38 protein-coding genes, 1 tRNA gene, 2 pseudogenes and 2 riboswitches (1 of these 43 cut by a window edge) are annotated in these 51,919 nt (G+C 58.9%); of the genes and pseudogenes, 17 read left to right on the top strand and 24 right to left on the bottom strand.

Annotated elements, in window-relative coordinates:
• The 11 genes from AC1RTQ_RS14845 to AC1RTQ_RS14895 form a co-directional block, all read right to left on the bottom strand.
• Positions 1-1,907: the 5' portion of a bifunctional diguanylate cyclase/phosphodiesterase gene (locus AC1RTQ_RS14845; protein WP_492876840.1), read on the bottom strand. The gene continues 40 nt to the left of window position 1, outside the view; only the first 1,907 of its 1,947 coding nucleotides appear in the window; its start codon is at positions 1,905-1,907; its stop codon lies beyond the left edge, outside the window.
• 366 nt (positions 1,908-2,273) lie between these two features.
• A complete protein-coding gene (locus AC1RTQ_RS14850) occupies positions 2,274-2,684 on the bottom strand; it encodes a VOC family protein (protein ID WP_492876842.1) in 411 nt (136 codons plus the stop codon).
• Positions 2,685-3,202: 518 nt separating this feature from the next.
• On the bottom strand, positions 3,203-4,153 hold the full coding sequence (locus AC1RTQ_RS14855) for an ABC transporter substrate-binding protein (RefSeq protein WP_492876844.1): 951 nt from the start codon (positions 4,151-4,153) through the stop codon (positions 3,203-3,205).
• Positions 4,154-4,258: 105 nt separating this feature from the next.
• Positions 4,259-5,251: a D-isomer specific 2-hydroxyacid dehydrogenase family protein gene (locus tag AC1RTQ_RS14860; RefSeq protein ID WP_492876846.1), complete on the bottom strand. Its 993-nt coding sequence runs from the start codon at positions 5,249-5,251 to the stop codon at positions 4,259-4,261.
• Positions 5,248-6,408: an acyl-CoA dehydrogenase family protein gene (locus AC1RTQ_RS14865; RefSeq protein WP_492876848.1), complete on the bottom strand. Its 1,161-nt coding sequence runs from the start codon at positions 6,406-6,408 to the stop codon at positions 5,248-5,250. The genes AC1RTQ_RS14860 and AC1RTQ_RS14865 overlap by 4 nt, the downstream gene beginning before the upstream one ends.
• A complete protein-coding gene (locus AC1RTQ_RS14870; RefSeq protein WP_302089966.1) occupies positions 6,405-7,232 on the bottom strand; it encodes a class II aldolase/adducin family protein in 828 nt (275 codons plus the stop codon). Before AC1RTQ_RS14870 ends, AC1RTQ_RS14865 begins: the two co-directional genes overlap by 4 nt.
• A 28-nt stretch (positions 7,233-7,260) precedes the next feature.
• Entirely contained in the window at positions 7,261-8,382 is a 1,122-nt protein-coding gene (locus tag AC1RTQ_RS14875) for an LLM class flavin-dependent oxidoreductase (protein WP_492877120.1), read from the bottom strand.
• Positions 8,383-8,498: 116 nt separating this feature from the next.
• The gene (locus tag AC1RTQ_RS14880; RefSeq protein WP_302089964.1) at positions 8,499-9,626 is read right to left on the bottom strand and encodes a c-type cytochrome; all 1,128 of its coding nucleotides are present in this window, start codon (positions 9,624-9,626) and stop codon (positions 8,499-8,501) included.
• Positions 9,627-9,669: 43 nt separating this feature from the next.
• A complete protein-coding gene (locus tag AC1RTQ_RS14885; RefSeq protein WP_302089963.1) occupies positions 9,670-10,476 on the bottom strand; it encodes an ABC transporter ATP-binding protein in 807 nt (268 codons plus the stop codon).
• A complete protein-coding gene (locus AC1RTQ_RS14890; RefSeq protein ID WP_302089962.1) occupies positions 10,470-11,513 on the bottom strand; it encodes an ABC transporter permease in 1,044 nt (347 codons plus the stop codon). Before AC1RTQ_RS14890 ends, AC1RTQ_RS14885 begins: the two co-directional genes overlap by 7 nt.
• Before the next feature lie 10 nt (positions 11,514-11,523).
• On the bottom strand, positions 11,524-12,552 hold the full coding sequence (locus tag AC1RTQ_RS14895; protein ID WP_492876851.1) for an ABC transporter substrate-binding protein: 1,029 nt from the start codon (positions 12,550-12,552) through the stop codon (positions 11,524-11,526).
• A 156-nt stretch (positions 12,553-12,708) separates the two neighbouring features.
• On the opposite strand from AC1RTQ_RS14895, the gene AC1RTQ_RS14900 reads away from it, so the two are divergent.
• Positions 12,709-13,332: a cysteine dioxygenase family protein gene (locus AC1RTQ_RS14900; protein ID WP_492876853.1), complete on the top strand. Its 624-nt coding sequence runs from the start codon at positions 12,709-12,711 to the stop codon at positions 13,330-13,332.
• A gap of 28 nt (positions 13,333-13,360) precedes the next feature.
• Complete coding sequence (locus AC1RTQ_RS14905) at positions 13,361-14,962, top strand: rhodanese homology domain-containing protein (protein WP_492876855.1); 1,602 nt, start codon at positions 13,361-13,363, stop codon at positions 14,960-14,962.
• 66 nt (positions 14,963-15,028) lie between these two features.
• Here the strand turns inward: AC1RTQ_RS14905 and AC1RTQ_RS14910 are convergent, their stop codons facing one another.
• The 3 genes from AC1RTQ_RS14910 to AC1RTQ_RS14920 all read right to left on the bottom strand — a co-directional run bounded on the left by AC1RTQ_RS14910 (position 15,029) and on the right by AC1RTQ_RS14920 (position 18,211).
• Positions 15,029-16,408, bottom strand: a complete 1,380-nt coding sequence (locus AC1RTQ_RS14910; RefSeq protein ID WP_492876857.1) for an LLM class flavin-dependent oxidoreductase — start codon at positions 16,406-16,408, stop codon at positions 15,029-15,031.
• A 15-nt stretch (positions 16,409-16,423) separates the two neighbouring features.
• The gene (locus AC1RTQ_RS14915; RefSeq protein WP_492876859.1) at positions 16,424-17,383 is read right to left on the bottom strand and encodes an ABC transporter substrate-binding protein; all 960 of its coding nucleotides are present in this window, start codon (positions 17,381-17,383) and stop codon (positions 16,424-16,426) included.
• 597 nt (positions 17,384-17,980) lie between these two features.
• Entirely contained in the window at positions 17,981-18,211 is a 231-nt protein-coding gene (locus AC1RTQ_RS14920) for a hypothetical protein (RefSeq protein ID WP_492876861.1), read from the bottom strand.
• Positions 18,212-18,539: 328 nt separating this feature from the next.
• On the opposite strand from AC1RTQ_RS14920, the gene AC1RTQ_RS14925 reads away from it, so the two are divergent.
• Positions 18,540-20,153, top strand: a complete 1,614-nt coding sequence (locus AC1RTQ_RS14925; protein WP_492876863.1) for a glycosyltransferase family 39 protein — start codon at positions 18,540-18,542, stop codon at positions 20,151-20,153.
• Here AC1RTQ_RS14925 and AC1RTQ_RS14930 read toward each other — a convergent pair.
• The 7 genes and pseudogenes from AC1RTQ_RS14930 to AC1RTQ_RS14960 all read right to left on the bottom strand — a co-directional run.
• Positions 20,154-20,811, bottom strand: a pseudogene (locus tag AC1RTQ_RS14930) (transposase family protein).
• Positions 20,812-20,889: 78 nt separating this feature from the next.
• Positions 20,890-22,284, bottom strand: a complete 1,395-nt coding sequence (locus AC1RTQ_RS14935) for an efflux transporter outer membrane subunit (protein ID WP_492876865.1) — start codon at positions 22,282-22,284, stop codon at positions 20,890-20,892.
• Between the two features lie 46 nt (positions 22,285-22,330).
• Positions 22,331-25,516: an efflux RND transporter permease subunit gene (locus tag AC1RTQ_RS14940; RefSeq protein ID WP_492876867.1), complete on the bottom strand. Its 3,186-nt coding sequence runs from the start codon at positions 25,514-25,516 to the stop codon at positions 22,331-22,333.
• Between the two features lie 28 nt (positions 25,517-25,544).
• A complete protein-coding gene (locus tag AC1RTQ_RS14945) occupies positions 25,545-26,714 on the bottom strand; it encodes an efflux RND transporter periplasmic adaptor subunit (RefSeq protein ID WP_492876869.1) in 1,170 nt (389 codons plus the stop codon).
• A gap of 172 nt (positions 26,715-26,886) precedes the next feature.
• Positions 26,887-28,365: a sensor histidine kinase gene (locus AC1RTQ_RS14950; RefSeq protein WP_492876871.1), complete on the bottom strand. Its 1,479-nt coding sequence runs from the start codon at positions 28,363-28,365 to the stop codon at positions 26,887-26,889.
• On the bottom strand, positions 28,362-29,027 hold the full coding sequence (locus AC1RTQ_RS14955; RefSeq protein ID WP_492876873.1) for a response regulator transcription factor: 666 nt from the start codon (positions 29,025-29,027) through the stop codon (positions 28,362-28,364). Before AC1RTQ_RS14955 ends, AC1RTQ_RS14950 begins: the two co-directional genes overlap by 4 nt.
• Positions 29,028-29,253: 226 nt before the next feature.
• Positions 29,254-29,841 (bottom strand): annotated as a pseudogene (locus AC1RTQ_RS14960) (transposase); the annotation flags it as partial.
• Positions 29,842-30,811: 970 nt separating this feature from the next.
• Between AC1RTQ_RS14960 and AC1RTQ_RS14965 the strand changes: the two are divergent.
• From AC1RTQ_RS14965 to mnmC, 6 genes are all read left to right on the top strand, one after another.
• On the top strand, positions 30,812-31,879 hold the full coding sequence (locus tag AC1RTQ_RS14965; protein WP_492876875.1) for an efflux RND transporter periplasmic adaptor subunit: 1,068 nt from the start codon (positions 30,812-30,814) through the stop codon (positions 31,877-31,879).
• Positions 31,879-34,977, top strand: coding sequence for an efflux RND transporter permease subunit (locus AC1RTQ_RS14970; protein ID WP_492876877.1), 3,099 nt, complete (start codon positions 31,879-31,881; stop codon positions 34,975-34,977). The genes AC1RTQ_RS14965 and AC1RTQ_RS14970 overlap by 1 nt, the downstream gene beginning before the upstream one ends.
• 65 nt (positions 34,978-35,042) lie before the next feature.
• Positions 35,043-36,287 carry a TolC family protein gene (locus AC1RTQ_RS14975; protein ID WP_492876879.1) on the top strand — a complete coding sequence of 415 codons (1,245 nt, stop codon included), beginning with the start codon at positions 35,043-35,045 and terminating at the stop codon, positions 36,285-36,287.
• A 118-nt stretch (positions 36,288-36,405) separates the two neighbouring features.
• Positions 36,406-36,930 (top strand): cytochrome b, encoded by a 525-nt coding sequence (locus AC1RTQ_RS14980; protein WP_302089952.1) that lies wholly within the window; start codon positions 36,406-36,408, stop codon positions 36,928-36,930.
• Between the two features lie 251 nt (positions 36,931-37,181).
• Positions 37,182-37,274: riboswitch (glycine riboswitch) on the top strand.
• A 13-nt stretch (positions 37,275-37,287) separates the two neighbouring features.
• Positions 37,288-37,407, top strand: a riboswitch (glycine riboswitch).
• A 52-nt stretch (positions 37,408-37,459) separates the two neighbouring features.
• The gene (locus tag AC1RTQ_RS14985; protein ID WP_302089951.1) at positions 37,460-38,125 is read left to right on the top strand and encodes a trimeric intracellular cation channel family protein; all 666 of its coding nucleotides are present in this window, start codon (positions 37,460-37,462) and stop codon (positions 38,123-38,125) included.
• Positions 38,126-38,266: 141 nt separating this feature from the next.
• Positions 38,267-40,234, top strand: coding sequence for a bifunctional tRNA (5-methylaminomethyl-2-thiouridine)(34)-methyltransferase MnmC2/FAD-dependent 5-carboxymethylaminomethyl-2-thiouridine(34) oxidoreductase MnmC1 (gene mnmC, locus AC1RTQ_RS14990; RefSeq protein ID WP_492876882.1), 1,968 nt, complete (start codon positions 38,267-38,269; stop codon positions 40,232-40,234).
• A gap of 77 nt (positions 40,235-40,311) precedes the next feature.
• On the opposite strand, the gene AC1RTQ_RS14995 is transcribed toward mnmC, so the two are convergent.
• Positions 40,312-41,631 carry a hemolysin family protein gene (locus AC1RTQ_RS14995; protein ID WP_492876884.1) on the bottom strand — a complete coding sequence of 440 codons (1,320 nt, stop codon included), beginning with the start codon at positions 41,629-41,631 and terminating at the stop codon, positions 40,312-40,314.
• A gap of 283 nt (positions 41,632-41,914) precedes the next feature.
• Between AC1RTQ_RS14995 and AC1RTQ_RS15000 the strand changes: the two genes are divergently transcribed.
• From AC1RTQ_RS15000 to AC1RTQ_RS15030, 7 genes are all read left to right on the top strand, one after another.
• The gene (locus tag AC1RTQ_RS15000; protein WP_304349510.1) at positions 41,915-43,699 is read left to right on the top strand and encodes a nitrite/sulfite reductase; all 1,785 of its coding nucleotides are present in this window, start codon (positions 41,915-41,917) and stop codon (positions 43,697-43,699) included.
• 24 nt (positions 43,700-43,723) lie between these two features.
• A complete protein-coding gene (locus AC1RTQ_RS15005; protein ID WP_492876886.1) occupies positions 43,724-44,110 on the top strand; it encodes a DUF934 domain-containing protein in 387 nt (128 codons plus the stop codon).
• Positions 44,107-44,754 (top strand): phosphoadenosine phosphosulfate reductase domain-containing protein, encoded by a 648-nt coding sequence (locus AC1RTQ_RS15010; RefSeq protein ID WP_302089947.1) that lies wholly within the window; start codon positions 44,107-44,109, stop codon positions 44,752-44,754. The genes AC1RTQ_RS15005 and AC1RTQ_RS15010 overlap by 4 nt, the downstream gene beginning before the upstream one ends.
• A 189-nt stretch (positions 44,755-44,943) precedes the next feature.
• Positions 44,944-45,876, top strand: coding sequence for a sulfate adenylyltransferase subunit CysD (gene cysD / locus AC1RTQ_RS15015; RefSeq protein ID WP_492876888.1), 933 nt, complete (start codon positions 44,944-44,946; stop codon positions 45,874-45,876).
• Between the two features lie 133 nt (positions 45,877-46,009).
• Positions 46,010-47,383 carry a sulfate adenylyltransferase subunit 1 gene (locus tag AC1RTQ_RS15020; protein WP_492876890.1) on the top strand — a complete coding sequence of 458 codons (1,374 nt, stop codon included), beginning with the start codon at positions 46,010-46,012 and terminating at the stop codon, positions 47,381-47,383.
• A 145-nt stretch (positions 47,384-47,528) separates the two neighbouring features.
• A complete protein-coding gene (gene fdxA, locus AC1RTQ_RS15025; protein WP_003053491.1) occupies positions 47,529-47,858 on the top strand; it encodes a ferredoxin FdxA in 330 nt (109 codons plus the stop codon).
• Between the two features lie 36 nt (positions 47,859-47,894).
• A complete protein-coding gene (locus tag AC1RTQ_RS15030; RefSeq protein WP_492876893.1) occupies positions 47,895-48,962 on the top strand; it encodes an NAD(P)/FAD-dependent oxidoreductase in 1,068 nt (355 codons plus the stop codon).
• A 136-nt stretch (positions 48,963-49,098) separates the two neighbouring features.
• Here the strand turns inward: AC1RTQ_RS15030 and AC1RTQ_RS15035 are convergent, their stop codons facing one another.
• Together AC1RTQ_RS15035 and def are read right to left on the bottom strand one after the other, a co-directional pair.
• Positions 49,099-50,589 (bottom strand): nucleobase:cation symporter-2 family protein, encoded by a 1,491-nt coding sequence (locus tag AC1RTQ_RS15035; protein WP_302089943.1) that lies wholly within the window; start codon positions 50,587-50,589, stop codon positions 49,099-49,101.
• A 532-nt stretch (positions 50,590-51,121) separates the two neighbouring features.
• A complete protein-coding gene (gene def / locus AC1RTQ_RS15040; RefSeq protein ID WP_003080185.1) occupies positions 51,122-51,661 on the bottom strand; it encodes a peptide deformylase in 540 nt (179 codons plus the stop codon).
• 181 nt (positions 51,662-51,842) lie between these two features.
• Here def and AC1RTQ_RS15045 point away from each other — a divergent pair.
• Positions 51,843-51,918, top strand: a tRNA-Asn gene (locus AC1RTQ_RS15045).
• Position 51,919 lies beyond the last annotated feature (1 nt).

Consider the following 51,919-nt stretch of genomic DNA (forward strand, 5'->3'; position numbering starts at 1 on the left):
GCCTGCGTCCGAACAGACTCGATGATGCGGCCTTTGCCTGCGTGCTTTGCCATGTACATGGCCTCATCGGCACGCTCCAATAATGAGTCGCAGGACTCGTTGTCGCCTACATAGTAGGCAATGCCGATGCTGCAACCCACCATGGCGGCATGTCCATCTTCTACCATGATGGGAATCTGCACCATGTCCAAACAGCGCTGCATGATGCCTACCGCGTTCTCGCGATTGTTTTTCCCCGTCAACACCACCACGAACTCGTCGCCACCAAGCCTCGCTACACAGTCATGCGAACGCACTGCACTGTTCAACCTCTCGGCAATTGTCTGCAGCACAATGTCGCCTGCGTCGTGTCCGTAGGTGTCGTTCACGCTCTTGAAACCATCCAGATCGATAAAACACACGGCAACAGTGCCTTGGTCTCGATCGGCAAGCGCAATGGACTGTTTCATTTGCGCGATGACGAGACGGCGGTTAGGCAACCCCGTCAGAGCATCATGAGTGGCTTGATATTCAATCTCTTTCTGGCGCTTTTTATGAGCTTCCACATCCACGAAAATCCACACTGAATCGGTATCGGTGATCTGTGCAGCATTGGCATCGACCCAGAAGATTTGACCACTGCTGTTTTGCAGCTGCACCTCGGAGCGAAAACGCCTATTGTGGTTGAGTGCCTCGCCAGAAAGTCTCCCCATCCGCTCATATGTCTCATCGTCGGGATAAATGCAGCGCTTGGATTGCTGGAGCAACTCGGAAACACGCTTGCCCACCATGCGCGCCATGGCTTTGTTGGCCCAGAGTATTTTGCGATCGCGTACCTTGATCATGCCGATCAGGTCATTTTCCACAAAGAAGTTTTGCTCCTTAAGCAGCTGTGCGTTCTGGAGTTTGGCAGCGAGTTCCCGCTGCTGATGCAAGAACAAGCTTCCAGCACCAAACGCCATAAGCAGCACGCAAAACGCGGTCAAGCTCCACACGGCCACCGCTTCACTGCGCCAAGTCTGAAGGTAGCTTGCAGTGCCCAGACCTGTATACACCGTCAATGGATAGAGGGTTGAAAGGCGTTGATAGGCAGTAATGCGCTCGATGCCGTCCAATGCAGTCGGCGTGATGTACCAGCCATGCTCTGGGTTGAGCCGCCGAGTTTCTTTGAGCGCCGAGGATGTCAAGGTTCCGCCGATACCTTCCGTCGACGTCGGTTCAGCAGCGGAGTAACGTGCCACTACCCGGCCCTCGGCAGAGCGCAAGGTGGTGGCGCTGTCTTCCCCTGGTGTCAGCGTCTCAAACAATTTGCGGAAATGCTCCACCTCCAAAACCACAAAGACGGCCCCCTTGAAAGCCCCATCACGGGACTCCAGCTTGCGACCCAAAACAAGACTCCATTGTCTAAAAGAATGGCTGATCAGTGGCTCGGAGATCACCATCTGGTTCGAGTGCTTCAAAGCGTCGAAGTAGCCCCGCTCCTTGATTGAGAAGGGGCGTTCGCCAGATGAAAGGCCAAGGCGAACCACGCCGGATTCATCAGCCACGCGCACGGCCTTGGAAAAAGGCAGCAAGGCCCGCTGATTGATAACGGCATTCTCAAACTCAGGTGCGGTGGATCCAGCCTCCTGGAATTCTTGAGCAATCGTCGCTAGAGCGTTATCGATAAGCCGCATCTCGGTGTTTAGCTCATAACTCAACAGGCGAGCTTGGTTAACCGATGCATCCACTCCCCGCTGAACGTGATAGTCATACGACTCATGCAGATTGTGCCAAGTAATTGCTATCAATATAGAAGCAATAAAGACAACTCCTGCAATGGTTTTCAGCAAAAGATATCTAGACTGGATAAGACTTTTAACTAGACCATCTATCAGCTGATCAATGAAGCTGACTTTCTTCTTGTGCGGGGCTCGAATGCTCAACATGAATTCCGTTGTCTCAGGAGAAGCTCACTCAAAGAGTAGAGCACAGGCCCCAGCAACCGTCGCAGCCGATCCAAGCAACTTTCTGTTCCACATCAATGCGCTGACAAGTGAGTTTGTTGCGAAGAAACGTAGAGTTTTGATAGAAGTCTGCTTTTTGCAAGAGTCACCAGCAGCTTCTGGCCGATAGCGTGAATACACGAATATGCCAGGAAACAGAAACCCCGATAGGCGGCGCATGCCGGAGAAGTCGGCTGTCAGCGAAGTCCAAAAACCGGTGCTACTGGCCTGAACAGGCGGCCTGCGCCCTTGCCCCGCAGGCAGTCTAAAAGAGAGTATACGCAGTCGTTGCCGATGGTCGAGGTTGCTTCAGCCTTGAGGCATGTGGCTCATGTCCATGAACATGATTTCCCAGATGTGGCCGTCTACGTCCTCGAAGCTGCGGCCATACATGAAGCCGTGGTCTTGCAAGGGGTTCACGTCCGCCTTGCCTCCGTGAGCGGAAACGGCCTCAAGCATGCTGTCGACGGCCGCGCGGTCGTCGGCGCTCAGGCACAACATGACTTCGCTGGCAGCATGGGCGTCGACGATAGGCTTTTGGGTGAACGTGGCCCACTTCGGGTGGGTGAGCAGCATCACGTAGATGCTGTCGGAGACGACCATGCAGGCAGCGGTGTTGTCGCTGAACTGCGGGTTGTTGACGGCGCCGATCGCTTCATAGAAGGACTTGGCCTTCGGCAGGTCAGCGACGGGCAGGTTGACGAAGATTTTCTTGGACATTGGAGACTTTCAAGGTCTGTGCAGAGAGGCAATCTTCAGGCGTTGGCGAGCGACGTCAACAGTTCGTCCAGGAGCTGCATGCTGGATGTGAGGCCGTCTTCCTGCCCGGGTAACCACAGCTTCCCTGTTTCGGAGCGGGTGGCTATTGATACATCATATCCAGCGGCACCAGTGTCAGCCAACCGCGTTAGCTGTCGTTCAAGGTCGCAGGCTGACAATGGCCGCAACCGAGAGTCGTCGGTGATCCAAGGCAGCTATCGGCCGGTTGCCGCACTTCAAGATTTGACAATCGAGGACCGCCAAGCAGCGATTACGGCTGCTCGCACTCACATCACGAATTTTCGCAAGCCACCATATAACGGTCATCCGAGCTATAAGGCAGGGAGCTTCTCAATGGCAGGTTTCCTTGAGTAGTTGGCAGCACCCTTCGATAAAAGCTGGAAGTCCGTAGTCACCCTCCATGAAGGTGACTCGATCCAGTTTCTGGCATCAGAATTTTTGATAAATCCCAGCCCGATTCAAAGAAGCCTGAAGCTCTTATCAAAGGTCGCCTCAACCTCCAGCTTTTGCTTGAGCAACCGTGCTTTCACATAAAAATCTGCTGTGCGCTGCTGGTCAGCAATGACTGCGGCATCAATATCTTGCCAACGCATGGCTCTGCGCTCAAATTGCAGAGTCGCTGCTGCCACGGGAATGCCAATGATTTTGGCCAGCGATTGTGCATAAGCATCTGCATTTTTGTAAGACCAGATTTGTGCTCTGGCGACACGCTGTTTGAAGTCCTGCAGGGCTTCACGCTTTTCTTTGAGAGCTACATCGGTTGCAGCCAAAAAGCTCAAGCCACTCCACAACCCTCGTCCATTCACCAGTACGCGTGCATGCTGGCTAGTTTCCGCCAAAGCTGTATATGGCTCCCAAGTTGCCCACGCATCCACCGAGCCTTGTGTCAGCGCCAGCTTGGCATCGGCTGGCGGAATGAATTTGAACTGCACGGAGTCCAGTGGCAGCCCTGCAGTATCCAAGGCTTTGAGCGCCACAAAATGCCCGATCGAGCCGCGATTCGTGGCAATGCTTTTGCCCTTAAGGTCGTTGACGGATTTGAATGCTGAATCTGGGCGTACCAAAATGGCGGTGCCGTAGGCATCAGAGCGCTGTGCGGCAAATGCTTTGGCAGCGCTACCCGCCGCCAGACTAAACAACAAGGGTGCATCGCCAATAATGCCGAAATCAATGGCCCGGGCATTTAACGCCTCCGCCAGAGGTGCGGCTGCCGGGAACTCACTCCACTTGATGTCATAGGGCAAATCCTTGGTCTCACCTGCTGCATCCAGCAAGGCCTTCAACCCACCTTTTTGATCGCCTGCGCGCAGTTGCACGCGATTGCCTTGCGCCCTCACACTTGAAGTGCCCAGCAAGCTGGAACCCGCAAAAACAGCGCCCAGCACTTGATGGAATTGTCTTCTTTGCATAACCGTCCTTGTGATGTCTGAAATACAAGGACCATTGCAGCAGTCAAGCTGCTTTAGGTGAAGCGAGTAATTCGCAGATGCTTATGCGAAAAACGGTGAGACAACTCAGTAGCCTTTGCTTAGATCCACCACATCAAATAGAGCTTGGGAGTGCCGATAACGCTGAAGATTCTCGGCAAACTTGTCCCGGGTCGCAGCTTGCACATCGCCTGCGGCCCAAGAAATATGCGGGGTGAGCCTGACCTTCTCGTGACTGTAGAGCCAATGATCTTCTGGCAGAGGTTCTGGCTCGGTCACATCCAGGCTGGCTGCGCCGAGCAGACCTGAATCCAGCGCAACTTTGAGTGCATCTTGGTCTATCAAGCCCCCACGAGCCACATTGATCAGATGCAGGCCCGGCTTGCAATACGCCAATGCATCGGCATTGATCAATCCCCTGCTCGCGGCTGTTAACGGCAAAGCCAACACCACATGGTCACTGCTAGCAAGCAATTGAGACACGTCTTTGGCATGGGATGCTCCATCCTCAGTCAATTGCGCAGATCCTTTTCCATTGCGCAAAACCTGCACCGTCATGCCAAATGCTTTTGCACGTTGGGCTACCGCCTTACCTATGGCACCGTAACCCACGATACCCAGTGTTTGCTCTGCAAGCAGCCCCATGGGTTGGGAGATCACCAAAGTCGATTCCCGCTCCCAATCCGCAGTGTTTTTCGCACGGCGCGTATTCAACGCCAAAGACTGCTCCAGCAGCACAGAAAGCACGTAGTCGGCAATAGGCTCAGCCGCCACTCCACGCGCACAACTGACTTGAACTCCCTCAAACAACCAAGCGGGAAAATAATCGATGCCAACCGAAGCCAGATGCACCCAACGCAGCCGCCCAGGCCAGCCTGCCGGCTTTTCGTTGGGAGCATCGCTCCAGCCATTACGTGGAGCAGTCAGCAACACATCGGCCTCGTGACAACGCTCCCAGGCCAGATCTTGGCTCGCATCCAGAACCTGCACACCGGTAGATGCAGACAAGACCGCACCTCCCAACTGATTAAGCACGATGGCCTGGCGCAGCGAAGGCGCAAAGGCGGGTGCGTCTGTCATTGAGCCCATGATCCAATCCCCAGGGCCTTGCGCCCCGCAGCAATCCACACGCTATCGTCTTGAGGCGTGTGGATACGACCGCACAGCACATCACGCCAATGGCGCTCCAAGGGGTTATGCCGTGTCAGCCCATGGTTGCTGGTCAGCGACTGGGCCAGCTCCACTGCCTGCACTGCATTATTGGTAGCCACGCTTTTGATCAGCCCTGCTTCATTCGCGGATGCAAACACACCATCGTCCAGACCTCGGGCCAGTCCAGCGATCAAGCGCTGATTTGTCAGCAACAGACTTTCTATACGGCCAACGACTTCTTGGACACGTGGCAAGGTCGCCAAAGAAGCCCCTAACGAAGACGGTTTGCGTGCATGCAAGAAACCCAGCAACCAATCACGTGCGGCCTCGGCCACACCCGTATAAAGCGCAGAAATCAGCACGGCAATCTCTGCCTGCGCCTGGGGATCTGCACCAAGCCATTCGGCCGGAAGACGCAAATCCACTGCATTCTCGAAAGGCACCAGCACATCTTCAAACACGACATCATGACTACCACTGGCGCGCAAGCCCAGGTGGTCCCAGGTCTCTTCAATACGTGTACCGGCCAGCCCCGCAGGAACCAGCAAATAGCCTACTCTAGGCTCGGCCTCATCGGTACGCACCCATAGTGCATACCAGCTCAAAATCGGCGCGCCTGTTGAGTACAGCTTGCGCCCCGAGACTCGCCACCCCTGCGGCGTTTGGCGTGCAATGGTCGCAGGCAGACCTCCACGCACAGGAGACCCCAATTCAGGCTCCACACGCAAGGCGTTGATCAACGCCCCTTTCTCAGCGGCTTCACGCACTACTTTTTGTGCCAAAGCCTTGGGCCAACGATTACCCGCGCGCCCCAAACTGCGGTGCTGAGTGAACTGCATGATCAGCACCAGTGCTGTAGCGGGATCGCCCTTACCAATCGCTCCAATCACATCACTGAGCTGCGCCAATGTGGCCCCCTGCCCACCAAGCGAGCTGGGCGCGGCCAAGGTCAGCAAGCCCGCTTGATGCAGATCCGAGAAATTCTCAAAAGGAAAGCTCGCATCCCTATCATGCGCAGCCGCACGCTGCGCAAAATCAGCGGACAGACTGCGCACCAGCTCCGGTAATTTCAACGGCGCGTTCATTGCAGCACCTCCGGCTGCTCACGCACAATAACGGCTGCCAAATCGCGGAAGGTGTGATGAGCACCACCAGGGCCACCAATTTGCGAATGCGTCAATGCAGCAATCTCGTGCGGTATGGGTTGCGGTGTGCCTGCCGCTTCTGCAAGCAACTGTGTGTGGCAGACATTCTCTAGTGCGATATACCACCAAGCCGCAGCTTCGATCGATGGACCCGCTGTCAAGATCCCGTGATTCTTGAGAATCACCGCCTTGCGCTCTCCCAGCACCTTGGCAATGCGTTCGCCCTCATCGGTCTCAAGCACCACCCCGGAGTAGTCGTCAAACAGCGCATGATCCTGGTAGAACGCGCATGAATCCTGCGTCAACGGGTCTAGCAAGCGCCCCAAGGTGGACCATGCCTTGCCATAGGTGGAATGGGTGTGCGCCGCAGCCACGATATTGGGGCGCGCCTCATGCAGGGCTGCATGAATCGCAAATGCTGCACGATTGAGCGGCCCTTTGCCCACCACAATTTCTCCGGCAGAGTTGACCAGCAATAGATCCGACACACGAATTTGCGAGAAGTTGATGCCTAATGGATTGACCCAGAAATGGTCACTCCACTCAGGGTCACGGGCCGTAATATGGCCGGCCAGGCCTATATGCAAGCCGTGGCGTGCGAACAATCGAAAAGCAATCGCCAGCTGCTCGCGACGATATTGGCGTTCTTGCAGGATGCTGCGTTGCGGCGCAGGCTCTTCAAACCAATCTTGACGACGGGGGCGGGCGTTAATCTCCAGTCGGTGGCTGAGCACTTGCTCGGACAAGGCAATAGCAGTAGGCATAGACAATCCGATTTCTTCAAAAAGAGTTTCAAGCCGCCAGAGCTTGCAAGGCCGACGATGAATGGGTGACCGCAACGCTCACCCGTTTGCTGCTTGCAAGTTTGTCCTTCACCAGAGGCAGCAGCTCACGCCCATAGACCAAGGTATCTGGCAAAGGATCAAAGCCTCGAATCAAGAAGGTGTGAATACCCAGGTCGTAGTACTTGATCAGCGCGTCGGCCACTTGCTCGGCCGTGCCCACCAGCGATGTGGTGTTGGAGCGCCCACCTGTTTCGCGGGCAACCGCCGTCCATAGGCGCTCATCCACGCGGTCGCCGTTGGCGGCATCGGCCAACAAACGACGTGCACCCTCGCTTTGCTGTGGGCCACCACGGGCATAGCTTTGTTCGGAACGCAGGTGCCTTGTAGTTTCAAGAATATGCTGTGCACGATCCCAGGCTTCGGCTTCCGTCGCACCCAGAATAGGTCGGAACGAAATGCTGAAATCGATCTCTCGATTGTGGAGCGCTGCAGCGGCTCTTACACGCTGCACCAGATCACCCGCCTGAGCCAAAGACTCGCCCCACAATGCATAGAGATTGGCATGGCGACCGGCAACCTCCAGCGCGGGTGCTGAAGCTCCGCCAAAGTAGATCGGAATATGAGGTTGCTGCAAAGGCTTGACTTCAGACCACACCCCCTTGGCGCGGTAGTAGCGCCCTTCGTGATCAAACGGTTTGTCTTCGCCCCAAACACGGCGCAGCAAACCTAGGTACTCATCGGTTCGCGCATAGCGCTCGTCATGACTCAAGAAGTCGCCATCACGCTGCTGGTCTTCATCGGAGCCGCCCGAGATGATGTGCACCGCAACCCGACCACCGGTGTAGTGATCCAGAGTCGCCAACTGGCGAGCCGCCAACGTAGGTGCGACAAAGCCTGGGCGATGTGCCAGCAGAAAGTTAATATTTTTTGTTGCAGCCGCAGCATAGTTGACCGTCAGCAACGTATCTGGACTGCTGCCGCTGGCTGGCACCAGAATGCGGTCAAAGCCCGCGTACTCGTGGGCCTGAGCAAATGCACGAACATAAGCGGGATCTATGGCAGGGCCGCGTCTGGCAATGATTTCCGATACTTCATGGGGCTGAATCATGCCGATGAACTGGGCGCTCATGTGTATTCCTTGTGAGTTGATCATTGACCTCCACCATAGGTCGAACGCCTGAATCAACCAACGAAGAAAAACGAGTTTTCACATCCGCTTTTCGCATGTAAAACCTGAGAAACAACTCAGTGAGCGAAACCCGCAACTACCGTGCGCACGGGCTCGGCATCCATACGGCGTATCAGAGCCTGCAAGCCGTCAGCCTCGCTAGCAGGCTTGCTGATGTTGGGGGCATCCGCCGTGCGGCACACCAAATCATCTTCACTCCAGCCGGAACTACCAGGCTTGGATTGCGCGCGCAGCCAACCCTGTCTATCCACCAGTATCTGATACCCGCCCAACTGGCCCTCCTCCGCCCCCAGCAAGACGCTCAAAACGCGGCGCATCTCTGCACTATCGCTTGTGCAATCTATGCCTTGCGTCTCACCCACCGACACTGTCACCATCCGCGGGTCTTCTCTGACCGTAGTGTCCCCAGCAAAGACCAGACGCACGGTCTGCCCGCGCAAGGCATCCAAGCGTTGAGTGCTTGGGCCACGCCCTGCGCATCTCACGGCCTCATCTGGCAAAGCCACAGGAAACTCCCAGACGCCTTCACGCTTAAGAGACTGCCCCGCCGCTTGCGCACGAATAAAGCCCAAGACCGTCCAGATCTGCTCATCCGTCATTAACGCATCGGCAGCAGGCATGGTTGCGGCGCCATGCCTATCTGTCATGCCATGGCGAACACTCCAGAAAAGCTCACCCTCAAATCGTCGCCACAAGATGGATCGATTCAAAGTAGGTGGCCATATCACTTGCTTCTCGGCATCGACTCCATCGCCGTCACCCAACGCGCCGTGGCAACGCAGGCAATGTGCTTGATAAAGCTGCTGCCCTTGCATCACTGCACTGGCGGTAAAAGGCACGGCGCTGGCGTGAAACGCGGTGGGGACGGTGGGCGTCAACAGCAAACGCCATATAGGCCATGGCGTGAACAGAGCGATCAAGATCGCCAAGGCCCCGAGCCCCAGCAGCCTGCGTAGCCTCTTTCGCCACCACAGCGCCACAGCCAAAATCAGCAGCAATGCAGCGATGACCAGTGCAGCCCACACCACGCGCGCAGCCTGGCCACGATCAAAAAGCAGCTGCTCTGCCGCCAACCTATGGCTAAAAGGCCAAGAGCTGAACCCCCATATTTCCAGGAAAGCAGCCAGGCCAAGTTGGGCCTGGTGCAAGACCCATAAAAGGGTCTTGACTCCATCATCCGTCATACCGACCTATTCAAGCTCTGCTCGCCATTACCAACTTCTCAAGTTACCAACTTGCATCCAGACCCAGCAGCTTGAGGGCTTCGTGACGCAGCTCTGTGAGTTTTGGATGGCTGCGGTGGCGCGGATATGGCAGATCGTTGTGCAAAACGGCTTTGACCCGTGCTGGTCGATCTGAAAGCACCACGATGCGCTGCGCAAGGAATAGCGCTTCTTCCACATCATGGGTTACCAGCAGCGCAGAGAAGCCTTTGCGCTGCCACAGCTGCACAATTTCCGTCTGCATACCGAGCCGCGTCAAGGAGTCAAGCTTGCCCAGCGGTTCATCGAGTATCAACAACTCAGGATCATTGACCAAGGCCCGTGCCAAAGCCGCACGCTGCGCCATACCACCAGACAACTGATGCGGGAAAGCCTGCGCAAAATCTTGCAACCCCACCAAAGACAAAGCCTGATCAACCCTTGCGGCATGGGTCTTCTGCAAACCTCGGGCCTGCAAACCTAGCAATACGTTGTCACGCACGGTGCGCCAGGGAAACAGCGTGGGATCTTGAAACACCAACAAGCGTGAAGGATCTGGATCTTCGATCTGCTGGCTGTTGTGACGTATCTCTCCCGTCGTAGGCGTATCCAGGCCAGCCACCAGACGCAGCAGGCTCGATTTGCCGCAGCCGCTAGGTCCCAAGAGGGCAACAAACTCGCCAGGAGCGATATCTAAAGAAAAGTCATCCAGCACCTGCAAGTGCTTGTTGCCGTCACCAAACCAGTGGTTAACCGCCTCAATTTGCACATGCGCGCCCGCTTGCACCGTGGACGCATCGGCCCGCGTGACTTCTGCAACTCGCCCTACCATTTCACCACTCCTTTTTGCCAGCGCAGCACACGGTCACGAACCAAAAATAGCAAGCTAATCAGGCCCGAGAACAGCAGTGCCATCACAATCAGCGCCCCATACATGTTGGGATAGGCTGCCCAGCCCTGCGCCCAGGTCAGATACCACCCCAAGCCTGACTTCACTCCCAGCATCTCGGCTGCAACCAAGGTGGAGAACGCTGCGCCCAAACCCATGAACAGGCCCACAAACACCTGAGGCAAGGCAGCAGGTACAGCCACACGCAGGATCAAAAACCACTGCGATGCCCCCATGGTTCGTGCCACGTCATAAAAGTTCTTGTTCACGCTGGCAATGCCAGACCATGTCAGCACAGCCACAGGGAAACCTGTTCCCAAAGCGATCAAAAACACCGCAGTGGACCAACTGGATGGAAAGAAGAAAAACGAGACAGGAAGCAAAGCCGTGGTGGGGATGGGTCCCAGAACCCGCAGCACAGGGTGAATCCAGTAGCTGGCCTGACGCGACCAGCCAATCCATACCCCAACCAGAAAGCCCGTCCACGCACCGCACACAATTCCTGCGGACAGCAGCACCAAAGAGTTGCCGGTGCTGTCCAGCAGCTTGGCTGCGTCCGTTGTGAAAACTTCGATCAGGCTTTGAGGCGGTGCAAAAAATGGCGTTGGCAAGCTGGCCAATTTGGCCGTCACAATTTCCCACACGGTCAAACCTGCGCCCAACGCCACCAACCAAGGCCCCAGTGCTTTGACCCGCTTTGTGACGGGAATACCAATCAAAGGACTCATCGCTTGCAGTAACGCAACCAGCGCCACAACTGCAGCAGCACATCCAAACTCAGTGGTGTAGGCCCAATCGCTAAAGCCGACCTCTGCGTTGGACCAGAGCAAGGTCACTGCAGATAGAACTCCCCAGGACACCGCAGCGGACAACCCAACCAACCACAAAGCCTGGATCGATTGACGTGTCTGGGGCACTGACAACGGAGACTTAACCTCGAGAGAGTGCTCCAGCGTTGCAGAAATATTCACCGCACTCATAGCCTTCTCCTCAGGTCAGTACATCCACGTGAACATGGGTGGCAAAGCGAGCTGGATCCGTTGTGGACTTCAGCACCCCCACGGTTTTGAAATCACGTGCGTAGAATTCAATTTCTTGGCGCAAAGCCTGGCCCTGCGGATGATGCTTGTGCGTCAATGTAGCCAGCACCGCCCGCAAGTCAGCCTCAGACACCTTCGAATAGGCGCTGTAGATACGAGCCGTTTCCGCAGGGTAATTGGCCACAAAATCAGACGCTTCGTTGATTGCTCTGACCAAAGAAGCGACCACCGGTTTTTCGTTTCGCACCAGCTTGCCCGTCACACCCACCACGCAGCAAGTCTTGGTCGCATATTCACCGCTCAAATTGGTCGCCAACTCCACCAGGCCCTTGGTGCGACGCTCAATGATGGCCAGATTCGGGTCACCGTCAGCGATTGCGTGGGCTTCACCTTTTTCCACCGCCACACCCAGCATGTCGCCGGGGAACTGCCGCCAGTTCACGTCCTTTTCAGGATCCAACCCAGCCTTGAGAAGCAGAATCGAGAAGAAATTCTTACCGGGACTATTCAGGTCTGAAACAGCAATCGTTTTGCCCTTGAGCGCTTTGAGCGTGGTGACACCGGCAGGTTGAAAGCCCACCAAGCGCACGCAGCCGCCATGGCTACTGCCGACCAGCTTGACGTCAAAGCCGGACTCCAAAGGCTTGAGCCAGCGATGAATCATGCCCAGGCCACCATCGGCCTTGCCTGTGGCAATGGATTCCAACAGCTGATCGGTAGATCCGCTGAAGTTAATCAGCTCAACATTCAGGCCATGCTTTTCAAAAATGCCGCGTTCTATGGCCACCGGCGCTGGCGAAAGACAAACCGCACCCATATTCCAGGCCAGTTTGAGCTTACGCGCGGGTGGAGCAGCCAGAACCTGGTTTGCGCCCAACCCCACCAAGCCCAAAGCGCCCGCTGCAGACGCTGTGCACAAAAATGCACGACGCCCTAAGACATTACCCTCGCCCAGCTGTGCCGGATCCAATGCCGCCATGACCAATCCCCTTATGTTGCCAAGCTTGCATTGAACCCAAGAGACCCCCGGTACACCAACGAAGAAAAACAAAGATCCTTATGCGAAAGTATTCGGCCAGCAGGGCCACGCTTCTGCTGCAATCGGCTCAGACTTCACTTTTCGTAAACGGAAGCCATGACGACAAGCCACAACCCTGCAAGACTGCGCCGCTTTCTCGCGCAACTCACACAGCTAGTCCACGAAGCTCCTGAAGAAACCTTGTTACTGGAGCGCGGCAAGGTGCTGCTGCACAACCTCGTGCAGCACGATGACTGGCTACCAGATGCCTACGCCCAGCCATCACCAGAGCGTTACCAGCAGTACCTGCTGTATGCAGATCCGCTTGAGCGCTTTTCCGTTGTGAGCTTTGTCTGGGGACCCGGTCAAAAAACGCCGGTGCACAACCATACGGTATGGGGTTTGATTGGCTTGCTGCGCGGCGGGGAAAAGTCCCAAGGCTTTGCGAAAAACACTGAAAAGCAATGGCAGCCTCAGGGTGCCGCCCATGTGCTTTCACCAGGCGATGTGGAAGCCGTTTCTCCCACCATCGGTGATGTGCACCAGGTCAGCAATCTCTTTGAAGACCAAACCTCCATCAGCATCCATGTCTATGGAGCCAATATCGGCGCAGTCCACCGTTCTGTCTTCATAGAAGACGGCAAGGAAAAAGCCTTTATCTCTGGCTACAGCAACACCTCGCTGCCCAACATCTGGGACAGATCGTGCGAAACCGAATCGCACGCGGCCACCTCTCATTGATTTCACTGACTTTTCTTTCTCGCGCTCCATGACTCAACCTATTTCCTACACCACGACCGCTCAAGTCCGTGAAGCTTTGCTTGCCAAGCGCGAAATCGCCTTGCTTGATGTGCGCGAAGAAGATCCGTTTGCGCAAGGCCACCCGCTGTTTGCCGCCAACCTTCCACTGGGCCGACTAGAGTTGGATGCGCGCTGGCGCATTCCCCGCCCCAATACCCAGATCGTGGTCTATGACAACGGTGAAGGGCTTGCTGAAATTGCTGCACAACGTCTGCAAGCCCAGGGCTTTACCCAGGTCAGTCTGCTACAAGGCGGCCTGCAAGGTTGGCGCGATGCGGGCGGCGAAATCTTTATCGACGTCAACGTCCCCAGCAAGTCTTTTGGTGAACTGGTGGAGTCCGAGCGTCACACGCCCTCTTTGCCAGCCCCCGAAGTCAAGGCCTTGCTGGATCAAAAAGCCGATGTCGTGGTGCTGGATGCACGCCGCTTTGACGAGTACCAAACCATGAACATCCCCGGCAGCAGCAGCGTGCCGGGTGCTGAACTGGTCTTGCGCGCCCGTGAACTGGCGCCTAGCCCGACAACACGCATCATCGTGAACTGCGCGGGCCGCACACGCAGCATTATTGGCACCCAGTCGCTCGTCAACGCAGGTCTGCCAAATCCTATTTCCGCTTTGCGCAATGGCACGATTGGCTGGACGCTCGCAGGCCAGACCCTGGAGCATGGTGCAGATCGCCGCGCTCCAGCAACAGTCTCTGCAGAGCACAAAGCCGCTGCTGCCCAACAAGCCCGCGACGTGGCAGACAAAGCCGGCGTACAACGCGCTGTGCGCAGCGATATTGACAACTGGCAACAAGAAGTGGATCGCACCACTTATCTGCTCGATGTCAGAACCCCCGAGGAATTTACGGCAGGCCATCTCTCTGGCTTTCGCAGCGCGCCCGGTGGTCAACTGGTGCAAGAAACCGATGTCTCTGCACCGGTACGTGGCGCTCGCATCGTGCTGGCTGACGATGATGGCGTGCGAGCCAATATGACGGCCTCCTGGCTGGCCCAGATGGGCTGGAATGTGTATGTGCTTGACGGTCTGAGCAGTGCTGACTTTTCAGACAGCAGCCCGGTGGCGCAAAACCTGCCAGAGCCCACAGCGCCCGTGACCTGGATCAAGCCCCAAGCATTGGCGGATGCAATTGCCAAAGCACCTAAAGACAGCATTGCCGTGGTGGACCTGACCACCAGCGCCAACCATGTACGCCGCCATATCCCCGGTGCCTGGTTTGCGCTGCGAACCGACCTCCAACAGGCACTGAGCCGCATTCCCAAGGCCGATCGCTATGTACTGACCTGCGGCAGCAGCTTGTTGGCCAAATACGCAGTGCAAGAGTTTGCCGAGGCCACCGGCGCAACCGTTGAGGTACTGGAGGGAGGCAACCAGGCTTGGGCCGATACAGGGCTACCCGTTGAAGCCGGTGAGCAACGCCTTGCCAGCCCCCGCGTCGATCGCTATCGCCGCCCCTATGAAGGCACAGACAACGCCCATGAAGCCATGCAGGCCTATTTGGACTGGGAGTTTGGTCTAGTGGAACAACTGGGCCGAGATGCTACCCATGGTTTCAAAGTGATCTGAACGGTCTTGCGTTCGCCCACAAAAAAGGCAGCTCGCAAGCTGCCATTTTTAATCTATACCGAACACTCAAACCACTGCTGTTGCTGGCTGACTCTGCGTTGTTTGAGTCTCTTTCGCCTCTTGAGCCAAGCGCTTGACCGTATTGCGATTCACGGGCACATCCAGCCCCAGGTTGCCACGGAAGGTATCGGCCTCATAAGCTTCGCGCCAAATGCCGCGCTGCTTGAGCAAAGGCACAACCAGCTCGACAAAGTCTTTCAGCGACGTATTAGGCAAAGCTTCAAAGAAGTTAAAGCCGTCTGCGCCTTCGTTGTTGAACCAGCGCTCGATTTCATTGGCTACATGCTCGGCCGTGCCGACAAACACCGTCTTTGGCGTAGCGAACCACTGCGCCACATCACGCAAAGTCCAGTCATTCTCACGCGCAGTCTTTTTGATGTGATCGCTGGCGGCCTGCTGACTGTTGCGTCCAATGTCGCCCAGATCTGGGAAGGGTTCATCCAGCGGATAGACCGAGAAGTCATGGTCATTGAAAGGCCGGGCCAAAGCAGCCAAGGCATTCTCAATAGGCACGAGGCTCGCTGCAATGCGGTACTTCTCTTGCGCCTCTTGCTCGGTGCGTCCTACGATGGGTCGAATTCCAGGCAAGAGCAGCACCTTGCTCGGGTCTCGCCCAAACTTTGCCACCTTGGCTTTTACGTCGCGGTAATAGGCTTGGGCTTGCTCCAGCGAGTCGGCGTGAAAAAAGATCGCATCAGAGCGTGAAGCTGCAAAATTTTTACCGTCTTCAGAGGCTCCAGCCTGAAAAATCACCGGCTGGCCTTGCCGTGAACGTGCAATATTGAGAGGTCCTTCCACCGAGAAAAACTCACCCTTGTGATCCAAACGGTGTAGCTTCTTCTTGTCAAAGAATTGGCCCGTGGCCTTGTTGCGCACCAGTGCATCGTCTTCCCATGAGTCCCACAGACCTTGCACCACATCCAGATGTTCGCCCGCCAGGCGGTAGCGCACATCATGGGCATAGTGCTCATTGCGGCTGTAGTTGCGCGCACTGCCATCCAGCCAAGAAGTCACCACATTCCAGCCCGCACGGCCACCGCTGATATGGTCTAGCGAAGCCAATTGGCGCGCCACCGTAAACGGCTCGCTATAGCTGGCTGTAATGGTGGCAACCAAACCGATATGAGAAGTGGCCCCCGCCAGTGCAGAAAGAATCGTCAGCGGCTCAAAGCGGTTGAGATAGTGTGGACTGGAGCGCTCAGTGATATGCACGCTATCGGCCACAAACAGAAATTCGAAACCTGCTTTTTCTGCCAGCTGTGCCTGCTCTCGATAGAAGCCGAAATTCACGCTGCCATCGGTCAGCGCCGCCTCATGGCGCCAGTCTCCCCAACCTGCCCCCACGCCATGCAGCACAAAACCTGCCTTAAGTTGTCGTTTGCTCATCTTGCTTCCCATCCCTCAGGCTGCACCGCCTAAATATCGATTGAATGTTTTGTCCCACAGCGGCCGCACATCGGCCGAGCCCTCCAGCACCCCCATGGACTGAAAGGCTTCGGCTACACGCTGGTGACTTAAAACGGCTTTGTCGCTTATCGCCTGAACACTGCTGTTCTGGCTGCGGTTGTTATAGATTTCGACCAAGTCACCCACCGGCACGCGCGTTTGTGCGGACTGGGCCTTGGCGTAGTCCAGAAAGTTGGCATTGCTCCAGACATAGGCTTTTTGCAGGCGCTGCAGCAAATCAGCGAGGGCCGCTTGGCGTTGCACGTCTTGCACCGCCTTTGGATTGGCATAAATCAGAAAATTGCCCGACAGATAACCCACCGCCGTTTTGAGAATGCGTGCACCATGACGTGTGCGGGCCAGTTGGCCGTTGTAGCCATAGATGGCCCAGGCATCGATATCGCCGCGCGCAAAAGCCGACAGTCCATCTGCGGGCGAGAGATTGACGGGCTTGATATCGTCAAAACTCAGCCCAGCTTCCTTGAGCTGTTGATACAGATACAGATGCGAGGTGGTGCCGCGCACATAACCCACGCGCTTGCCACGCAGATCTGCCACCTTGTAAATGGCCGAGTCTTTTTGCGCCAGCGTGGCCTGGTTGTTCAAGTCTTCGTGATAGACCGCAACCACTTTGACCGAGGCCTTGGCCTTGGCGGCAAACACAGCGGGTATCTCGCTGCCAGAGCCAAAATCCAGCGCATCAGCGTTGATGCTTTCAATGTGCTGCACACCAGAGTTGAACTCTTTCCAGTCAATCTGATACGGCGTTTGCGCCAGGCCTGCGGCCTCCAGCAAAGTTTTGTGGCCACCTTTATAGGTGGCCGCACGCAAAGTCACACCACGCAAATTGCTTTGCGCATTGCCGATGGATGGCAAAGCCGCAGCCAGCGATAAGACTCCAGCGCTTTGCAGCATGCGCCTTCTTGAGGGAGAGAGAGAGGAAGGGGAATATGGTTCCATAAGGCAGTTCACGATGGGGAATCGGCGCTGCCTGAAGTTCAAGGCCAGCGAAATCGTGTCCTGACTCTAGAAGCTGTTTCGTGGTGCGTTAAGGAAGAAAAACAGATATGGATATACCTCGTGCAATACCTGCTTAGCATGCGGCCTCTTGAAAGAGCCCCCTCCTCGACAACTTTGAGGTGTTAGGCAGGCCTGCATTACAGACCCTGATGCAATGACGACTGTCCTCATAGCGGCCATTCAGAGCGCCAAGACAGTCGCCTCTCTAATGACTGCTTTCAGGTCAGCAACAGCCCCTCGCTGACAGGCAGTTCCCGGGGATGCAGGAAGTCCGCTATCTCGGCTCACAAACAGGTGCCGTCGACCCGAAGCATTCGTTCATCCTCCGGCTGCTGACATCTGCTCGACAGAGGGGGTGCTGCGCAGCTGCGATGTGGCTTTGACCGCAGCAGCCGGGCAAGAAGCGGCCCTGTACGTGATGCCGATGCACATAGCTTTCAGGCGGCAGGCACAGCGTCTCTTCTTTCGCACGTCAATTCCTGACGTCTGTCATTAAGGAGTACACCCACGGCAGTGAATCGCACCAGCCAGTGGTAATGCTAGGCGATGCAGTCGGTGCTTCACGGTGGCCTTTGGGCCGTACTGCGCGATGAGCAAGGCGACAAAGAAGCCTGCCAGGATGAAGAACACCGGCATGCGAAGCGCATGAATGAAGGCAATCAGCAAGTCCGCCGCAGGCGTCGTTTTGTTGTCGCGCCAAGGCAGCACAGTGGGTCCAGCCATGTGAATGACGGCCACATGCAGAGCGATACCGAGCCACACCATTGCGGTGCATAAGTTGTATGGGGGAAGCTCTCTGTTGCAACCAAAGTCAGGTTTACATATCAAGCAAGCATCTTCCGCGCGAGAGTCTTAAGAAATTGATAAGTTGCAAAGCCTAGATTCCAGCCAGCAATAACAGCGGGTGGGCTGGATCTATCCAAGCACATCACGACATGTTTAGCCAAAGGAGTCGGTGATGCGGCTAGTAAAGATGCAAAAGTTTGAGGTTGTAGCCAGAAGCGAATGCGCTGCGGCCTCCGTTATTTCACTCGGCGGTCTGGTCTAACCCATGCAAACCGCTATCACTCTGAGCGTGAAGGCTTCACGCAGCAGGCTCGACGACTCAATCCTTTGGGGCTTGGCGATAGCGCTGTGGATCTTGGCCTTTGCGTGGATTCGCCCATTGAGCGACCCGGATGAGGGACGCTATGCCGTCGTTGCATTGGATATGCTGCGCACCGGAAATTGGGTGACGCCTCATCTCAACGGGCTCCCCTTCTTTCACAAACCACCTCTGTACTACTGGCTTGCAGCCGGTGGCTATGAGTTGTTCGGTGTGCATGCATGGGTGGCGCGCGTGCCGTCCATGCTGGGAGCATGGCTGGCATCGATGAGCCTGCTGGTTCTGGCCAGGCGCTACACAAGCACCTCGACCGCCATAACTGCGGCGATCATCTTCCTCACGATGCCCTTCGCCTATTTGGCCGCTCAGTACGCCAATATGGACATGCTGCTGGCTGGCTGCATGTGCGCCTGCACCACCTGTGCATTCATTGCCACGATAGAGGCTGACCTCGGCAAGACGTGGCGCACCTGGATCACGGCAGCTGGTGTTTTTGCGGGTCTCGGCTTTCTCGCCAAAGGGCTCATTGGCCTGGTGTTACCGGGCTTGATTTGGTCAGTATGGATGCTCTGGGAGCGTCGCTGGAAGCATATGGCGCTTCCCCTGTACCCTCCAGTGTGGCTTGCCATACTGGCTGTTGCGGGGCCGTGGGCATGGTTTGCGCAAAAGCAGCATCCGCAGTTTTTTCATTATTTCTTCGTTACACAGCATTTCCAGCGCTACACCGAAACGGGCTTCAACAATCCGCGGCCATGGTGGTTCTACCTGGCGGTGATCGCACTTGCATGTCTTCCATGGACTCTGGCTGGAATCTATATGCTGTTCAGGCAATGGCGGGCTCGGCAAGAGTTCATGCCCAAATCTGACTCACACCCTGCTCAAACGAGCCTCGATCGGTATATGGTGGTCTGGCTGTTGGCTGTGGTGGCCTTCTTTTCAATTCCCAGCAGCAAGATCGTGGGCTATGTGCTGCCGGCACTTCCACCTCTGGCCTACCTGATCGCCAGAATCTGGCAAACGACTCTCGATGGCGATGCGTCGAATGCACTGCGGGCGAGACCCAAGCTCGCGATCACCATTGGAGCTTCGGCGGCTCTTTGCGCGGCGCTGGCTATCGGCTTCGGCACCAAAGGTGTTCCTCAGAAAGCTCGTTGGGACCGCCTGGCCGCGCTGCCGGTGCAGCCTGACGATCGGATCATGATGCTCGGACAGTTGTACTACGGCGTTCCTTTCTACATGCACACAGGCCAGACCCCTTGGGTCGTCGATGACTGGCAAGCGGCCAAAGCATCAAAGTCCGACAACTGGAAGAAGGAACTGCTGGATGCCGCTGAATTCTCTCCCAATAGCGCAAGCCATTTACTCCTTGAAAAGCAGGATGCAAACCTTGCTTTGTGCACAACCAAGCACCGGGTATGGCTTGTTGGAGAGCCCGAGTCTGCGAAGCAGATGACACCATCGCTATCTGGTATCAAACCGATGCTTGAGCTAGGTTCTCGCGCTGTTTGGCTTTGGACGCCTCACACCGCTTGCACAGCACCTTCTCCCATAGGGCATTGATTAGGTGTTCTGTCCCACGGTGAGATGGTGCGGATGAAGTCTAAAGCGGCTTGGACCTTTTTCCCATGCCTTGCAAATAGCCCAGAATGGTGTCTTCCACCTGAGCGCCTTCAAGTGCTTGCCGAAGGAACTGCGCTGGGTTGGCTTTGGTGGCCCTGTCAAAGAACGCAACATGCGTGAACTATGTGACGCGGTCTATGGCCACAAACATGTGCTGTCTGCCGCTGAAGATCTTCATTTCGGCGCTGTCGATGTGCACGAAGCCCAGTGTCGTTTCTTCAAACTTTCCATGCCTTCGTGGCACCTGCATTGCTGGCTGTCGACTGATGCCGTGACGCTGCAGGCAACGATGCAAGGCGCTGCGGCTGAGCTTGGGCGCCGTCTCCAGGAGCTGCCCCATGAGATCGTCCAGCGTCAGATACCCTTGCTTGCGCAGCGTAATGGCCAAGTGTTCTTGCTCTTGGGAAAGATGCTGGCTTGCGCTGTCCCGATGACCCATGGGCTCATCGAGCACCGAGGTGCGCGCACGCCACTTGACCATGGTCTTGGCGTTGAGGCCGTAGAGCTTGGCAAAGGACCGATGGGAGCCGGTCGCTAGCTGGCGTTCTACGCGGATACGCGACGTTGTGCGGGCGCTGCCATGCGGGCGGATTGCCATAGTGCTTTCTCCTGCTCCAGGCTGAAGAATGCTCCATGACTTCCTGGGACCGTACACCTAGTCGACGCTATATCAACCTCAGTCCACGCTTGTATCCGAGCCAAGCACGCCTCCGCCGAGTGACTGATAAAGGGCCACCACATCACCATAGAGGCTGCCTTGCGCTGCCACGCGGGCAGCTTGTGCCTGCAGCCAGGACTGTTTGGCGGCCAGGGCCGTGGGCATGCTGGCATAGCCGGCCCTGAGCTGTGAGTCACTGAGCTTCCAGGTCGTCTGGCTGGCACTTTCGCTGTCTTGGCTCATCTGTAGGGCGCGAGAATCTGCATCCACGGCATACAGCGCATTGGCCACATCCTGAAAAGCAGAAAGTACCGTGCCCTGGTAGCTGGCGGCCGAAGCCTGCAGTTCGGCCTCGGCCGCCTTTTGATGGGCCCGCAATGTACCGCCATTGAACAGAGGTGCCAGCAGGTTGGCGCCCAGAGCCCAGGTCACATTGCCAGCTGAGAACATGCGCGCAAACGTGGTGGCACCACCACCATAGGCTGCCGAGATGTTCAGCTGCGGCAGTCGCGCAGCGGTGGCGACACCCACTGCCGCGCTGGCCTGTTGCACCTGAGTTTCTGCAGCGCGGATATCGGGGCGCTGGTCTACCAGCTGTGATGGCACGACCTGAGGCAGCAAGGGCAGCCGGAAGCTGGATAAAGGTAACAGGGCTGGAGCCTGATCAGGCGTGCGTGCCATGAGCGTGGCCACGAGGTTGCGGGTCTGCTCCAGCGACTTTTGCAGCGGCACCAATTGCTGTTGCAGCTGCAGCAACAGTGTTTGCTGGGTGGCGACATCCATGCCGCTGGCATAGCCGTTGGCCTGTTGCTTGCGCATATGCTGCAACTGCTGCTGGGCGGCTTCAGTGGCTTGCAGCAGCAGGTCTGTCTGCTCTTGCAGCATGGAGGTCTGGATCACTGCCGCCACCAGATTGGCAGCCAGGCTCAGTCTGGCTGCCTGCAACTGCAGTCGCTGGTTTTCTTCGGCGGCCTGCAGGCCTTCGACCTGGCGGCGGTTGCCGCCAAATAGGTCAGGGGCGTAGGAAACGCTGAGCTGGGCCGTGTGATAGGTGTAAAGCGATTCGCCATTGTTCAGGGGCGGCGAGACAGATTGCCCTGTGTTCTGACGTGTGGGGCTGTAGCCCAGTTGAATCGAGGGCAGAAAGTAGCCGCGCTGAGCCACCACGTTCTGGTGTGCGGCGCGCAAAGTGGCCTGGGCCGCCTCGATGGAGGGGCTTTTGCTCAAGGCCTCTTGCACCATGGAGTCCAGCTCTGCGTTGCCAAAAGCCTGCCACCACTGGTTGCCGATGCCGCCAGCGGTACTCACAGGCAGCGATGTCGCCACGGAGGCTCGGGTCAGGGTCTGCGGCTTGTGCACCTCGGGGCGTACATAGTCGGGGCCCACGGCGCAGCCGGCCAGCAAGGCAGTCAAGCTGCTTGCCAGGGTGATTGCGCGCAATTTCGGGTATGTCATTGTTTTACGCACGTTTGCCTCCCAGACCTTCGCGGCGTGTATTGGGTTTCATGCGACGCAGCACCACCAGGCGCAGCGCCGGGACCACCAGCAGCAGGAATACCGGGCCTATCAGCATGCCGCCCACCACCACAGTGGCCAAGGGGCGCTGGACCTCGCTGCCTATGCTGTGGGAGATGGCTGCCGGCAATAGACCAATGCAGGCCGACAGAGCCGTCATCAGCAGCGGGCGCATGCGACTGCGGTAGGCCTCACCCACTGCACGTGTGGGCTCATGGCCCATTGCACGCAAGTCCTTGTAGACGCTGAGAATCAGAATCCCGTCCATCACGGACACGCCCAACAATGAGATGAAGCCGATGATGGCCGAGACGCTGAGCACCTGACCCGAGACATACAGGGCCAAAATGCCGCCAATCACCGTGAATGGCACCGAGGCCAGCGTCAGCAGACAGTAGGTGAAGTTGTTGAACAAGGCATACAGCAGCGCAAACACCAGGCAGAAGGCCACGGGGATGGCAATCATCATGCGAGCCTTGGCCTGCTGCAGGGCTTCAAACTCACCCGCATAGATGATGCGGTAACCCTGGGGCAGATGCACCTCCTGGGCAATGCGGCGCTGGACTTCGCTGACCGTGCTGCCAAGATCGCGCCCGCGTGCAGAGAATTTGATGGGGATATAGCGCTCGTTGCTTTCGCGGTAGATATAGGTGGCGCCCGTGTCAAGCGTGATTGTGGCGATGTCCGACAGCGGTACATACGAGGTACCGCCCGAGGCAGTGGTGTAGCCCACGCGCAGATTGCGCACGTTCTCGGGCGAAGCACGGCTGGTTTCGGCAAAGCGCACCGTCAGGCCGAACTGCTTTTCGCCTTCCAGTACCGTGGTGGCCTGGGTGCCCGCCAGTGCGGTCTGGATGGTGTTGGCCACATCGCCGGTGTTGAGTCCATAGCGTGCCGCTTTCTGGCGGTCGATCTGGATGTTCATATTGGGCTGACCCAGCACATGAAACACGCCTAGGTCGGCCACGCCGTCGATATGACCCATGACCTCGTAGACATGGTCGGCAATCTTTTCCAACGTGGGCAGGTCGGGGCCGATGATCTTGACGGAGTTGGCCCCCTTCACACCAGACAGGCCTTCTTGCACATTGTCCTGAATGTATTGCGAGAAGTTGAAACTCACGCCTGGGAACTCTGTCGCAAACCGGCTTTGAAGCTCGTTGACGAGGCGAGTCTTGGTCATGCCAGGGCGCCATTTCTCAAAGGGCTGCAGCGGTGCAAACAGCTCCACATTATTGAAGCCCGAGGCGTCCGAGCCGTCGTCCGGACGGCCATGCTGGGACACCACGGTAACGACCTCGGGATACTCGTTGATGATCTGGCGCATGCGGTCGGTACGCGTGCGGCCTGATTCCAGCGAAATGGTGGGCGGCATGGATGCGCGAATCCACAGATTGCCTTCTTCCAGTGCGGGCAAGAATTCGCTGCCCAGTTGCATGGCCATGAGAGCGCCGCCGGCCAGCGCAGCGACGCCTAGCATCACCACCAGGCGTGCGTTTTTGAGCACCCAGCTCAGCGCCGGCTCATAGATGCGGTGAATGGCGTGGACAACAAAGGTTTCCTTTTCCTCGATCTTGGCGGGCAGCAGATAGCTGGCCAGCACCGGAGTGATGGTGAAAGTGGCAATCAGCGCACCGGCCAGTGCATAGCCATAGGTACGTGCCATGGGACCGAAGATCTGGCCTTCCACGCCCTGCATGGCAAACAAGGGGGTGAAGGCGGCAATCGTGATGCAGGTCGAAAACAGCACCGAGCTGTCAACCTGGGTGGCGCTTAGATAAATCATGCGCAGACGCGAGGTCCAGCCGTCGCCGGGCTGTGTGCGCGCCCCGTCGGGCCCTTTGGACATGGCCTTGAGCAAGGACGCCCGGATCGGGGGCGGCCGCTGGAAATTGCGGAAGATGTTCTCCACCAGAATCACGGCCGCGTCCACGATGATGCCAAAGTCCACCGCCCCCAATGACAGCAGATTGGCGGACTCTCCCGTCAACACCAACATCATGATGCTGAAGAACAGTGCAAACGGGATATTGACGCTGACGATGACGGCGCTGCGCAGGTCGCCCAGAAACACCCACTGGATGAAAAACACCAACAGGCAGCCGAAGATCAGGTTGTGAAGCACAGTATGGGTGGTCACGCCCACCAGCACTGCACGGTCGTAATAGGGTTCGAGCTTGACACCCGCAGGCAGGGTGCCATCGGAGTTGATCTTCTGTACCGCGGCCTTGACCTTGTCGATGACATCGCTGGTGTGCAACGTGCGGTTCATGATGACCACTCCGGTCACCACATCGTTTTGCTTGTCACGACCTGCTTCGCCCAGGCGCGGTATGGTTCCTTCCTGGATGCTGGCCACATCCTTGACCTGCACGGGCATGCCGTTTTTCTGTCCCACGACGATATTGGCAATATCGTCTATGTTATTGACCAACCCCAGGCCGCGAATGTTCACCGACTGATCGCCCACGCTGATGGCGCGTCCACCAACGTTGAGGTTGGCATTGCCGATGGAATCCAGCAGGTTCTTGAGCGTGATGCCGTGAGCCTCAAGTCGCTTCGGATCTGCGTCGACGTGGTACTCCTTGGTGGTGCCGCCCCAGGTGACGACTTGCACCACGCCGGGCACAGTCAGCAAACGCTTTTCTATCACCCAGTTCTGCAAGGTTCGCAGATCGGTCAGGCTATAGCTCGAAGGTCCCTTGACCTGGTAGCGCAGTATCTCCCCTACCAGGCTTGAGGCCTGAATCTGCGGCTGTACGCCGCCGGGCAGGCTCACATTGGCCTGTAGATTGTTGGCCACCTGCGACAGCGCAAAGTAGTAGTCCGTGCCGTATTTGAAAGTAATACGTACAAAGGACAGGCCGTAGAACGATGTGGAGCGAATGTTGTCCACGTTGGGCGTGGTGGCCAGCCCGATCTCCATGGGGCGGGTGTAGTAGCGCTCCATCTCTTCGGCAGACAGGCCGGGGGCCTGGGCCGTGATTTCCAGAATCACGGGCGCGGGGTTGGGGTAGGCCTCTACATTGAGTTTGGAGAAGGCCAGCAGACCTGCTCCCATGAATGCCAGCAAGGCCAGCAGCACAATCGGGCGGCGCGAAAGAACAAAGGCCAGCAAAGGTCTGAACATAGCAATACTCCTGAGACAGACGTCAGACTTACTGGGCGTCGGTTTCGTACAGGCTGCTCAGGAACAGCGCGTTTTTTCGAGCGATATGCTGGTTGCTATCGAGGCCTTGCTCAATCTGGACCCAGCCATCTGAAGTCTTGCCACGCACTACGGCGGCCCTGGTAAACAGCGGACCTTTGGCATCCTTGCCGATGGCCAGCCAGACCACGTCATGACCGCTGCTTTCTCGCACCACTGCCTGGGCGGGTACGGCCAGACTGTCTTCGGCGGCAGCGACGGTGATATTGAAGTCCGCTGTCATCTGCGGGCGAAGCACATGTTCGGGGTCGGCGACTTCGGCTCGCACCACAAAGCGGCGGCTGTCGGCGTCCACACTGTCGCCTACATAGGAGACCTTGGCGTCAAAGCTCTTGCCCGGCCAAGCGGAGACATGGACCTGCACGGGCTGGCCCAAGCGGTACTGACTGAAATCGGATTCGGGCACATTGGCCACCATCCACAGCGAGCGCATGTCTGAAACCACGATGGGCGCCGGGTCGCTGCCCGGTTGCACCAACTGGCCTGGCTGTGCGCTGCGCTGCGTCACACGGCCGGCGATTGGGCTTTTGACGGCGAATTCCAGGCCTATCTTGCGATCACGCTCCATACGGCTGATGTCCGCGTCGCTCAGGTCAAACAGGCGCAGATTCTGATGGGCTGCGTCATATGCCGCCTTGGCGCTTTGCTGATCGGCCTGGGCTTGCAGAAACTCCTTCTGGGGAATACTGTTGTCCCCGGCCAGCGTCTGTGCTCGCTTGAGGGTTTCGTTGGCATTGCGCAGCGTGGCGCCGGCGCTGATGAGCGCGGATGAGGCCTGCGCCATGTCTGGCACCGCCACGGTGTAGAGCACCTGACCTGCCTTGACATCGTCGCCAGCCTTGACCAAGACCTGCGAGACCCGCCCCTGATAAGGCGAGAGCACCTTGGCGGTACAATCCTGATTGAAGTCAATGACACCGATGGAATGGCGCACATTGCTGAACTCGTGCGTTTCTGGCTTTCCGATGTCAAAGCTGGCAACCTGATCAGGCTGGACCCGCACGATGCCTTTATCTACTTTGCCCGCAATGGCGTCTGCAGGTGCTTCCTCTGCCTGTGCGTTGTGGGAGCCTGCATAAATGATGCCGCCGACGGCTGCCAGGCAGAGCAGAGCTGCCATTGCGATAAGGGTCGTACGCTTTGGGGAAGAAGAGCGAGGTGTGCTTGGGGCGGTCATGAGGGGCCATCCTTTGAATCGAGCTGCTTGGTTGCTATGACTGCGTTTCATAGGCGCAGTCAGCAACAGTGCAGCCGAAGTTAAGCCCCACAAGCTTTACATCAGCTTGAAGTCCTCAGTCGCCCTCTGGCTTGCGCTCCTCTAATGCGAGTAAGTGCCGTACCTCGCAGGGCAGCGTAATTTCAAAGCAGGCACCGAGCCCAGGTTTGTCGATAACGACAAAGCGCCCGCCAAGACGCTCTACGATGCGCTGGGCAATGGACAGGCCAAGGCCCGAGCCTTCGGGCAAGCCATGATTGCCGCGCCAGAAAGGCAATAGCAGGTGCTCGCGTGCATATTCATCCAGCGGCGGGCCATCGTCTTGCACCTGGACTATCAGCGTGCTGTCGTGATGGTTCAACCGTAGTTTGATCTGTGGCCCGCCATAGCGAATGGCGTTGTCCAACAGATTGGAAATCACTTCGCCCAGCAGCACCGGTGAACCATGGAGCATGAACTCCTGCATGGGGTCAACATGGTTTTCCAGCTGCAAGCTCTTGCCTGCAGCTAGGGCAAGGCCGCGCCAGCGAGCGGCAGGCTCCAGTACAGCCTCCACTGCATCGAAATGCTCGGGCTCGGCCGCAGAGTCTTCAGCTACACGGGCAAACGCCAGCAATTGCTTGACCATGCGCGCGCCGCGTGTAGCCACTTCATCGAGTTGAGCCAGAACCTCGGCATCCATGGGTTGTGTGGGGTCGGCTTTCTGAATGCGTCGCATGTCACCGACCAGCAGCCGAATTCCGGCCATGGGGGTTTGCAGTTGGTGTGCCGCATCGGCAATGAAGCGGCGCTGCTCGCTGACCGACGCCTGCAGTCGTTGCAGCAGCGAATTGGTGTGCGCGACCAGCTCTCGCAGCTCCTGCGGGACTTGCTCCACGGGAAGGGGGGAAAGGTTGTCGTCGCCGTGAGCTACGACCAGGGCACTGAGCTGGCGCGTGGGGGAGAGTGCTCTGCGAATGCTGTAGTAGAACAGCGGAATGATGATGAAGCCGACGATCAGCGCGGGCAGGAAGATTGCGGTGGCGATCTCGTCCTTGACCTGTCTGCGCTTTTCCTTGGACTCCGCCACCACTACCCATACAGCCTCATCGCTGGGGGACGGCTGCAAACGCTGTGCCACCACGCGCAGAGTGGCATGGCTGCTGCTGCCCGTGTGGTCGAAGAAGATGGCCTGCTGGTCGGTTCGGGCCTCGACCTCGGGAATTTCCAGATGCATATCGCCCATGAGCGTGCGTCCGTTGGCCGTGTGCACTGAGTAGTGGCTCAGAGATAGTGAGTCGAACACCAGCGAATCCGCGGTTTCCTTGCTTGCGACAAAGCTGGCCACACCGTCATTCCAGCGTAGTTGGGCAGACAGGGCCTTCGCATCATCGGCCAGTAAGCGGTCGAACGAGGTATTGGTGCTTCGCCCTGCCAGCAGATAGGCCGCACTGGTAGCTAACAAGGCACAGGCCACCCATAGCGAGACCACGGGCAGCATCAACTGCTTGAGCAAGCTGGGATTGATCCAGCCTAGAGGGTTGAGGTTGGCGCGGCTTGGAGGCGTCGTGCTCACAGTAGCTCCAGCGCGTAGCCTACGCCACGCAGGGTGACGATGTTGACTCCAGCAGGTGCCAGCTTGCGGCGCAGCTTGAGGATGTAGATCTCTACCGAGTTGGCGCTGAAGTTGCTCTCCCAGCTCGACATGGCCGAAATGATGCGCGCTTTGGGCACGGCACTGCCATGCGAGGACATCAAAAGCTCTAGCAGCGCGGCCTCTCGCGGACTCAGAGCCAAGCGTTCCCCATCACTGTGCAGTTCCTTGGTGTCGGTATTGAAGCGCAAGCGCCCCAGGCTCAGCAGATTGCTGGTATTGCCGCTGCGTCTGCGGGTGATGGCGCGCAGGCGCGCCACCAGTTCTTCGGGCTCGAAGGGTTTGGCCAAATAGTCGTCCGCGCCGTTGTTCAGACCTTGAACCCGGCTAGTCAGCCCGTCGTTGGCGGTGAGAATGAGCACGGCTAGATCCTTGCCCTGGTTGCGCCAGCGCGAGAGCACTTCCAGACCGCTGCGCCGTGGCAGACCCAGATCCAGCACAGCCGCGTCGTAGTCCTGCGTTGCCGATGCGGAAAGGGCATATTCTCCATCCGTGACGATGTCCACCTGCCAGCCCTCGGCCTGAAGCATGCGGCTGATGCCCAGACGCAGGGCGGGATCGTCTTCTACAACAAGTACACGCATGGTTTTCTTAAAAACGAAGTGAAGGTGTTCGACGCCATTTTTGCGCCAAATGTGGCGCAATTGTGTGCCGGCATGGGCTTTGTCTAGCCGCTACGTCTAAGGCAGCTTGAGGATTGTTTGCTTCTTGCGAGCACATTTGCGCCCTATTCGCATAGCGTTCCCAAACTCCACTCGTGGCCGCAACTTGACCGGCGCGCATGCCATGTAGCGTGCCGGCACGCCTGAAAGTACGTCTGAAGTGTTGCAACAGTTCCTTCTTGAAGACGCCACGCGCTTGAATGAACAGACTGCGGTAGATGGTTTCGTGGGACACGTGGTGGCTCTCGTCGCAAGGATAAGTCTGCTTGGGCCAGCCAGCAATCTGCTGCGGCGACCACAGCACCCGTAACTTGTGGGCCACGGTTTGGACCCATGCGCGACTCGCAACGAGTTTGCAGCACTTGGGGCGCCTCGCTCGGTCCCAGGTAGCTGCATCTGCCTGGTTCGCACGATAGCTGAGGTGCCCACCATTGCGCTTGATCTCCCGGCTGATTGTCGATGGTGCTCGTCCCAGTCGTGCAGCGATGGCCCGAATCGATGCCCCCGCCACGATGGCTCGCGAGATCTCTTCTCGTTCGGCCAGCGTCAATGCGGTTGTGGCCCGTACCAGTTGGGCGTGACGGATTCCACCTGTCTCGGCCAGGATTCGATGGATCGAAGAGTGGGCGCGATCAAAGAGCTTGCCGATCTCATGCAACGTCCAGCCTTGCTTTCAGCGCTCCCGCATCAGCGCCTTCCGGCTGTCCGAATAGTAGATTCGGGGTCGCCGCGTCATTTGCAGCACTCCTGCCGCCTATCCGGTAGTTAATGTGTTGCAACGACCGGTTGAATCCATCCTGCAAAGCCGACCTAGGTGCCAGTAGTCGGCCTCAGACTGAGATCCATCATCAGGTTCTGGCCGCTTGATATTGATTTCCATCCAGAAGCGGCCCACTAGCCACCAGCGCTCTCAGTAGCGTTGGACTTTAGATGGTCTAGCTCTCGTCCTGGTGACGGGAATGTGCGCGGGTAGCAATGCACACAGATGACCACGCTTCGACAATCGGAGAAATTTAGTAGCTGCCTATGGCATAGCAAACATTTGAGCGGGGCCAGGTGGGAGGCAATCATTTCAAAACCGCAGGACGCCTTTTCCTTTGATTTATTGAATATGGAGCCTCTTCAATAGAATTATTCTGTTGCACTGCAAATCAAATCGCAGCTGTACAATTAATGACATGTCGCGTGCAATTCAGAGACTTTCTCTGCGGAGCGCATTGCTGCTGCTGATCATGGCGGCGCAACTGCTGATACCGCTTCTGCACGGCCACTTCGGGACTCCGAATCAATCTGGCCTGCATGTGCACACGACACCTTCCAGAATTGCTGATTCTCATTTCCATCTGTTCACTGGGCACGACTCTCTCAGTGACCACGATGTCCATCAAGCTCAATCCGAGCCTTTTGAAGTTGACGTGCAAAATGCACTGCAACCACTAGATCTGCTCCCTGTCCCACTGTTGGCCGTTATTGGCCTAACTCTGCTGACTTGGGGTCTGCGTGCCTCGCTCATGCGTTGCACTGCCGCAAGGCCCACATCCCCCCCCGAGCCGGCGCACAGACTTTCACGCTGGCAAGGTCGCGTCATACGACCATCTCCGGCCCAAGCTCCGCCTCAATTTTCCTGACCTCCCAGGCCCCTCGCAGGCTTGCCAGCATCCATGCAAGCGCATGGATGCATGTCTTTTCTTTTTCCGGAGTCAGGAATGTTCTTCCACCAATGGCTGTTGGCCGGCGCACTTGCGCTGCCAGTCGCAGGCATGGCCGCCGAGGCCGTGTCTCTATCCCCTGAGCAGGCGCGTACCTTGGGCGTGCGCTTCCAATCCATCCAGAGTTCTGACGAGCTCAATATTTCAGCTCATGCACGTGTGGTTCTGAGACCCGATGCTCAGGTTGTTGTGGCTGCGCCTTATGCGGGGGCGCTGCCACGTGTGCTGGTAGCTGTAGGCCAGTCCGTGCGAGCGGGTCAGCCCGTGGTGACTTTCACCAGCCCTCAGCTTTATGAAGCGCGTCGCGCAGTGGCGGAAGCCGAGTCACAGTCACGGCTGGCACAGCAATCCCTGACGCGAGACCGATTGCTCCATGAAGACGGCATCATCGCTGCCAGTCGATGGCAGTCAACACAGGCACGCGCCACCGAGGCTGCGGCCATGGCACAAGCCCGACGCGCCGAGCTGGCTTCCAGTGGTGTCAAGCTGGCTGGGAATGAGGCGCAGTTGCTGACAACACGAGCAGGCATTGTGACTGAAGTCATGGTCCAACCAGGCGCACGTGTCGATGCATCGGCACCCTTGGTGAGAGTGGCTGATCCCAAGGCGTTGGAACTTGATTTGCTACTGGGTCGAGAGGTTCCACTGCCCGCTGTAGGTGACAGTGTGCAGGTCATCACTCGCGGCGCCGCAGGCCGTGTCGAGGGTATTGCACCAGTTGGCGACGGTAGCGCAGGGATGCGTGTGCGTGTTGCACTAATCAAGAACGGGGATCTGCGCTTGGGAGAAAGTGTTACAGCCATCTTGACGTTGAAAGATTCAGACACCGAGAAGGCGCAGTCGAAAGCAGGAAACCGTCTGCGCATCCCCGCCTCAGCACTGGTGTACTGGCAAGGCCAGACCGGTGTGTTCATTCGCGCGGCCAAGGGCGTGCGCTTCGCCCCCTTGTCGGTGGAAACCAGAGACGAAGCTACAGCCGTGGTGCGCGGAGTGCTCCCAGCAAATGCGGAGGTTGCGATTGCAGGTATCGCTGCGCTCAAGAACCTGCTGTCCGGAGGTCAGTGATGCTGGCTAGGCTGATCGATTTTTCGCTGCGTCAGCGCGCTCTAGTGCTACTCGCAGCCCTGGCACTGGCACTGGCGGGCGCCTGGGCCTATGTGCATCTGCCCATAGATGCGTTCCCCGACATCTCACCAACCCAGGTCAAAGTGATCCTGAAGGTGCCGGGCATGACGCCTGAAGAGGTGGAGCAGCGCGTCTCCACGCCCGTCGAGCAGGAGCTACTGGGTCTGCCGCACAAGACCATCGTGCGCTCGGTTTCCAAGTACGGCATCAGCGACGTGACTGTGGATTTTGCCGAGGGTACGGACGTCTACTGGGCTCGCCAGCAGGTCTCCGAAAGGCTGGCCGGCATACAGCGCGACCTGCCTGCTACCGCAGAAGGAGGGCTGGCCCCCATCACCACGCCGTTGGGCGAGATGTTCATGTTTACGGTTGATGGCGACACCTACTCTCTGGCCGAACGCCGACGTGTGCTGGACTGGGTGATACGGCCGGCCTTGCGCACTGTCGCCGGCGTTGCCGACGTGAGTGCCTTGGGCGGCGTGGTACGGGGCTACGAGGTGATTCCCGACCCTGCGAGGCTGCGTGCGCGTGGCGTGACCTTGGACCAGTTGCGTCAGGCACTCGAAGCCAACAATCGCAACGATGGAGCAGGCCGACTGGACCGAGGTGAGGAGCATTGGGTGGTGCGCGTGGAAGGTGGCGTGCGCGGGCTCGACGATTTGCGGGCCGTCGTGATCGTTCCGGCCAGAAACGGACAGGTTGCAGCCACGGTAGGTGATGTGGCGACGGTACGCCTGGGCGAGGCCACTCGCAATGGCGCTGTGAGTCGCGACGGACATGGGGAAGCCGTCCAAGGACTGGTTCTGGGACTGCGCGGCGTGGATGCTCGCAGTCTGGTCGATGCAGTGCAGGCCAGACTGGACGAACTGGAACCGCGCCTGCCCAAAGGGATGAGCATCCAGGTGTTCTATAACCGAGGCGAACTAGTTTCGCGTGCTGCCGGCACTGTGGTGCGCGCATTGGTCGAAGCCAGCGTGCTCGTAGTCGTCATCCTTTATCTGTTCCTTGGCGGCGTGCGCGCTGCATTGGTAGTGGCGGCCACACTCCCTCTGTCCATGCTGGTCACATTCCTACTCATGCGCTACGTGGGCCTGACGGCCAATCTGATGAGCCTGGGGGGTCTGGCCATCGCTTTGGGCATGTTGGTGGATGCCTCGGTGGTGGTGGTGGAGAACATCGAGACAGCACTGGCTCACAGTCAAGAAGATGCGTCTTCGGCAGGGTCCGTGGACCGTTTCGGCCTGATCCGGGATGCCGTATCGGCAGTGTCTGCCCCCATGCTGGCAGGCGTTTCCATCATCGCCATTGTGTTCCTGCCGCTGCTGACGCTGCAAGGCCTGGAAGGCAAGCTGTTCGCTCCAGTCGCCCTGACCATCGTTCTGGCCCTTGGCGCGTCTGTACTCATCGCATTTACTGTTGTTCCAGCACTGGCTTCACTACTGTTGCGCTCGCATGCCAGTGATGCGCCCTGGCTGATGCGAAAACTGGCGGGCAGCTTTGCCTGGATGCAGGCCTGGAGTCTCGCGCACCGACGCGCAGTATTCGGCATCGCCGTGGCAACACTCGCTGGTGCGGCGGCCCTGTATCTGTCCGTCGGCAAGACCTTTATGCCGACCATGGACGAAGGCGATCTTATCGTTCAGTTGCAGAAGGCTCCGTCGATATCGTTACCCGCTTCTTTGGATATGGACCAGCGCGTGCAGCAAGCGCTGCTTAAAGAAGTTCCAGAAATCCGCTCCATCGTAGCCCGCACGGGCTCAGACGACCTAGGGCTGGATCCAATGGGCCTCAACGAGACCGACACCTTTCTTGTGCTCAAGCCACGTGCTCAATGGCGTGGCAGCAAGGAAGATATTGCAGATGCCATCCGCCGCGTGATGGAAGGCTTTCCGGGCCTGATCTACGGCTTTACGCAACCCATCGAGATGCGCGTGTCCGAGATGCTGACGGGCTCGCGAGGCGACGTGGCCATCAAAATCTTCGGCTCCGACTTAGCCAAGATCGATGCTGCAGCCCAGGCGATTGCTGCACGCATGCGCACCGTCTCCGGTGCCGCCGAAGTCATTGCACCCAGCAACAGCGGAGTGCAATACCTGCAAGTCGTTCTCAATCGTGCTGCACTTGGTCAATCCGGCTTTTCTGGTGATGCCTTGCAGGCCCAGTTACGCGCATTGATTGAGGGCGATCGTATAGGCATCGTGCCCGAAGGCATGGTACGTACGCCGCTACTGCTTCGTGGTGGAACGGCGCTGCGGCACTCACCCGAAGGCCTGGCAAGCCTTCTTGTGACCGCCCCCGACGGGACCACCTGGCCACTCACTTCGCTAGCGACACTTTCCCCTCAGGACGGACCGGTACGTATCGACCATGAGGACGGAGCACGCTTCGCCGTGGTTCAGGTCAATGTCGAAGGACGCGATCTCGCAAGCTTCGTCAACGAGGCCCAGGCATCTGTGACTGCCGACCCCGCCCTCAAGGATCTGCGCATTGTCTGGGGGGGCCAGTTCGAAAACCAGCAGCGCGCGGCCGCCCGCCTTGCGTTGGTCGTGCCTGTGGCGCTCTCGGCGATCTTCGTGTTGCTGGTTCTCACCTTCCGCTCAATGCGACAGGCCTTGCTGGTCATTGCCAACATTCCGTTCGCACTAGTGGGAGGCATGGCCGCATTGCGCATCAGTGGCGAATACCTGTCGGTGCCCGCCTCTGTGGGCTTTATTGCACTGCTGGGCATTGCCGTGCTCAACGGCGTGGTGCTGGTTTCGCACTTCAACGCACTGCTGGCGTCAGGGATGGAGCTGACCCAGGCTGTACGCCAAGGCGTGCGCGACCGCCTCAGGCCTGTGCTTATGACGGCCTGCATCACGGCCCTGGGCATGGTGCCGCTGCTGCTGGCTACTGGCCCTGGCTCGGAAATTCAGCGTCCGTTGGCCGTCGTCGTGGCAGGGGGATTGATTAGTTCCACGGCTCTGACCTCGCTGTTGTTGCCACTGCTGTTTGAGCGCTTTGGCGTAGCACGCAGTGCTAAGGGAGTACAAAAATGAAAGCTGCAAACGCTTTTTGCAATAGCGCCCTGGGTAACTCCAAATCGTATTTTCTGAGTTTGCCGATGAAAAATCGTCTGCTTCATGCCTGCGTCGCAGTGCTACTTTTTACGAGTGCAGCCCAGGCTCAGAGCTACCTGCCTTCGGAGGCGGCAGTGCGCATGGCAGTAGAACAGTCGCCTACCGTGCAAGCGGCCGACGCAGCACGAAGGGGCGCTCAGGCTCGAGCCGACGGTCTGCGCGTTGGCACTCATGAAACGGTAGTCAGAGCTAGTGGTCAGCGCCGTTGGACCCATGATGGCTCCGGTCAGCGCTTTACTGAAGGCCAGATCGCGATAGAGCGACCACTGCGACTTTGGGGAAAGGCCGCAGTTGATGCAGAGCTAGCCGAGGCAACTAGAGCCACAGGCCGTTTGGCAGCGCAAGACGCCCGGCACGAAACGGCACGTCAGTTGCTGGCTTTATGGTTCGCGGCTCTACGCGCTGGTCAGGCCCGCCAGGCGGCGCAGGGCAATGCCGATGCCGCTGCGGAATTGGCCCACATCACCGAGCGTCGCCTGCGTGTTGGCGACGCGGCCAGACTTGAAGCCGAGTTGGCCGCCGCCGAGCAGGCCCGCATGCAAGCAGCACTGGCAGGGGCGGAGGCTGCACAGACCTCGGCAAGGGCCGATCTCTGTGCGCGGTTTCCCGATCTGTGTCCCATGGCCGGCACTTCCACTGATGCGGCCACCTTGCCCACACCCCCGAGCGGATCAGAGACTCAGCTGCGTTTGCGCTACATAGAGCACAGCCATGAGTATCTACTGGCACAGTCCGAGGAGGCCTTGGCGCTGCACCAGGCCCACCGCACGGATCTCGAGCGCCGCCCCGATCCCACAGTCGGAGTGTTTGCGACTAGCGAGCGTGGTGGCTCCGAACGTATTGCAGGCATCAGCATCAGTTTGCCAATAGGTTCGGTACATCGACAATCGCAGGCAGCGGCTGCGCTGGCTGATGCCGACGCGGCACTGTCACGCCGTTTGGCGGTGGAGAGGCGACTGCGCGCCGAGTTCGATGTGCTCTGGAGTCAGTTGAAAGGAAAGCGTGCGGCAGCCACGGCACAGGCTCAAACAGTGACGCTTCAGCGCAGTGCGACCGACAGAGCAATGCGAGCCTATCGTGCCGGTGAATCTGGATTAGCCGATCTGCTGGCGGCACGCCGGGTGCTCGCTGAGGCAGTGCTGGCTGAGCGCATGTCACACATCGACACGCTGGAAAGCGACAGTCGTCTGCGGCTGGACTTGCATGAGATGTGGGATTTTGATGATTAATGCAGCCTGGATCTACCCTCGACGTTTTCTGCCCTGCAATCTGAATCAAACCAATTCGACGCAACGTGATGAATGACGGATATCACCACGTTCTTCGCCGAAAGATAAGGAATCAACAATGACCCGTTCAGACTCATATCCTCGCTCGCTGGTGCTGTTGCACTGGCTGGTTTTCGTCGCAGCAGCGCTCGCAGTCGCTGCCATCGAGCTCAAGGGCTTTTTCCCAAAGGGGTCAGCTGATCGTGCGCAGATGACTCTATGGCATGAGAGCTTTGGCCTCGCCGTATTGCTGCTCATGACAATCCGCCTTGTGGTGCGCGCCAGCGTCCAAGTGCCGCCGCTGCCCCCAGGTCCTCGTTGGATGGAGATTTCTGCTCACGCTATGCACTGGTTGCTGTACCTGTTGATGCTGGGTATGCCGGTGCTGGGCGTATTGGCCTTGGCTTGGTCTGGTAAGCCCATTGCTTTTTTCGGGGCCTCTTGGACATTGCCGTTGACTGTCGATGTGCCACTGGGCCGCAGCATCAAGGAGATTCACGAGGCAGGAGCGAACTTGGTATTCGCTGCCGTGGGTCTTCATGCAGCCGCCGCTCTATGGCACCAGTTCATAGTTAAGGATGACCTTCTGCTGCGTATGCGTTGAGCTTTGACTACGTCAATATTCGATGGGGGCCAACGCCTCGCATAGTAGTGACAGGCAGGCTCCTATCGCCATTGCGGCCAAGCCCAGGCTGATACTTGTCCCATACTTAGAGCCGCTTGTATGTATACAGGTGTCGGGGTAAGGGAGCAGAGCCGCTAGGGGCGGCCTTTGGCGCCCTGAGTCGGCAGCCGCAGAACCACACCCACACAGGTATTAACCCGAATAAAGTCGCTAAAACTGGCTAAAATCGCGCCCATCCCGCGGGAGAGCGGAGCCTTTCAAGGGTTCCCGCCGAAGGCGCAAACTCCCATAATCGCTCAGGCAACAAGTACCGCAGGTGGGTCTGACAGGACCCGGATATCGCCAACTGGAGAGCAGCCCGCAACCACAAGTCTGCAGGGCTCACCGAAGGGGCAAGCATGCGCACCACGAAGGTGTTCGTGCGCAACTCTCAGGTAAAAGGACAGCGGGAGAGGCAAGCCGGACACTCCCGCCGATGTGAGTGGCTGGTCTATTTTCAAGTGCCTTCATGCTTCCTTCCGTCTCTTTGCTGGACTCGTTCCAGGCCTCCAACTTCACCGTCATGCTGGTCATCTATCTGGTGGCCATTACCGCCGAAGCCATGTCCGGCGCACTCGCCGCAGGCCGGCGCAATATGGATATCTTTGGCGTCGTCGTCATCGCTTTCGTCACCGCCCTGGGCGGCGGCACCATCCGCGACATGGTGCTGGGCCACTACCCCATCGGCTGGACCCAGCACCCTGAATATGTGTATCTGGTCATCAGCTTCGGTCTGCTGACCACCGTGATTGCACGCCATATGCACCGACTCAAGCAGGTGTTTTTGCTGCTGGATGCCATGGGGCTGATCGCCTTTTCGCTGATCGGCTGCAATACCGCGCTGGAGCTGGGCTACCCCACCATCGTCATCATCATGGCCGGCATGATTACCGGCATCAGCGGCGGCATCTTGCGTGATGTGCTCTGCAACCAGGTTCCCGTGGTGTTCCGCCGCGAGCTGTATGCCAGCGTGTCGCTGTGCGTATGCCTGATGTTCCTGGGCCTGCGCTACCTGGATGTCAGCCCCAATATCAGCACCATCGTGTGTTTTGCCGGCGGTCTGGCCTTCCGTCTGGCCGCCATTCGTTTTAAATGGCGCCTGCCGGTTTTTTCGTACCAGCAGCGCTGGGAGTGATCGAGACGCCCCTGTGGCGCTGCGCGCCTTCCCCCTCTCTTGCTACGCAGGAGGGGGACGCAGCCATCGCTGCGGGGCGGCCCTTGCTTGGCTGCTCTGAACTAGACTGCGCCATGCATTACCCATGTAGTTTCACTTTCCATGTCTGAACCGATCACATGGATGCCGGATGGCACCCCCTATAGCTCCAGATTCGGCGATCGCTATCACAGCGAGTTCGGCGGCCTCGACCAGGCTCGCCAGGTTTTTCTCGGTGGCTGCGATCTTCCAGCTGCCTGGGCCGATGCAGCGCAGTGGCGCATTCTGGAAACCGGCTTTGGCTTCGGCCTGAATTTCCTGGTCACCTGGGCGGCATGGAAAGCCGACCACAAACGTCCGCGCATTCTGCATTTTGTCTCGGTGGAGGCCTACCCTGTCTCGCGCGAGGATCTGCTCGCGTTTTTGCCAGCCGATGAGGAGCTGCGACCGCTTGGCGAACAACTGGCCGAGCAATGGTGGGGACTGCTGCCCGGCGTGCATCGCCTGTCGTTTGACGACGGCCAGGTGCTGCTGACGCTCCATATAGGCGATGCCAGGACCATGCTGCGCAAGCAGCAGATGACGGCGGACAGCGTGTATCTGGATGGCTTCTCTCCCCAGCTCAACCCCGAGATGTGGGATGAAGATGCCATGAAGAACATTGCCCGCCATTGCCGCCGCGGCACGCAGCTTGCCACCTGGTGCGTGGCCGGCCATGTGCGCCAGGCGCTCAAGGCGCAGGGTTTCGAAGTCAAGAAGCACGCTGGCGTGCCGCCCAAGCGCCATAACCTGCATGCAGCCTACAACCCGTCATGGGAGCCGCGCCATCGCCCGGACGGCCTGCCTGCGCCCGTGGGCCATGCCGGCCGCTGCCTGGTGCTGGGTGCGGGCCTGGCTGGTGCCGCCACTGCCGCCAGTCTGGCCAGACGCGGCTGGGAAGTGACGGTGCTGGATGCGGCAGCCGAGCCCGCGGCAGGAGCATCAGGCCTGCCAGCCGGCTTGTTTTGCCCGCATATTTCGCCTGATGACAGTGTTCTATCGCGCTTGTCCAGAAGCGGCGTACGCACAACGCTACAGAATCTGCAGCAACTGAGCCAAGCACAAAAGTTGCATCCGGCCCAGGATTGGGCCCATGGCGGCGTGCTGGAGCATGACCTGAACGAGCCCTCCCATCTGCCCAGGTCATGGCTGCAACCCGGCAGCGAGACCCACCCCTGGGGCCAGCACTGGAGTGCGCCTGCGCTGCCGACTCAGCTGGCAGCGGCAAAGCTGCCTGCTGACAGCCACGCCGTCTGGCATGAGCAGGCTGGCTGGGTACGCCCTGCACAACTGGTGCGCGCGCTGCTGCAAGCCCCCGGGATTCATTGGCAGGGCCATGCCCGAGCTTCGCGTCTGGTGCGCGATGAAGTCGGCAATATCTGGCAAGTGCTGGATGCGCAGGGCCAGACCCTGGCCGAAGCCCCCATGCTGGTGCTGGCCCTTGGCCCGGACACCAAGCCCTTGTTGCAAGCCAGCGGCCTGGCCGCAGGGCAATGGGAGCTGCAATCCATACGCGGCCAGGTCAGCATGGCCGAGCACGATGCCGGGACGCTGGCGGCCATGCCGCCCTTCCCCGTCAACGGTCATGGCAATCTGGTGCCGGACTTCCCCTCGGCCGATCAGGCCGGCACGCACCTGTGGATCATGGGATCGACCTTCGAGCGCGATGTGACCGAGCTGCCGCCCACCGCCGCCGACCAGCAGTCCGCCCATGCCAGCAATGGCGAAAAGCTGGCCGCTTTGCTGCCCGGGTGCAGGCAGGCGCTGCGCTCCTTCTTCGATGCTGACCAGCGCCCCGCCACCTGGGCGCGGCTGCGTTGCGCGGCCTATGACCGTCTGCCGCTGGCAGGCCCCGCCGGGCAGTCGGCAGCCGATCTACCGGGCCTGTGGGTGCTGACGGGGCTGGGCTCACGCGGGCTGACGCTGTCCATGCTGTGCGGCGAGCTGCTGGCGGCACGCCTGCATGGCGAGCCACTGCCGCTGGATGCCAGGCTGGCTCAGGCCCTGGGTACGCAGCGCCTGTGGAGCCGCTGCCTGCAGCAACCCAGGTAAGCCACCCGCAAAAAAAAGCACGCAGCGCTTACGGAGAAGTGCTGCGTGCCGTTTCGGGCCTGATTCTGAAGCCGGGTTTATTCGCTGCTTAACGATGCCACTGTGACCAGGGGCTCCAGCTTGCTCGCCAGCACCTTGTCCAGCGTCTTGCCGTCCATGTCCACGACTTCAAAGCGCCAGTCCTCCCACTCCACCACGTCGGCCTCGGTGGGCACGCGACCCAGCAGCAGCATGATCATGCCGCTCAGGGTGTGATAGCGGCCGCGCTCTTCCTCGGGCACGGTATGCAGGCTCAGGCGGTCCTTGAGTTCGGGCACGGGAATATGGCCGTCCAGCAGCCAGCTGCCGTCTTCGCGCTGCACGGCCCAGCTGGTTTCTGGATCACGCGGCTGGAATTCACCAGTAATTGCCTCGATCAGATCCTGCAGAGTGACAATGCCCTGCACCTCGCCGTACTCGTCGATCACAAAGGCCATATGCAGATCGGAGGTGCGGAAGTTGTCCAGCAACTCCATGCCGGTAATGGTCTCGGGCACATAGAGGGCAGCCTGCAGAGGCTGGTCCTTGAGCGCCTGCTGGCTCTTGTTGAGCAAGGCCTGCGTCAGCCACTGGCGGGCATTGAGCACGCCCACGATATTGTTCATATCGCCGCGCACGACGGGGAAGCGCGCATGGTCGGCCTGTTCGACACGGGCCAGAGTCTCCTCCAGGCTCTCGTCGATATCGAGACAGATGACATCGCTGCGCGGCACCATCAGCGAGCCAATCTGGCGATCGTCCAGACGGAACACATTACGCACCATGGTGTGCTCTTGCGACTCGATCACGCCGGCCGTGTGGCCTTCCACCAAAATGGCCTGGATTTCCTCTTCGGTCACCACACTGCCATTGCTCTCCTTGACGCCCAGGACCTTGAGCAGGCCGCGCGTCGATGCCGACAACAACCAGACAAAGGGTTTGGTAGCCAGGGCCAGGAAGTTGATGGGACGCGAGATCAGGCGCGCCAGGGCCTCGGGATGGGTCTGGCCCAGGCGCTTGGGAACCAGCTCGCCCACGACGATGGAGAAGTAGGTGATCAGCACCACCACCAGGCCGGTGGAGACATAGCCTGCGGTCTTGGCCTGCATGCCGGATTCGGTCATCCAGATGGCCAGAGGGCCAGCCAGGGCGGCTTCGCCGACGATGCCGTTGAGCACGCCGATGGAGGTGATACCGATCTGGATGGTGGAGAGGAAGCGCGTCGGATCCTCTCCCAGTTTGATAGCAGCTGCAGCGCCGCTGTCGCCCTCATCCACCAGTTTCTGCATGCGGCTTTTGCGGGCGGTGACCAGCGCAATTTCCGACATGGCGAAGACGCCGTTCAGACAGATGAGAGCGAAAAGTATGGCTATTTCCATAGTCAGGCACCCGCTTTCAATCCAGGCGCCTCAATCATTGAACAAGCCTTGATTCTAGAGAATGCCCGGCGCAGGGCCACTCACAAAATGCAAGCGCGCAGAAAGGAAATTGGTTAAAGCGCTCCGTACGAGCGTTCGGCGGCTCTTCACATATTCATTCAGATATATATGAAGCACTAAATAATCGTTTGTTTTTATATAAAGCCTCTCTACAGTTCAGTCCAACGATCCAAGTGCAATGCCGCCCGCGGCAGGGCATACGCTCCACGGAAGAACTGAAGACATGTATCAATACACCGATTTCGACAAAGCGTTCGTCAAGCAACGCGCCGACCAGTTCCGTGACCAGCTCCAACGCTGGCAGGCAGGCAAGCTCACGGAAGACGACTTCCGCCCGCTGCGCCTGCAAAACGGCTGGTATGTGCAGCGCTATGCCCCCATGCTGCGCGTGGCCGTGCCCTACGGCGAAATCAACTCGGCCCAGATCCGTGTGCTGGCCAAGGTGGCCCGTGAGTACGACGAGCCCGAGGCCGAAGTCTTCAAACAGGCTCTGGAAGGCCAGGGCAAGCTGGGCACGACCTATCTGCCCAAGAACTGCGCCCACTTCACCACCCGCACCAATGTGCAGTTCAACTGGATTCCGCTGAGCAAGTCCGCCGACGTGATGGATCTGCTCGCATCCGTGAACCTGCACGGCATCCAGACCAGCGGCAACTGCATCCGCAACACCACCACCGATGCGCTGGCCGGTATCGCTCCCGACGAGATCATCGACCCCCGTCCCTACGCAGAAATTCTGCGTCAGTGGACCACGCTGCACCCCGAGTTCGCGTTTCTGCCACGCAAGTTCAAGATCGCCATCACCGGCGCCAGCGAAGACCGCGCCGCCACGGGCTGGCATGACGTGGGCCTGCACATGGTCAAGAACGAGGCCGGCGAGATCGGATTCAAGGTCTTTGTGGGCGGCGGCATGGGCCGCACGCCCGTGATCGGCACCGTGATCCGCGAGTTCCTGCCCTGGAACCAGATCATGAATTACATCGAGGCCATCGTCCGCGTCTACAACGAGCTGGGCCGCCGCGACAACAAGTACAAGGCCCGTATCAAGATTCTGGTCAAGGCTGAAGGCCAGGCCTATATCGACGCTGTGGAAGAGGAATTCCGCCAGATCGTCGAAGTGGACGGCGGCCCCCACACCGTGCCCCAGGCCGAGTTCGATCGCGTGTCTGCCATGTTCACCACGCCCACCCTGCCCGTGGTGGCCGATGCCGCAGGCGATGAGCAGGCCCTGATTGCCCAGACCGCCAAGGAACCCGCCTTTGCACGCTGGATTGCCCGCAACGTCCACGCCCACCGCGTGGCCGGTCTGCGCGCCGTGACCCTGTCCTTCAAGCGTGTGGGCCAGGCCCCCGGCGATGCACAAAGCGAACAGCTCGACGCACTGGCTCATCTGGTGGACAAGTTCTCTGCCGGCGAAGCCCGCGTGACGCACGACCAGAACGTGATGCTGCCCTGGGTGCAGGTCGGCCAGTTGCACGCGCTGTGGACCGAGGCCAAGGCCCTGGGACTGGCCAGCACCAATGTGGCGCTGCTCACCGACATGATCGCCTGCCCCGGCGGTGACTTCTGCGCGCTGGCCAACGCCCGCAGCCTGCCGATTGCCGACGCCATCACGGCTCGCTACCAGGATCTGGACGAGCTGGACGACATCGGCGAGATCGATCTGCATATCAGCGGTTGCATCAACAGCTGCGGCCACCACCACAGCGGCCATATCGGCATCCTGGGCGTGGATAAGGACGGCAAGGAGTGGTATCAGGTCACGCTGGGCGGCTCCGACGGCTCGACCCTGTCCGGCCAGGCCGTGGCCGGCAAGGTCATCGGCCCCTCGTTCAGCGCAGCCGAAGTGCCCGATGTGATCGAGGCCGTGCTCAGCACCTATCGCGACCTGCGCCAGCCCGGCGAGCACTTCATCGACGCCGTGCGCCGCATCGGCCTGGACCCCTTCAAGGAGGCCGCCAAGGCAGCCCGCCACCCTGTGGAAGCCGAAGAAGAAGCGCTGGCCTGAAGCCATAAGAACAAGGATAGAGTCATGAAAATTCTGGCAAGCAACGAATACCAGGCCCCCAGCGAGAGCACCGGCAATGTGCTGGTGCTGGCCAACGATGTGAACGCCCTCGAAGTCAATCTCGACGGCATCACGCAGGTGGATCTGCATTTCCCCAACTTCACCGACGGCCGCGCCTTCAGCCAGGCCTATCTGCTGCGCCGCCGTCTGAAGTTTGCGGGCGACATCCGTGCCACCGGCGATGTGCTGATCGACCAGCTGGTTCAGATGGAACGCACGGGCTTCAGCAGCGCCGTGCTGCGCGAAGGCGTGGACGCTGCCGATGCCAAGCGTCAGTTCGAGCGCTTTGGCGGTTTCTACCAGGCCGATGCCGTGCACACACAGCCCCATTTCGTAGAGGTGCAAGCATGAGCCAGCTCGCCCCCGTAAGCGCCCTCGACCTGGATCTGGCACAAATCAATGCCGAACTGGGCCGCGACGCCCAGGCGCTGGTGAACTGGGCCGTGGGCCTGGGTCAGCCCACCATAGTCACCACCAACTTCCGCCCCTTCGAGGCTGTGATCTTGCACATGGTGACGCGCGCCAACCCCGACGTGCCCGTGGTCTGGATGGACAACGGCTACAACACCGAAGCCACCTATCAGTTTGCCGATGCGGTGACCAGGCAACTTGGGCTCAATCTCAAGATCTACCTGCCGCTGCGCTCACGCGCCCACCGCGAGGCCGTGGAAGGCGCCACGCCGGCGCTGGACGATCCGCGCCATGCGGCCTTCACCGAAGAAGTGAAGCTGGAGCCTTTTGCCCGCGCCCTGCGCGAAACCGCTCCCAAGGTCTGGTTCACCGCTCTGCGCGCCACTGACACCGCCGTGCGAGCACAGATGGAGCCCGTGAGCATCAATCCCGACGGCCTGATCAAGGTTGCACCTCTGCTGCACTGGTCGTCCAAGGATCTGTACGAATACTGCGAAAAGCACGGCCTGCCCAACAATTTTGACTATGTGGACCCGACCAAGGGTGAAGACAACCGCGAGTGCGGCCTGCATTTATCGCACTAACCCCCTGAGCCGCTTTGCGGATTCCCCCTCTCTCGCTGCACGAATGGGGGGCGCTAGCATCGCTGCGGGGCTGCCCTTGCTCGCCGCCTCTTGTTCAGGTTGCGCCAGTGTCTAGGTATTGATTAATAAAAAAGATAGCTGCTAGCCCAATATCTATAAGCGCTACAGCATTATTTGATTGGATAAAAAATGAACGCTCGTGTGGATACTTCCGTGTTGAGCCATCTCAGCAACCGCCACCTGGATGCACTGGAAGAAGAAACCATTTTCATCCTGCGCGAAGTGGCCGCCACCTTTGAACGTCCCACGCTGCTGTTTTCGGGCGGCAAGGATTCGCTGGTCATGCTGCGCTGCGCCGAAAAGGCCTTCGGCGCGGGCCGCATTCCCTATCCCTTGCTGATGATCGACACCGGCCACAACTTCCCCGAAGTGACCGATTTCCGCGACCAGCGAGCCAAGGAACTGGGCGCCGAGCTGATCGTGCGCAGCGTGGAAGACTCCATGGCGCGCGGCACCGTGCGTCTGGCACACCCTGGCGAATCGCGCAATGTGCACCAGTCGGTGACGCTGCTGGAGGCGATTGACGAGTTCCGCTTCGATGCCCTGATCGGCGGCGCACGCCGCGACGAGGAAAAGGCCCGCGCCAAGGAGCGTATCTTCAGCCACCGCGACAGCTTCGGCCAGTGGCAGCCCAAGGCGCAGCGCCCCGAACTGTGGACGCTGTTCAACACCCGCATTGCACAGGGCGAGCATTTCCGCGTCTTCCCCATCAGCAACTGGACCGAGCTGGATGTGTGGCAGTACATCGCCCGTGAAAACATCGCTCTGCCATCGATCTACTACACCCACAAGCGCGATGTGGTGGAGCGCAAGGGCCTGCTGGTGCCCGTGACCGAACTGACCCCGCCGCGTGATGGCGAGGAAGTCGTGCAGCGCGATGTGCGTTTCCGTACCGTGGGTGACATCACCTGCACCTGCCCCGTGGAAAGTACGGCAGCAACGGCCGAAGACATCGTGCTCGAAACCCTGAGCGCCGAGGTCAGCGAACGTGGCGCGACGCGCATGGACGACAAGACCAGCGAAGCGTCCATGGAAAAGCGCAAGAAAGACGGTTACTTCTAAGACATCCCCTGAGGCGCTACGCGCCTTCCCCTTCTCTGGAGCTTCGCTCCGGAAGGGGACGACACCCTCGGTGCGCGGCGGCGCTTCCTCGGTGTCTCTGAGTTGGGACATGCCTGTTTGAGGAAAGAATGCGATGACTGAAACTATTAATTCCGTAGCTGCTAGCGCAAACCAATCAAGCGCTTCAGGCCAATTTGATGCGCATAACAGCAGCGCGCTGCGCTTTATCACCTGCGGCTCGGTCGATGACGGCAAGAGCACGCTGATCGGTCGCCTGCTGGTGGACACACGCGCCGTGCTGCAGGATCAGCTGGCCGGCGTCACCAAGTCCGGCGAGACGGATCTGGCCCTGCTGACCGACGGCCTGGCCGCCGAGCGCGAGCAAGGCATCACGATCGATGTGGCCTACCGCTACTTCGCCACCGAGTCTCGCAAGTTCATCATCGGCGACGCGCCCGGTCACGAGCAGTACACACGCAATATGGTGACGGCCGCATCAAGCGCTGATGCCGCCGTGGTGCTGGTCGATGCCACCAAGCTGGACTGGAGGAATGCCGATCTGGAGCTGCTGCCCCAGACCCGCCGCCACAGCCTGCTGGCCCATCTGCTGCGCGTGAATTCGCTGGTGTTTGCCGTCAACAAGCTCGACGCAGTGCAAGACCCGGCCCTGGCCTTTGCCCATATCAGCGCGGCGCTGCAGAAGTTCACCGCTTCCGCAGACATCAATATCACGGCCACCGTGCCCGTGTCCGCGCTCAAGGGCTACAACGTGGTCAACAGCACTGACGGCTGGGCCGGCTACCACGGCCCCAGCCTGCTGCAACTGCTGGAGCAACTGCCCAACACACCGACCGACAGCGATCTGGCACTGGCCTTCCCCGTGCAGTGGGTGGAGAAGTTCTCTTCTTCGTCCGACACCAGCCAGGGCCGCCGCGTGTTCTGGGGCCGTGTCGCCACGGGCGTTGCCCGGGTCGGCACCCAGGTGCAGATTCTGCCCAGCGGTCAACTCGCGACCGTGGCCCAGGTCATAGACCATGCCCGCGCGTCCAAGGACGTGACTGCGGGCCTGTCCGCCGGCATCACGCTGGATCGCGAGGTCGATGTCTCGCGCGGCGACTGGATCATTGCTGCCCCCGTGCAAGCCGACGTTGCCGAGGATGACTTTGACGCCCCTGCTGCCGCAAGCCCCTGGCCCAGCAGCCGCGAGATCACCGTCACCGTGGCCTGGATGGACACCGAACCCCTGGTGCCCGGTCGCGTTTACTGGGCGCTGCATGGCCACCGCTGGGTCAAGGCCAAGGCGCGCCGCCTGGTGCACCGCCTCAATATCAATACACTGGACAAGGAAGACGCCCAACAGCTCGAGGCCAATGCCATCGGCCAGGTGGAGCTGGTACTGCAGGAAGCCATTCCAGCCGCCCCCTTCACCCAGGCCCGCCAGCTGGGCTCGCTGATTCTGGTGGACACTGCCAGCAATGCAACAGCCGGTGCCGCGCTGGTGAACTGAAGCCAATGAAGACAAGGCCGCAACCGCGATCTGGCCGCCAAACCAGATCTCCATACGGCCTTATCCAGCCGGGCACTGGCGCTGCGCGGGAAAAAACCTAAAATCACGGGGTTTTACCAATCCCCACCCAAGAAGAAGATTCTCAATGACTCACGTCGTTACCGAAAACTGCATCAAGTGCAAGTACACCGATTGCGTGGACGTTTGCCCCGTGGACTGCTTCCGTGAAGGCCCCAACTTTCTGGTGATCGATCCCGATGAATGTATTGACTGCGCCGTCTGCATTCCCGAGTGCCCGGCCAATGCCATCTTTGCCGAAGAAGATGTGCCTGCCGATCAACTGGCCTTCATCAAGCTGAACGTGGATCTGTCCCAGCTCAAGAGCTGGAAGAGCATCACCAAGCGCAAGGCTTCGCTGCCCGACGCCGACGAGTGGAATGGCAAGCCGAACAAAGTGGATTTGCTGGAGCGCTAAGCCAGTCAGGGCGCGGACTGCGCTACGCTTGCCCGCATGAGCCTGTCCAACGCAACGACCAACGCTTCCCTCTCACTACAACCCGCCGTGGAAACCGACGCCATCATCATTGGCGCAGGTCCGGCGGGTTTGTTTCAGGCCTTTCAGCTTGGCCTGCAGGGCATTCAAGCCCATTTGATCGATGCCCTGCCCCATGTGGGCGGCCAGTGCAGCCAGCTCTACGCGCACAAGCCCATCTACGATATTCCCGGCATACCCGTGTGCACCGGCCTGGAGCTGGTGCAACTGCTGGAAAAACAGATCGCGCCCATGCAGGTGAGCCGCCATCTGTCGCAGCAAGTACAGACCCTGCAGGCCCTTGAGGACGGGCGCTGGCAGCTCGGCACCACGGCAGGAGCGCTGTTCCACACCCGCACCGTCTTCATCGCCGCAGGCGTCGGCGCGTTCGTGCCCAAGGCCCTCAAGGCACCGGGTGTGGATGAACTCGGCACGGGCCAGTTGCACTATCACCCGCAGCAGCTGGATATGGCCGCAGGCCGTCAGGTGCTGGTCTATGGCGGCGATGAGGAGGCCGTAGCAGCTGCCGTTGCCTGCAGTTCAAGCGCGGCCAGAACCGTTCTCATGCATCGCCGTGACAGCTTCAATGCCGAGCCTGCACAACTGAGCGAGCTGCAGCAACTGCGCGAATCCGGCACCCTTGAAGTGCTGATCGGCCAGATCACCGAAGTGCGGCGCGGCGACGGCCGACTAGAGGCCGTGCAATGGATGGACGGCGAAGGCGACGAACATACGCAGCCTGTCGAACAGTTGCTGGTATACCAGGGCATTTCACCCAAGCTGGGCCCTTTGACGGACTGGGGCCTGGCACTGGCGCGCAAGCAACTGGCGGTGGATCCGGCAACGCTTGCCACCAGCGCCCCGGGGGTTTATGCCATTGGCGACATCGTCAGCTACAGCGGCAAGAAGCGGTTGATCCTCTGCGCCTTCCACGAAGCCACCATGGCCGCGTTTGCAGCCGCCGAATACCTGCAAGGCAGCAAGCCTTTGCTGGAATACACGACGACCAGTGCGCGCCTGCATGCCATCCTGGGCGTGTCTCACTGAAGGGCCGCCGGCGTCCTGCCTCGGACTCCTTGGAGTCCGCAGCTTCTGAGGCAGGCATAAAAAAACCGCTATCCCTCGGGATAGCGGTGTAAATCACGACGGGGTCAGACCCCACCGCGCGCACTTTGATCTCGGCTCAATGGCCATGTGCCGGCTTGACCGGAAGGATGGGCACTTCCTTGCCTTCCTTGTCGTAGACCTTGCCACCTTCGACGCGGTCGCCATCGGCCAGGGCTTCCAGCACATGCTGGCTCAGGGCGCGGCCATAACCGGCTTCAAAGACGGAAGGCTGATCGGAATTGCCTTGCTTGAAGTGGTTGTAGAGCAGGTTCAGGGTCACGGCAACCAGGGCGGTTGCGCTGATGCCCGAGTGAAAGATCGTGGCAAACCATGCAGGGAACTGGTCATAGAACTTGGGAGCCACCACCGGCAGCAGACCCGCGCTCACCGAGGTGGCAACAATGATCAGATTCATGTTGTTGTTGTATTCCACCTTGGCCAGGGTACGGATGCCGCTGGCAGCCACGGTACCGAACAGCACCAGGCCGGCACCGCCCAGCACCGAGGGAGGCACGCAGGCAACGATGCGGCCCATCACCGGCAGCACGCCAAACACGATCAGGATCAGGCCGGAGAAAGCCACCACGAAACGGCTCTTGATTCCGGTCACGGCCACCAGGCCCACGTTCTGTGCAAAAGCGCTTTGTGTGAAGCCGCCGAAGATGGGAGCCACGATGCTGGAGAGCATGTCGGCGCGCAGACCGTCACCGAGACGGCGACCGTCCACGGGGCTGTCCACGATTTCACCCACGGCCAGCACGTCGGCCGAGGTTTCCACCAGGATCACGAGAATCACGATGAACATGGAGATGGTGGCCGCCATGTCGAAAGTGGGCCAGCCGAAGTGCAAAGGTGTGGGCACCGCAAAAATGGGACCGTTGAACACCTGCGAGAAATCGGCCTTGCCGATGAAGACGGCCGTGATGGTGCCCACCACGATCGCCACCAGAATCGACAGGCGCGACAGCATGGCATTGCCCAGCTTGCTGAACAGCAGCACCATGAACAGCGACAGACCGGCCAGACCGATATTGCCCATGCTGCCGTAATCAGCAGACTTGGCATTGCCGCCCATGGCCCAATGCGCAGCCACAGGCATTAGCGACATGCCGATTACCGTGATCACGCAGCCATTGACCAAGGGCGGGAAAAATTTGGTGATGCGCGAAAAAACCGGCGCAATGATCAGACCCAGTACCGAGGCGTACATGACGGCCCCCAGCACGCCCTGCATGCCACCACCGGTGTGCAGGATGCTGACCATGGTGGCCACGCCTGCAAACGAAACGCCTTGAACCAGAGGCAGACGGCAGCCGAAGAAAGGAATGCCCAGCGTCTGCAGCAAGGTTGCCACACCCCCCATGAACAGGCAGGCGGTCACCAGCAGACCGGCATCAGCAGCGGACATACCAGCCGCTTCAGCCACGATCAGAGGCACCGCCACGATACCGCCGTACATGGTCAACACATGTTGCAAGCCATACATGAGGTTGGCGGTGACGCCAAGATTCTCATCTTCGGGGCGCTTGACGGCCGCATTCTTGGATGCTCCGGTCTGATCGTTCATCTTTGTCTCCTAAATTACCTACCCACCAAGGCTCTAGAGGCCTTTCGCTCTGTCCGGTCGACTTGCAGCAACTCTTTTCGGCAGCGATCTTTTCCGATCGCCCCAGCGAGGCCTTGTGCTGCAGCCAGTCGCTCTTCTGCGAGAGCGATCCGACCTATGGAAAAGAGCAAACCACTCTTTCATTCACCCAAGTCAGTCTTTCAATCTCCTTTGATTGCATGGCATCCGCAGGCCGGACTATTCCATTACGCAATCAAAGCCATACCCAGAAGGGCATGAGTCGAGACTGTACGTTGCCAGGACACCAAAATTGTCTACAGTTTTGTATACAAAGTGCTGACCAGAACCTTTCCAAAGCAAAAAGGCACACTCACTGACTGCGATCGGGCACTGGAAATTGACACAGATCAGGCCCATGGATGCTTCCATGCCCTCTATAAAGAACAAAAGGATGCAAGACACATTCCCCGTTGTGTCTTGCATCCGGTAGAGAAGAGAAAAGCGAAATCTGGAGCCGCTTCTCAGTGGCCGATCAGTCTTCCTCGGCCTGAGCGATGCCGGGAAACAGCACGTCGGTAAAGCCGAAACGACTGAAATCGCGCACCCTCATCGGATAGAGCTTGCCCCAGAGGTGGTCGCACTCATGCTGGACCACGCGCGCGTGAAAGCCCTCGACCGTGCGGTCGATCGGGTCGCCGTAGATATCGAAGCCTGTGTAGCGCACCTTGTTCCAGCGTGGCACCATGGCTCGCAGACCGGGTACAGACAGGCAACCCTCCCAATCCAGCTGCTCCTCTTCACCGATGGGTGTGATGACTGGATTGATCAGCACGGTACGGGGCACTATGGGGGCATCCGGATAGCGAGGGTTGGGCTCACCCGAGCCAAACACCACCATCTGCAAATCCTCGCCGATCTGCGGCGCTGCCAGACCGGCGCCGTTGGCAGCATGCATGGTGTCCAGCAAATCCTTGAGAAGCAGATGCAATGCATCCGTATCAAATTCAGTCACCGGCTTGGCAAGCTTGAGCAGACGGGGATCACCCATCTTCAAAATGGTACGTACAGTCATATATCAATACGGCGTGCAGCAACCACCGGGCCACCACACTGTTCAATCATCAAAAGCATAGCGTCGCCACCAATCCACGTGAACGGTGCGGCCTGTTCTGGGTATCAGGCACAGAGAATTTGATGAAATTGTGATGAACTTCCTGCGAGCCCTTTTTTACACCCTATAATCTAGGTCTTCTTCCTCAATAGCTCAGTCGGTAGAGCGCCGGACTGTTAATCCGTAGGTCCCTGGTTCGAGCCCAGGTTGAGGAGCCAA

Source organism: Comamonas sp. GW821-FHT11H03 (assembly GCF_058807955.1).

Bases quoted from the DNA above. Each gene is read 5' to 3' on its own strand.
- AC1RTQ_RS14850 (WP_492876842.1), bottom strand. From the start codon at position 2,684: ATGTCCAAGAAAATCTTCGTCAACCTGCCCGTCGCTGACCTGCCGAAG.
- AC1RTQ_RS14855 (WP_492876844.1), bottom strand. From the start codon at position 4,153: ATGCAAAGAAGACAATTCCATCAAGTGCTGGGCGCTGTTTTTGCGGGT.
- AC1RTQ_RS14860 (WP_492876846.1), bottom strand. From the start codon at position 5,251: ATGACAGACGCACCCGCCTTTGCGCCTTCGCTGCGCCAGGCCATCGTG.
- AC1RTQ_RS14865 (WP_492876848.1), bottom strand. From the start codon at position 6,408: ATGAACGCGCCGTTGAAATTACCGGAGCTGGTGCGCAGTCTGTCCGCT.
- AC1RTQ_RS14870 (WP_302089966.1), bottom strand. From the start codon at position 7,232: ATGCCTACTGCTATTGCCTTGTCCGAGCAAGTGCTCAGCCACCGACTG.
- AC1RTQ_RS14875 (WP_492877120.1), bottom strand. From the start codon at position 8,382: ATGAGCGCCCAGTTCATCGGCATGATTCAGCCCCATGAAGTATCGGAA.
- AC1RTQ_RS14880 (WP_302089964.1), bottom strand. From the start codon at position 9,626: ATGACGGATGATGGAGTCAAGACCCTTTTATGGGTCTTGCACCAGGCC.
- AC1RTQ_RS14885 (WP_302089963.1), bottom strand. From the start codon at position 10,476: ATGGTAGGGCGAGTTGCAGAAGTCACGCGGGCCGATGCGTCCACGGTG.
- AC1RTQ_RS14890 (WP_302089962.1), bottom strand. From the start codon at position 11,513: ATGAGTGCGGTGAATATTTCTGCAACGCTGGAGCACTCTCTCGAGGTT.
- AC1RTQ_RS14895 (WP_492876851.1), bottom strand. From the start codon at position 12,552: ATGGCGGCATTGGATCCGGCACAGCTGGGCGAGGGTAATGTCTTAGGG.
- AC1RTQ_RS14900 (WP_492876853.1), top strand. From the start codon at position 12,709: ATGACGACAAGCCACAACCCTGCAAGACTGCGCCGCTTTCTCGCGCAA.
- AC1RTQ_RS14905 (WP_492876855.1), top strand. From the start codon at position 13,361: ATGACTCAACCTATTTCCTACACCACGACCGCTCAAGTCCGTGAAGCT.
- AC1RTQ_RS14910 (WP_492876857.1), bottom strand. From the start codon at position 16,408: ATGAGCAAACGACAACTTAAGGCAGGTTTTGTGCTGCATGGCGTGGGG.
- AC1RTQ_RS14915 (WP_492876859.1), bottom strand. From the start codon at position 17,383: ATGCTGCAAAGCGCTGGAGTCTTATCGCTGGCTGCGGCTTTGCCATCC.
- AC1RTQ_RS14920 (WP_492876861.1), bottom strand. From the start codon at position 18,211: ATGGCTGGACCCACTGTGCTGCCTTGGCGCGACAACAAAACGACGCCT.
- AC1RTQ_RS14925 (WP_492876863.1), top strand. From the start codon at position 18,540: ATGCAAACCGCTATCACTCTGAGCGTGAAGGCTTCACGCAGCAGGCTC.
- AC1RTQ_RS14940 (WP_492876867.1), bottom strand. From the start codon at position 25,516: ATGTTCAGACCTTTGCTGGCCTTTGTTCTTTCGCGCCGCCCGATTGTG.
- AC1RTQ_RS14945 (WP_492876869.1), bottom strand. From the start codon at position 26,714: ATGGCAGCTCTGCTCTGCCTGGCAGCCGTCGGCGGCATCATTTATGCA.
- AC1RTQ_RS14955 (WP_492876873.1), bottom strand. From the start codon at position 29,027: ATGCGTGTACTTGTTGTAGAAGACGATCCCGCCCTGCGTCTGGGCATC.
- AC1RTQ_RS14965 (WP_492876875.1), top strand. From the start codon at position 30,812: ATGTTCTTCCACCAATGGCTGTTGGCCGGCGCACTTGCGCTGCCAGTC.
- AC1RTQ_RS14970 (WP_492876877.1), top strand. From the start codon at position 31,879: ATGCTGGCTAGGCTGATCGATTTTTCGCTGCGTCAGCGCGCTCTAGTG.
- AC1RTQ_RS14975 (WP_492876879.1), top strand. From the start codon at position 35,043: ATGAAAAATCGTCTGCTTCATGCCTGCGTCGCAGTGCTACTTTTTACG.
- AC1RTQ_RS14980 (WP_302089952.1), top strand. From the start codon at position 36,406: ATGACCCGTTCAGACTCATATCCTCGCTCGCTGGTGCTGTTGCACTGG.
- AC1RTQ_RS14985 (WP_302089951.1), top strand. From the start codon at position 37,460: ATGCTTCCTTCCGTCTCTTTGCTGGACTCGTTCCAGGCCTCCAACTTC.
- mnmC (WP_492876882.1), top strand. From the start codon at position 38,267: ATGTCTGAACCGATCACATGGATGCCGGATGGCACCCCCTATAGCTCC.
- AC1RTQ_RS14995 (WP_492876884.1), bottom strand. From the start codon at position 41,631: ATGGAAATAGCCATACTTTTCGCTCTCATCTGTCTGAACGGCGTCTTC.
- AC1RTQ_RS15000 (WP_304349510.1), top strand. From the start codon at position 41,915: ATGTATCAATACACCGATTTCGACAAAGCGTTCGTCAAGCAACGCGCC.
- AC1RTQ_RS15005 (WP_492876886.1), top strand. From the start codon at position 43,724: ATGAAAATTCTGGCAAGCAACGAATACCAGGCCCCCAGCGAGAGCACC.
- AC1RTQ_RS15010 (WP_302089947.1), top strand. From the start codon at position 44,107: ATGAGCCAGCTCGCCCCCGTAAGCGCCCTCGACCTGGATCTGGCACAA.
- cysD (WP_492876888.1), top strand. From the start codon at position 44,944: ATGAACGCTCGTGTGGATACTTCCGTGTTGAGCCATCTCAGCAACCGC.
- AC1RTQ_RS15020 (WP_492876890.1), top strand. From the start codon at position 46,010: ATGACTGAAACTATTAATTCCGTAGCTGCTAGCGCAAACCAATCAAGC.
- fdxA (WP_003053491.1), top strand. From the start codon at position 47,529: ATGACTCACGTCGTTACCGAAAACTGCATCAAGTGCAAGTACACCGAT.
- AC1RTQ_RS15030 (WP_492876893.1), top strand. From the start codon at position 47,895: ATGAGCCTGTCCAACGCAACGACCAACGCTTCCCTCTCACTACAACCC.
- AC1RTQ_RS15035 (WP_302089943.1), bottom strand. From the start codon at position 50,589: ATGAACGATCAGACCGGAGCATCCAAGAATGCGGCCGTCAAGCGCCCC.
- def (WP_003080185.1), bottom strand. From the start codon at position 51,661: ATGACTGTACGTACCATTTTGAAGATGGGTGATCCCCGTCTGCTCAAG.